62 protein-coding genes (1 of these 62 only partly in view) are annotated in these 56469 nt (G+C 47.1%); 44 read left to right on the top strand and 18 right to left on the bottom strand.

Features of this window, described 5'->3' with window-relative positions:
- The 3 genes from QUA24_RS01030 to QUA24_RS01040 form a co-directional block, all read left to right on the top strand.
- Nucleotides 1-2253 (top strand): TonB-dependent receptor (locus tag QUA24_RS01030; protein WP_333226535.1); only part of this gene is annotated, 2253 nt, incomplete at its 5' end.
- Between the two features lie 338 nt (nt 2254-2591).
- Nucleotides 2592-3773 carry a PepSY-associated TM helix domain-containing protein gene (locus QUA24_RS01035; RefSeq protein ID WP_333226537.1) on the top strand — a complete coding sequence of 394 codons (1182 nt, stop codon included), beginning with the start codon at nt 2592-2594 and terminating at the stop codon, nt 3771-3773.
- A 90-nt stretch (nt 3774-3863) separates the two neighbouring features.
- Nucleotides 3864-5126, top strand: coding sequence for an MFS transporter (locus QUA24_RS01040; protein WP_333226539.1), 1263 nt, complete (start codon nt 3864-3866; stop codon nt 5124-5126).
- Nucleotides 5127-5409: 283 nt separating this feature from the next.
- On the opposite strand, the gene QUA24_RS01045 is transcribed toward QUA24_RS01040, so the two are convergent.
- The 3 genes from QUA24_RS01045 to QUA24_RS01055 form a co-directional block, all read right to left on the bottom strand.
- Nucleotides 5410-7497 (bottom strand): acylase, encoded by a 2088-nt coding sequence (locus tag QUA24_RS01045; protein WP_333226541.1) that lies wholly within the window; start codon nt 7495-7497, stop codon nt 5410-5412.
- 373 nt (nt 7498-7870) lie between these two features.
- Complete coding sequence (locus tag QUA24_RS01050; RefSeq protein WP_333226542.1) at nt 7871-8944, bottom strand: hypothetical protein; 1074 nt, start codon at nt 8942-8944, stop codon at nt 7871-7873.
- Nucleotides 8945-9046: 102 nt separating this feature from the next.
- Nucleotides 9047-10528, bottom strand: coding sequence for a TonB family protein (locus QUA24_RS01055; RefSeq protein WP_333226544.1), 1482 nt, complete (start codon nt 10526-10528; stop codon nt 9047-9049).
- A 567-nt stretch (nt 10529-11095) separates the two neighbouring features.
- On the opposite strand from QUA24_RS01055, the gene QUA24_RS01060 reads away from it, so the two are divergent.
- Genes QUA24_RS01060 through QUA24_RS01070 form a run of 3 tightly spaced genes read left to right on the top strand, consistent with a single transcriptional unit; the run spans nt 11096 to nt 12353 of the window.
- Nucleotides 11096-11293, top strand: a complete 198-nt coding sequence (locus tag QUA24_RS01060) for a hypothetical protein (RefSeq protein ID WP_333226547.1) — start codon at nt 11096-11098, stop codon at nt 11291-11293.
- 15 nt (nt 11294-11308) lie between these two features.
- Complete coding sequence (locus QUA24_RS01065) at nt 11309-11968, top strand: MotA/TolQ/ExbB proton channel family protein (protein ID WP_333226549.1); 660 nt, start codon at nt 11309-11311, stop codon at nt 11966-11968.
- The gene (locus QUA24_RS01070; RefSeq protein WP_333160241.1) at nt 11952-12353 is read left to right on the top strand and encodes a biopolymer transporter ExbD; all 402 of its coding nucleotides are present in this window, start codon (nt 11952-11954) and stop codon (nt 12351-12353) included. Before QUA24_RS01065 ends, QUA24_RS01070 begins: the two co-directional genes overlap by 17 nt.
- Nucleotides 12354-12589: 236 nt before the next feature.
- On the opposite strand, the gene hemL is transcribed toward QUA24_RS01070, so the two are convergent.
- A complete protein-coding gene (gene hemL / locus QUA24_RS01075; RefSeq protein ID WP_333035451.1) occupies nt 12590-13888 on the bottom strand; it encodes a glutamate-1-semialdehyde 2,1-aminomutase in 1299 nt (432 codons plus the stop codon).
- Nucleotides 13889-14239: 351 nt separating this feature from the next.
- Here hemL and hisIE point away from each other — a divergent pair, with 351 nt between their 5' ends.
- The gene (hisIE, locus tag QUA24_RS01080) at nt 14240-14890 is read left to right on the top strand and encodes a bifunctional phosphoribosyl-AMP cyclohydrolase/phosphoribosyl-ATP diphosphatase HisIE (protein WP_333226552.1); all 651 of its coding nucleotides are present in this window, start codon (nt 14240-14242) and stop codon (nt 14888-14890) included.
- A gap of 171 nt (nt 14891-15061) precedes the next feature.
- On the opposite strand, the gene QUA24_RS01085 is transcribed toward hisIE, so the two are convergent.
- Nucleotides 15062-16321, bottom strand: coding sequence for an MFS transporter (locus tag QUA24_RS01085; RefSeq protein ID WP_333226554.1), 1260 nt, complete (start codon nt 16319-16321; stop codon nt 15062-15064).
- Between the two features lie 320 nt (nt 16322-16641).
- Between QUA24_RS01085 and QUA24_RS01090 the strand changes: the two genes are divergently transcribed.
- Nucleotides 16642-17148: a hypothetical protein gene (locus QUA24_RS01090; RefSeq protein WP_333226556.1), complete on the top strand. Its 507-nt coding sequence runs from the start codon at nt 16642-16644 to the stop codon at nt 17146-17148.
- A gap of 435 nt (nt 17149-17583) precedes the next feature.
- Here the strand turns inward: QUA24_RS01090 and QUA24_RS01095 are convergent, their stop codons facing one another.
- The 3 genes from QUA24_RS01095 to upp all read right to left on the bottom strand — a co-directional run bounded on the left by QUA24_RS01095 (nt 17584) and on the right by upp (nt 19282).
- Nucleotides 17584-17877, bottom strand: a complete 294-nt coding sequence (locus tag QUA24_RS01095) for a TMEM165/GDT1 family protein (RefSeq protein ID WP_333082112.1) — start codon at nt 17875-17877, stop codon at nt 17584-17586.
- A gap of 60 nt (nt 17878-17937) precedes the next feature.
- Nucleotides 17938-18405 (bottom strand): TMEM165/GDT1 family protein, encoded by a 468-nt coding sequence (locus QUA24_RS01100; protein ID WP_333226558.1) that lies wholly within the window; start codon nt 18403-18405, stop codon nt 17938-17940.
- A gap of 226 nt (nt 18406-18631) precedes the next feature.
- Nucleotides 18632-19282 (bottom strand): uracil phosphoribosyltransferase, encoded by a 651-nt coding sequence (gene upp, locus QUA24_RS01105; RefSeq protein ID WP_333160254.1) that lies wholly within the window; start codon nt 19280-19282, stop codon nt 18632-18634.
- Between the two features lie 37 nt (nt 19283-19319).
- Between upp and QUA24_RS01110 the strand changes: the two genes are divergently transcribed.
- Nucleotides 19320-19493 carry a hypothetical protein gene (locus tag QUA24_RS01110; RefSeq protein ID WP_333226560.1) on the top strand — a complete coding sequence of 58 codons (174 nt, stop codon included), beginning with the start codon at nt 19320-19322 and terminating at the stop codon, nt 19491-19493.
- 20 nt (nt 19494-19513) lie between these two features.
- On the opposite strand, the gene QUA24_RS01115 is transcribed toward QUA24_RS01110, so the two are convergent.
- Nucleotides 19514-19744: a hypothetical protein gene (locus tag QUA24_RS01115; RefSeq protein ID WP_333226562.1), complete on the bottom strand. Its 231-nt coding sequence runs from the start codon at nt 19742-19744 to the stop codon at nt 19514-19516.
- A 24-nt stretch (nt 19745-19768) separates the two neighbouring features.
- Between QUA24_RS01115 and crtH the strand changes: the two genes are divergently transcribed.
- The gene (gene crtH / locus QUA24_RS01120; protein WP_333226564.1) at nt 19769-21313 is read left to right on the top strand and encodes a carotenoid isomerase; all 1545 of its coding nucleotides are present in this window, start codon (nt 19769-19771) and stop codon (nt 21311-21313) included.
- Nucleotides 21314-21465: 152 nt separating this feature from the next.
- Here the strand turns inward: crtH and QUA24_RS01125 are convergent, their stop codons facing one another.
- Entirely contained in the window at nt 21466-21906 is a 441-nt protein-coding gene (locus QUA24_RS01125) for a pentapeptide repeat-containing protein (RefSeq protein WP_333226566.1), read from the bottom strand.
- 530 nt (nt 21907-22436) lie between these two features.
- On the opposite strand from QUA24_RS01125, the gene QUA24_RS01130 reads away from it, so the two are divergent.
- Nucleotides 22437-25799: an EAL domain-containing protein gene (locus tag QUA24_RS01130; RefSeq protein ID WP_333226568.1), complete on the top strand. Its 3363-nt coding sequence runs from the start codon at nt 22437-22439 to the stop codon at nt 25797-25799.
- A gap of 121 nt (nt 25800-25920) precedes the next feature.
- Here QUA24_RS01130 and sipA read toward each other — a convergent pair whose 3' ends face one another.
- On the bottom strand, nt 25921-26160 hold the full coding sequence (gene sipA / locus QUA24_RS01135; RefSeq protein WP_333226570.1) for a regulatory protein SipA: 240 nt from the start codon (nt 26158-26160) through the stop codon (nt 25921-25923).
- Between the two features lie 540 nt (nt 26161-26700).
- Here sipA and rbfA point away from each other — a divergent pair.
- The 3 genes from rbfA to QUA24_RS01150 all read left to right on the top strand — a co-directional run bounded on the left by rbfA (nt 26701) and on the right by QUA24_RS01150 (nt 29446).
- Nucleotides 26701-27135, top strand: coding sequence for a 30S ribosome-binding factor RbfA (gene rbfA / locus QUA24_RS01140; RefSeq protein WP_333160269.1), 435 nt, complete (start codon nt 26701-26703; stop codon nt 27133-27135).
- 71 nt (nt 27136-27206) lie between these two features.
- Nucleotides 27207-28850, top strand: coding sequence for a glycoside hydrolase family 3 N-terminal domain-containing protein (locus QUA24_RS01145; RefSeq protein ID WP_333226572.1), 1644 nt, complete (start codon nt 27207-27209; stop codon nt 28848-28850).
- A gap of 362 nt (nt 28851-29212) precedes the next feature.
- Complete coding sequence (locus QUA24_RS01150; protein ID WP_333057778.1) at nt 29213-29446, top strand: DUF4327 family protein; 234 nt, start codon at nt 29213-29215, stop codon at nt 29444-29446.
- Between the two features lie 63 nt (nt 29447-29509).
- Here the strand turns inward: QUA24_RS01150 and QUA24_RS01155 are convergent, their stop codons facing one another.
- From QUA24_RS01155 to QUA24_RS01165, 3 genes are all read right to left on the bottom strand, one after another.
- Complete coding sequence (locus QUA24_RS01155; RefSeq protein WP_333226574.1) at nt 29510-29914, bottom strand: hypothetical protein; 405 nt, start codon at nt 29912-29914, stop codon at nt 29510-29512.
- A 360-nt stretch (nt 29915-30274) separates the two neighbouring features.
- Nucleotides 30275-31408, bottom strand: a complete 1134-nt coding sequence (locus tag QUA24_RS01160) for an ABC transporter ATP-binding protein (RefSeq protein ID WP_333226576.1) — start codon at nt 31406-31408, stop codon at nt 30275-30277.
- A 50-nt stretch (nt 31409-31458) separates the two neighbouring features.
- Nucleotides 31459-32028: an HD domain-containing protein gene (locus QUA24_RS01165; protein ID WP_333226579.1), complete on the bottom strand. Its 570-nt coding sequence runs from the start codon at nt 32026-32028 to the stop codon at nt 31459-31461.
- A gap of 145 nt (nt 32029-32173) precedes the next feature.
- Between QUA24_RS01165 and QUA24_RS01170 the strand changes: the two genes are divergently transcribed.
- Nucleotides 32174-32797, top strand: coding sequence for a Uma2 family endonuclease (locus QUA24_RS01170; protein ID WP_333226581.1), 624 nt, complete (start codon nt 32174-32176; stop codon nt 32795-32797).
- Nucleotides 32798-33019: 222 nt separating this feature from the next.
- Here QUA24_RS01170 and QUA24_RS01175 read toward each other — a convergent pair whose 3' ends face one another.
- On the bottom strand, nt 33020-33181 hold the full coding sequence (locus tag QUA24_RS01175) for a hypothetical protein (RefSeq protein WP_333226583.1): 162 nt from the start codon (nt 33179-33181) through the stop codon (nt 33020-33022).
- Between the two features lie 238 nt (nt 33182-33419).
- On the opposite strand from QUA24_RS01175, the gene QUA24_RS01180 reads away from it, so the two are divergent.
- The 4 genes from QUA24_RS01180 (at nt 33420) to QUA24_RS01195 (ending at nt 39682) form a co-directional block, all read left to right on the top strand.
- Nucleotides 33420-36194, top strand: coding sequence for an ATP-binding protein (locus QUA24_RS01180; RefSeq protein ID WP_445242576.1), 2775 nt, complete (start codon nt 33420-33422; stop codon nt 36192-36194).
- Complete coding sequence (locus QUA24_RS01185; RefSeq protein WP_333226586.1) at nt 36187-37518, top strand: response regulator; 1332 nt, start codon at nt 36187-36189, stop codon at nt 37516-37518. The genes QUA24_RS01180 and QUA24_RS01185 overlap by 8 nt, the downstream gene beginning before the upstream one ends.
- A 98-nt stretch (nt 37519-37616) precedes the next feature.
- Entirely contained in the window at nt 37617-39146 is a 1530-nt protein-coding gene (locus QUA24_RS01190) for a thymidylate synthase (RefSeq protein ID WP_333226588.1), read from the top strand.
- Nucleotides 39143-39682: a dCMP deaminase family protein gene (locus tag QUA24_RS01195; protein ID WP_333226590.1), complete on the top strand. Its 540-nt coding sequence runs from the start codon at nt 39143-39145 to the stop codon at nt 39680-39682. Before QUA24_RS01190 ends, QUA24_RS01195 begins: the two co-directional genes overlap by 4 nt.
- 241 nt (nt 39683-39923) lie before the next feature.
- Here QUA24_RS01195 and QUA24_RS01200 read toward each other — a convergent pair whose 3' ends face one another.
- From QUA24_RS01200 to QUA24_RS01210, 3 genes are all read right to left on the bottom strand, one after another.
- Nucleotides 39924-40430: a salt stress protein, Slr1339 family gene (locus QUA24_RS01200; protein ID WP_333226592.1), complete on the bottom strand. Its 507-nt coding sequence runs from the start codon at nt 40428-40430 to the stop codon at nt 39924-39926.
- A gap of 73 nt (nt 40431-40503) precedes the next feature.
- Entirely contained in the window at nt 40504-41109 is a 606-nt protein-coding gene (locus tag QUA24_RS01205; RefSeq protein ID WP_333057785.1) for a VWA domain-containing protein, read from the bottom strand.
- Between the two features lie 118 nt (nt 41110-41227).
- The gene (locus tag QUA24_RS01210) at nt 41228-41704 is read right to left on the bottom strand and encodes an NAD(P)H-quinone oxidoreductase subunit N (protein ID WP_333160374.1); all 477 of its coding nucleotides are present in this window, start codon (nt 41702-41704) and stop codon (nt 41228-41230) included.
- 431 nt (nt 41705-42135) lie between these two features.
- On the opposite strand from QUA24_RS01210, the gene rplC reads away from it, so the two are divergent.
- The 25 genes from rplC to QUA24_RS01335 form a co-directional block, all read left to right on the top strand.
- Nucleotides 42136-42771, top strand: a complete 636-nt coding sequence (gene rplC / locus QUA24_RS01215; protein WP_190657996.1) for a 50S ribosomal protein L3 — start codon at nt 42136-42138, stop codon at nt 42769-42771.
- 191 nt (nt 42772-42962) lie between these two features.
- Nucleotides 42963-43595 (top strand): 50S ribosomal protein L4, encoded by a 633-nt coding sequence (rplD, locus tag QUA24_RS01220; protein WP_190657994.1) that lies wholly within the window; start codon nt 42963-42965, stop codon nt 43593-43595.
- Entirely contained in the window at nt 43588-43896 is a 309-nt protein-coding gene (locus QUA24_RS01225) for a 50S ribosomal protein L23 (RefSeq protein WP_006634999.1), read from the top strand. Before rplD ends, QUA24_RS01225 begins: the two co-directional genes overlap by 8 nt.
- A 158-nt stretch (nt 43897-44054) precedes the next feature.
- Complete coding sequence (gene rplB / locus QUA24_RS01230) at nt 44055-44918, top strand: 50S ribosomal protein L2 (RefSeq protein ID WP_015178705.1); 864 nt, start codon at nt 44055-44057, stop codon at nt 44916-44918.
- Between the two features lie 113 nt (nt 44919-45031).
- A complete protein-coding gene (rpsS, locus tag QUA24_RS01235) occupies nt 45032-45313 on the top strand; it encodes a 30S ribosomal protein S19 (protein WP_006634997.1) in 282 nt (93 codons plus the stop codon).
- Between the two features lie 97 nt (nt 45314-45410).
- On the top strand, nt 45411-45770 hold the full coding sequence (gene rplV, locus QUA24_RS01240) for a 50S ribosomal protein L22 (RefSeq protein ID WP_006634996.1): 360 nt from the start codon (nt 45411-45413) through the stop codon (nt 45768-45770).
- A 114-nt stretch (nt 45771-45884) separates the two neighbouring features.
- A complete protein-coding gene (gene rpsC, locus QUA24_RS01245) occupies nt 45885-46613 on the top strand; it encodes a 30S ribosomal protein S3 (protein WP_242719701.1) in 729 nt (242 codons plus the stop codon).
- A 115-nt stretch (nt 46614-46728) separates the two neighbouring features.
- The gene (gene rplP, locus QUA24_RS01250) at nt 46729-47148 is read left to right on the top strand and encodes a 50S ribosomal protein L16 (protein WP_333226594.1); all 420 of its coding nucleotides are present in this window, start codon (nt 46729-46731) and stop codon (nt 47146-47148) included.
- Between the two features lie 160 nt (nt 47149-47308).
- Complete coding sequence (rpmC, locus tag QUA24_RS01255; RefSeq protein ID WP_333101806.1) at nt 47309-47620, top strand: 50S ribosomal protein L29; 312 nt, start codon at nt 47309-47311, stop codon at nt 47618-47620.
- A 38-nt stretch (nt 47621-47658) separates the two neighbouring features.
- Entirely contained in the window at nt 47659-47907 is a 249-nt protein-coding gene (gene rpsQ, locus QUA24_RS01260) for a 30S ribosomal protein S17 (protein ID WP_015178711.1), read from the top strand.
- 127 nt (nt 47908-48034) lie between these two features.
- Nucleotides 48035-48403: a 50S ribosomal protein L14 gene (gene rplN / locus QUA24_RS01265; protein ID WP_006634991.1), complete on the top strand. Its 369-nt coding sequence runs from the start codon at nt 48035-48037 to the stop codon at nt 48401-48403.
- A 1-nt stretch (nt 48404) separates the two neighbouring features.
- On the top strand, nt 48405-48767 hold the full coding sequence (rplX, locus tag QUA24_RS01270) for a 50S ribosomal protein L24 (protein ID WP_242719707.1): 363 nt from the start codon (nt 48405-48407) through the stop codon (nt 48765-48767).
- A gap of 142 nt (nt 48768-48909) precedes the next feature.
- Nucleotides 48910-49455, top strand: coding sequence for a 50S ribosomal protein L5 (rplE, locus tag QUA24_RS01275; RefSeq protein WP_333082089.1), 546 nt, complete (start codon nt 48910-48912; stop codon nt 49453-49455).
- A 22-nt stretch (nt 49456-49477) separates the two neighbouring features.
- A complete protein-coding gene (gene rpsH, locus QUA24_RS01280) occupies nt 49478-49882 on the top strand; it encodes a 30S ribosomal protein S8 (RefSeq protein ID WP_332978141.1) in 405 nt (134 codons plus the stop codon).
- 123 nt (nt 49883-50005) lie between these two features.
- A complete protein-coding gene (rplF, locus tag QUA24_RS01285) occupies nt 50006-50554 on the top strand; it encodes a 50S ribosomal protein L6 (protein WP_333057791.1) in 549 nt (182 codons plus the stop codon).
- 2 nt (nt 50555-50556) lie between these two features.
- On the top strand, nt 50557-50919 hold the full coding sequence (gene rplR, locus QUA24_RS01290; RefSeq protein WP_333101803.1) for a 50S ribosomal protein L18: 363 nt from the start codon (nt 50557-50559) through the stop codon (nt 50917-50919).
- Between the two features lie 162 nt (nt 50920-51081).
- Complete coding sequence (gene rpsE / locus QUA24_RS01295; protein ID WP_190745441.1) at nt 51082-51630, top strand: 30S ribosomal protein S5; 549 nt, start codon at nt 51082-51084, stop codon at nt 51628-51630.
- A 145-nt stretch (nt 51631-51775) separates the two neighbouring features.
- Nucleotides 51776-52222, top strand: coding sequence for a 50S ribosomal protein L15 (rplO, locus tag QUA24_RS01300; RefSeq protein WP_006634984.1), 447 nt, complete (start codon nt 51776-51778; stop codon nt 52220-52222).
- A 102-nt stretch (nt 52223-52324) separates the two neighbouring features.
- On the top strand, nt 52325-53629 hold the full coding sequence (gene secY / locus QUA24_RS01305) for a preprotein translocase subunit SecY (RefSeq protein WP_333082087.1): 1305 nt from the start codon (nt 52325-52327) through the stop codon (nt 53627-53629).
- 5 nt (nt 53630-53634) lie between these two features.
- Nucleotides 53635-54210: an adenylate kinase gene (locus tag QUA24_RS01310; protein ID WP_333212628.1), complete on the top strand. Its 576-nt coding sequence runs from the start codon at nt 53635-53637 to the stop codon at nt 54208-54210.
- A 292-nt stretch (nt 54211-54502) separates the two neighbouring features.
- Nucleotides 54503-54727 carry a translation initiation factor IF-1 gene (gene infA, locus QUA24_RS01315; protein WP_006276978.1) on the top strand — a complete coding sequence of 75 codons (225 nt, stop codon included), beginning with the start codon at nt 54503-54505 and terminating at the stop codon, nt 54725-54727.
- Between the two features lie 367 nt (nt 54728-55094).
- A complete protein-coding gene (gene rpmJ, locus QUA24_RS01320; protein ID WP_015178722.1) occupies nt 55095-55208 on the top strand; it encodes a 50S ribosomal protein L36 in 114 nt (37 codons plus the stop codon).
- 83 nt (nt 55209-55291) lie between these two features.
- A complete protein-coding gene (gene rpsM, locus QUA24_RS01325) occupies nt 55292-55675 on the top strand; it encodes a 30S ribosomal protein S13 (protein ID WP_006634981.1) in 384 nt (127 codons plus the stop codon).
- A gap of 84 nt (nt 55676-55759) precedes the next feature.
- Complete coding sequence (gene rpsK, locus QUA24_RS01330; RefSeq protein ID WP_006634980.1) at nt 55760-56158, top strand: 30S ribosomal protein S11; 399 nt, start codon at nt 55760-55762, stop codon at nt 56156-56158.
- Between the two features lie 174 nt (nt 56159-56332).
- Nucleotides 56333-56469 carry the 5' end (the start) of a DNA-directed RNA polymerase subunit alpha gene (locus QUA24_RS01335; RefSeq protein WP_332958426.1) on the top strand. 808 nt of this gene lie beyond the right edge of the window, so only the first 137 of its 945 coding nucleotides appear in the window; its start codon is at nt 56333-56335; its stop codon lies beyond the right edge, outside the window.

Below are 56469 nucleotides of genomic sequence, written 5' to 3' on the forward strand. Positions count from 1 at the left end.
CGCTTGCCACCGAGAGCGCAGCCACCTGGGACACCCCCAGAACCCTTGCCGCCTACAGCGCAGCCACCTGGGACGCCCCCAGAACCCTTGCCACCGAGAGCGCAGCCACCTGGGACACCCCCAGAACCCTTGCCGCCTACAGCGCAGCCACCTGGGACGCCACAGGCGGGGAGAGACCCGATTGAAATCGTTGTCACTGCAACACGAACCGCAGAAAGAGTGACAAACGTGCCGCGCTCTATAACGGTGATAGACTCAGAAGAACTTCAGCAGCAGGTAGGGCAATCGAGAAATATCGGGGAAGCTCTGGCAAATCAGGTTCCCGGTTTCGCGCCCCCGACTCAAACTACTGCCACTTATGGACAAACTTTGCGGGGGCGCGACGTTTCCGTTCTGATTGACGGCGTGCCACAAACGACTAATCTTCAATCTTTTGGCAGAGAATTTAGAAACATCGATCCCAGCGCGATCGAACGCATTGAAGTAGTGCGGGGGTCTACCGCAATCTACGGCGCTCAGGCTACAGGTGGCGTGGTTAATATTATTACTCGTCGGCCAACTGAGGAAAGGCTAACTGCTGTTACTGAAGTGGGCGTCGGTAGCGGTTTAACAAACACGGATGATGCTCTAAGCTTTAACGCTCAGCAGACGGTTTCTGGCCGAAGTGGCAATTTCGATTTCACCGGCACTGTCTCGCTCTCTAGAAGTGGAGCTTTTTACGATGCCAAAGGCGATCGCATTCCCTATTTTGAACTCGGCGGAGATAGCAGCACCCTCTTCAACGTGATGGGCAAAGTCGGGGTAGATTTGGATACCGAACAGCGGCTGCAACTAACTGTCAATCACTATCGGGAAACCCAAGATCCCAATGTGATTCCAGACCCTAGTGTTGACGACCAGGAAGGACGGCAAAAAGCCCGCGCCATCCGAACCGGAGATTTGGATATTGACGGGGAAACACCGGGAAATAGAAGTACACAGCTCAACCTCAGTTACACCAACCAAAACCTTTTTGGCAGCAGCCTTCAAAGTCAAATTTACTATCGAACGAATTCCAATGTAAGTGTTCCCTCTGATTTTCGCACGTCCGATTTCTTTGGCCCGTTTGTCGGCGTTGCTCGTTCGCGAGCCGAAAACGAACAAATAGGAGGAAGGCTTGCGGTCACCACTCCTTTATCCAGTGCCGAAAATCTTCGATTAACTTGGGGTTCTGACTATATTACTGAAGATAGCAAACAGCGTTTCGACCTGTACGACCCAGAGAGAGTTGACGCAAGTGGTGGCAGGGTTTACCGGAAGATTTCCGAGCGTCCTTTCGTTCCTCCTTACACTTATGACAGCCTTGGCTTTTTCGGTCAATTGGAATGGAATATTGACGATATCGTCATTTTAAGTGGCGGGATACGTCACGAACGCGTCGGGTTAAACGTCAATGATTATACCACTTTTAACGATCGCCAGATCGAAGGAGGCGATCGCAAATTTAACGCCACCCTATTTAATACAGGGGCTGTCTATAAACTTAATGACAACTTCAACATATTTGGCAACTTTTCTCAAGGTTTCTCAGTTCCAGATTTCGGCCGCATTCTCCGCCAACCCCCCGACGATTTTGTGGGAATTGAATCTTCGTTAGAAGTAACTCAACCGCAAAAAGTCAACAACTACGAAATTGGCATTCGAGGAGGGTGGCAATCCGTGCAAATGTCGCTTGCCGCTTTTTACAATACCTCCGATCTAGGAATCAGTTTTCAACCAGTTGGCAACACAGGTCGCCTGGAACTAATCCGCGCCCCAGAACGCATTTACGGCTTAGAAGGAACTGTGGATTGGCAACCTGCACGAGCATGGTCGATCGGCGGGACTGCTACCTATCTTCATGGCGAATATGAGGAGGACAACCGTTACATCGCCCTCGATAGCAGCAGAATTCCACCGCTCAAGCTAACAGCTTATCTCCAAAACGAAACTTTGCAGGGATGGAACAATCGGTTACAGTTATTATATTCTGGAAATCGCGATCAAGCCTTCAAAGACGGCTCGGATGGCGGCCCGATTAGCAGCTATCTCACATTGGATTACATCAGCACAATTCAACTAGGAAAAGGGCTGCTACAAATCAAAGTCGAGAATTTATTGAATAATCAATATTTTCCCGTGATCTCCCAATACTTAGCTGGATTTGGATCGGACAGCGGTAATTATGCAGGCAGAGGTTTAACTCTCAGTGTTAATTACCGCCTTAACTGGTAATTACAGCAGATTGAAGGTTTATGAGGTATTCAATTCCCCCGTAGGGACACGGAACTACCCATAGGTGTCAATTTAACGTCAAACCGACAGTCCGGCAGGGGTTTAAACCCCTGCCTCAAAGCTAAAGTCCTCTAAAAGAGGACTGAAGGACTCATACCAAATCCGGGTTCAAAACCCCTTTATTGCTGGAGAGGGGGAGAGTGGGAAAAAATAGCTCGCCAGTTCAAAAAGGGGGTGAGTAACCCGGATTTAGTATCATTAGTCCTCTTGAGAGGACTTTAGCTATTAGACAGGGGTTTCAACCCCTGGCGGACTCGCGGGCCCACTAACGGACTTGAATGAGAACAGTTAACGGCTTTGAGAAAAATCTAGAGATGAATTTCCGCAAACTCGCATTCAAATTGCATTTGTATTTGGGGTTGGTAGTAGGAATATTTCTAGCAGTAATTGCTTTAACGGGCAGCTTGCTGATTTTTAGTCCAGAAATCGAGCGGTTATTCAATCCCCAACTCCTGCAAGTAATTCCTCAAGCCGAACGGATACCGCTGGAAAAGGTCCTGCAAGTTGTCGAAAAAGCTTATCCGCAAAATCAGGCTCTTAGTATCTTGCTGCCGCGCTCGGCGAAGGAAGTTTGCCAAGTTTCGATGCTTTCAAAGAGTGAGGAAGTAGTTAACGTTTATGTCAATCCTTACAGTGGAGAAATTAAGGGTGCGCGCCTTGGGAAAGAAACTTTTACAGGTTTGGTTTTTACGTTACACGCAGAATTAGCGGGAGGAGAATTAGGTCATATTTTTGTAGGTATTTGCGGTCTAGTAATGCTAGGACTAACTTTTACTGGTTTGGTATTGTGGACGGGTTGGCGCAATTTGACTCGCGGATTTTCTATTAATTGGAAAGCTCACTGGCAGCGGACTGTCTTTGATTTACATAACGTTTCTGGCATTGTATCAGTCGCTTTTCTCATCCTCATTTCTGCTACAGGAACAGCGATAATTTTTTACGCGCCGGTTGAATCGGCTTTGTATTGGCTAACCAATGAAAAGCCACAGCCCGCCTTGAATTCTCATCCCCACTCTAGCAGTTCAAGGCAAAATCTTGACGAAATTTTACACCAACTTACTACCGTTTGGCCGGAAGCTAAAACCACTTTTATTTCTCTGCCTTTGACACCTGAAGCAAGTTTTAAAGTAAGGAAAAAATTTCCCAATGACCCGCACCCAAACGGGATTAGCACCATTTATCTCGACCAATACAGTGGCGAAATATTGCAGGCTGACAGTGTAAATTCAGCTTCTGTAGCAAATCGAATTCTCAACTCGCTTTATCCGCTACATATTGGCAGCTATGGCGGAATTTACTTGCGGCTGGCACACGCGATCGCAGGATTAGCAGCGTTTGTACTGTTTGTTACGGGTGTACTGATGTGGCGGCAGCGGCATTTGGTGAAATTTTACCGCAAGGAGGCGAGACAGCAATATGAAGAATTATCTCCACTGAGCCAGCAATGGCCTTGGTTTTAATGAGAGCGGCGTGCGGTTTGATTCGGGTGTGATTCTCCTGCTTAAAAACCCCTATCCTCTGAATTTTAAATCCTATCAATCGCTTATTTAATGCAAAAATTTATTCAACTCTGGCTCGGACAAACTGCTTCGATGATTGGCAGCGCTATGTCCGCGTTTGCGCTGACTATTTGGATTTGGGAATCCACCAGTCAAGCGACAGCTTTGGCTTTGTTGATGTTTTTTACTCAATTGCCACGCATCTTGCTTGCTCCGGTTGCTGGCATTCTCGTCGATCGCTGGAATCGAAAATTTTTGATGGCGATCGGTGATGCGGTTTCAGCTTTGTTAACGCTCACTATCCTATTACTTTATATCAGCCACAACCTGCAAATATGGCATATATATATAGCGGCTGCGATTAACGGAATTTTTGACCAAATTCAGCAGTTAGCTTACTCAGCAGCGATCGCCACAATGATGCCAGAAAAGCATTACAGCCGCGCTAGCAGTTTAAGTTTTTTGGCAAATTACGGGGCCAGTATTATTGCTCCGACGCTGGCGGGGATTCTCTATTCTGCAATTGGGCCCGGCGGGATTTTTACGATCAACCTGGCAACTTTTACAATCGCGATCGGCACGCTAGTATGTGTCAAAATACCACAGCCCGCGATCGCCTCCAATCCCCAGCCGACTCGCTTTCACCTATTGCAAGAACTCAGCTTCGGATTCCGCTACATAGTCGAGCGTCCCAGCCTGCTTGCCTTGCTGGTGTCCGTTTCGCTATTCTGGTTTGCTCACGACATCGGCGCGGCCCTCTACTCACCGATGATACTGGCACGCACCGGCAATAATGCCAGAATCTTAGGTACTATCCTTTCAGCCGCCGGCGCCGGCGGCGTTTTAGGAGCATCGATCGTCAGTATTTGGGGCGGGCCCAAACGCCGAATCCGGGGCTTTCTGCTAGGCATGGCAGGCGCGGGCTTGAGTAAAATAGTCTTTGCTTTCGGGCAGGCGCTTTCCATCTGGATTCCCGCTCAATTTTGTTCGTCTTTCAATTTCCCCATCCTCGGCAGTTCCAACGAGGCGATTTGGCTGGCGAAAGTCGCACCAGAAGTACAAGGGCGCGTTTTTGCTACCAGAGCAGTCATCATGCAATTGGCGTCTGTGATCGGTTTATTGATCGCAGGCCCACTTGCCGATCGCGTCTTTGAACCCGCCATGCAACCCGGAGGTTTTTTAGCAGCTATTTTTGGCCCAATTCTGGGGACAGGTGCCGGTACTGGCATGGCTTTGTTATACGCTATCTCCGCGCTGGGCTTACTGCTCGTAGCAGTCGGTGGGTATGCTTGCCGACTGCTGCGCGATGGGTAAAGGGGAAACGGAGAGAGGTCTTTTAATATCAATTCCGGTAGCATCAGAAGAGTAAAATCCAGTCAACACTCAACAATCACCCATGTTGCAACCGGACTCGATCTCATCCATCTGCGTTAATCTGTGTTTATCTGCCATCATCTGCGGTAAAAAAAAGAGAATGTGTTAACCGCAGATGACAAGGGATTGACGCTGATTCACGCAGATGTCGAGAAGAGAGATATCAATAATTCCGATGCTAACAGATTTGATATAACTTCTTCCTTCTTCCTTCTTCCTTCTCCTATAGTTTCTGTCGCGAACTCAGGTGAGCTTCAATTTCCGATCGCGATCGCCATACAGGGCGCAATTCCTTGCGAGCAAAGAGCTGCGACTGATCGCCGGCGTGGGGCGAACCAGGTTGACTGGCGTTGCCGTAACTGTTTAGCGCCATCGCTTTCACCGGATTCGAGAACTCAATCGCAGCGACAAAAGAATCGCCGGCAACCGCTTGAAAGCGATTGTCTTTCCCAGGAGCGAACCATACTGAGCGAAATACACCCAAATCACCGTCACCTCCATTTGCAGGCAGATTCGCCTCCCCAGGCAATCGGAAGACTTCCCCCCATGCCACATCTAACGTGCCATAAGTTACCTCAACTTTTACTGCTGTCGCTTCCAGCACCCGCACCGCCTCCGCAGGATTTGCCAACCCGTCTGGCGTCGTTAGCGGCGCATCTTCGCTCCAAGGTTTAGCGAATAACTTATCGTCATCCATCGCTTTTTTCCAAAAGGCAAACAGCACCGCACCGCGACTGCCAGCATCGACTTTGCGATCCCAAGTGGCGAGAACTTCCGCAGCGCGGCGCGCTTGAGCACTGCCTTGTCGTGCGACGGGAATTAAATCATCGAGGAGGCGATCGGCGAGTTCTACATGAGTGGAATGTTTGTATTGCATCAATTCATCGAAAGAGATTTTTTCATCTTCTAAGAGCATTTTTGCCGATCGCTGCGATCGCAAATCCATCGGGCCGCGCGGTGCCATGTAGGCGGGATAATTATTCGGTGCGATCGCGCTGGGAAACGTCGTTGTCCAAGGAGGATCGTTGGTATTTTGCAACCAACCGCTGGGCGGATCGACAACGCGCGGCAAATCCGCATAAGGATGATTTTTGCTCCACAAAGTCTCTGACGTATCGCCTGGGATTGTGTCTGACCAGTATTTAAAATCTCCGTTTTTGCGAATGGGGACTTGACCGTTAAACAAGTGCATGATATGCCCCTCTCGATCGGCATACATGACGGTAAACATGGGAATTTCTAAGCGCTTTAAAACAGCCTCAAATTCATTGAAATTCCGGGCTCGTGCCATATCCCACCACTGCTGAAGGGCTGCTGGTTTATCGAGTCCGACAACGCGCAGGGCGATCGCTTTGCCTTGTTTTTCTGTGAGAATCGGCCCGTGAACAGAACGCCGCACTACTAGAGATTCCGATCGCAAATTCCCATTCTTTTCTTTGACTTTTAAAACCTTCTCTTCCCTGTCAAAACTTCGGACTTCGCCATCGAAGCGATAGCCATCGTTAGCGAGGGGCAATTCATAGGCATCCCAGCCATCGTGAGTGTTGACAGTATGAGTCCATCCCAAATTGTCATTAAAGGCGATCGTTAATACAGGAAATCCGACGAGAGTCGCTCCGTAAGCGTTAATTTCTGGGGCAATCAGTTGCGCTTCGTACCATAAATATAAATCCGACCAAGGAAGGTGAGGATTTGCCAATAGCATCGCATTGCCGCTTTGAGAATGGGAAGGAGCGATCGCCCAACCATTAGAGCCTTTGGGGGTATCATTTTCAACGATATCTTCAACGCTATCTGGCTCGACTATAAAAGTAAAATTGATGACGCGCTGCGCGTGTGCCAATACATCTACCGGTTTGAGGGGCAATGCTACCTTTAATTCTTCGGTGAGCGCCTCTGGGTGTTCTTTTGCATAGGCATTCATTCCGCCAACAAAAGCATCGATATAGTTGCGAAAAATGGGAGTTTGTGATTCATACCACGCCTTGGCGCGATTAGGAATTCCCATAGTTTGGACCCAGCGATCGGATTCCAGATAATCTTCGCCCCAAAATTCGGCAGCTTGCCCGCGAGCTTGCCCGTAAAGACGCAAAATCAGATTACCGTGACTTTGCATCTGCGCCCACCCGAAAGCGTAGAAAAGGCTTTTACTATTCTCTCCATAAATATGTGGAATTCCATAGGTATCCCAAAGAATTTGAGTCCGGGTTTGAGGCGAGGACTGAACCCCATTATTTAGGAGCAAAACTAAAATAAAACTAATTAATAACGATACAATCCGCCGACCTTGTTTTTTTAGTTGTAGAAACACTGGAAATTAATTGGCTAGGGTGGGTTAAACTGAGACATTGCAGCCTTTTCAACAAGCTGCACGAACAAAACGCCGAGGATTTAAACTCCTTTTATGGAGAACAAGGAAGAAATTTATACCAAATCCATTGCCCAAAAACGTAACCTATCTACGTCTATCTGCGTCGATATGCAGTTAAAAAAAATAAGTCTTCTTCGAGCCATCCAGAAAATCAGAAAAAATACCCTGTGTAAATTGGATGTGAAATTAAAAGCCCTCCGCTACGCTCACCAACTTGAAAAGCGCTATCAAACGCCGGTGTGTCGGCTGTAAAGCGCATTAATGTTATTGGTGAGGAGGGGGGTAAACAAGTAGGGCGAGATAGGTTATAAGGTTATTTTTTAAGCTGCCCCTGTTGCCAAGTTCCCTCTACTTTCGTTCCATCTGCATATAGATAAGAACCTTGCCCGTGTTTCTGGCCGTTGAGGAATTCACCTTGATAGCGATCGCCATTGGCGTAAATGCAGGTACCTTTGCCGTTGAACTGACCATCGCTAAATTCTCCTTCGCAGCGATCGCCATTCTTAAAAACGTAAACTCCTTTCCTGCTCATCTTACCCTTGACAAAAGTGCCTTTATAGCTATCTCCATTGGCGAACTCGCGGACACCTTCACCACTAAATTCTCCATTGTCAAACGGCCCTTGATAACGTCCCCCTTCTTTAAAAGTAAACAACCCCTGACCTTGAATGTTGCCCTTCACAAACTCTCCTTCATAGCGGTTGCCGTTCGGATATTCGCGAACCCCTTTACCGTGAAACTGCCCTTCACTAAATTGCCCCTCATAACGACCTCCGCCCGCAAAGGTATAAATTCCCTGCCCGTGAGGTAGATTATTCAGCAACTCTCCTTCGTAGCGGTTATTATTAGCATATTGACAGACGCCTTTGCCGTTAAGTTTTCCTTCTTTAATATCTCCTTCGCATCGAGTGCCATTACTGAACGTAAAGGCCCCACGACCGCTGGGAGAACTATTTGTAAAAGAGCCTTCGTAACGAATGCCGTTAGTCGAGGTAAAAGTGCCTGTACCGTCGAACTCACCGTTTTTAAAAGTACCTTCGTAGCGGTTGCCGTTAGCAAATTCGCGGACACCTTGACCGTTGAATTCACCCAAGGCAAATTCTCCTTGGTATTTACCTTCTTCTTTAAAGGTATAGATGCCTTGGCCGTGAGGTTGGCCGTTGAGAAAAGAGCCTTCGTAGCGATCGCCGTTGGCATATTGACAGGTGCCGGGGCCGCTGAGTTTTCCCTCACTCAATTCTCCCTCGCAACGTCCGCCATCGGGTAAAGTAATTACTCCTGCCATTGCGCTGTGAGGGTTGGCAAACAACACAGCCATTCCCAAGTTGGAACCAAGTAAGAGAGCGAGTCCAACTCGCTGAAGTTTACTTAATATTGCTGACGACATTCCCAAATTCATAATTCACAAAAAATTCAACTTTTAACTTTGCTATTCCTTGGACGGTGCTATAGTATTCCCAGCCAAATTGCTAGAGTCTCAAAAAAATCCCTAGTCAGTGAGCCGGAAGATAATGACTATTCTTTCTCCTGGAATGCCACTCTCTGATGGGGCATATTTCCTTTCTTGTACTTGTTTCATCGCTGCGCGATTCAAGTCGTTGTATTTGCTAGGAGTCAATATCTTGATGTTGGATGTCTTACCGTTGGGGTCAATGTCACAAATGAGTTCCACTTGGCCTTGGCGCCCTTCTTCTCTGGCTGCGATCGGATATTCAGGTTTACCGCAGCCACTAATGCAAGTGGCCAGAGACCCGCCGGGAGGGCGCGAAGGACTCCCCCCTCTTTCTGGATTTGTCGGTTTTGGCACTGGCCCCGAACCGCTGCCAAATGGCTGTGACGAACCCCCGCCCCCATTTCCACCTCCACCGGGTGATGAGTTCGATGCACTTCCTGCTGGGCTACCAGAGGAGGGGAGGTTTCCTACATCTCCGATCGCATTTCCAGAATTGCCACCGCCTCCTGGCCTGGTGGCCGTGACTGGCGAGCCAGCCGCAGGCGATCTGGGCGATCGCCCCGAACCAGTCGCAAATGGATCTGAGGAAGGTATGTTGCCATTTTCGCTGGCACCGGATGGTGAGTTCGACGCACTTCCTCCGGGGCTATCAGGGGAGGAGGGGTTTGTGAGATCCCCGATCGCATTTCCAGAATTGCTACTGCCTCCTGGCCTAGTAGCTGTCACTGGCGAGCCGGCCGCGGGCGATCGCGCCAATGGCCCGGAAGAAGGATTTAATGGCTGTGAGGAAGGCTCCCCGCTACCCGCCGAAGCAGATGACGAGAGCGGGTTATTTTTTTCAGGGCTGTCGGAGGAGTTGGGATTTCCAGCATTTTTTGTAAAGTCTGGGAGACTCGCAGCACCCTTGGGGCGGGAGTCGCTAACGGGTGGTTCGCTTTTTGGAGGATCGGGCGAAGGGGTTTCGGGTTCCTGGGCGATCGGGGTTTTAGGAGTTTCTGGGGAATTGAAATCCTGTTGAGGTGCGGGGGAAGGCTCGATAGGAGTTGGTGGTGGTGTTACCGCTACGGGTGGCTCCTCTGGAATTGGTGGTGGAGTTACCGCTACCGGTGGCTCCTCTGGAATCGGCGGTGGCGTTGTGGCTACCGGCTGCTCCTCTGGAATCGGCGGTGGCGTTGTGGCTACCGGCTGCTCCTCTGGAATCGGTGGTGGCGTTGCGGCTACGGGTGACTCCTCTGGGGGAGTTGGCTCTGGTGGCAGTTCTGGTTTGAACGTCTCAGGTGGGGGAGATACCTTTTCTGGAATAACCTGCTCTGGCTGGGTTTCCTCTACTGTGGGCTCATCAAGCACAACAATTTCAATCGCATCCTCTTCAAATTCAGCAGGTTTGACCAAGTTGAGGCTCAACGGCAGCGCGACACCGTGCAGTAAGGCTGAGCCTAACAGACTGATCGCCAGAACTTTTTTGAGAGCTTCTTCTTGTTGTTGTCTTTGCGTCGCCGAAATATTTGAAAAACTCATGCCTTCTCACTCTCCTTTATGGATGGCAACATCCTCGCTGGCTCCCCGACATCACCCGAAACAAGCTACCAACTGCGGGTTGAGCTTGCTATCACTGATGAACCTACCCATCCTATAAGAAGACTGTCACCCTGTTCAAGACTCTTGCAATTAATTTTCATTATTTAATTTTGATATAGCGGCTAGAGGCTACCAATCAGCATTTTCTTTGAGGGCGTCTACTTGGCTCTTATGGGCGGTGTCAATGTTCTGATTCTGGTAGGGCAAGGCTGAAAAATGCCTTAAATGCAATACTTTAGCCCCTGATATACCAACAATTTTCCACATTCTCAAGCTTTTTATAAAAAATAATCAATAATTAAAATAAATTAAATTGGTATTTTTAATAGGTAATCATTATCTAAATGTGTGGCTCATGACTTGACAAAGCCTCAAGTTTGTGGAAACCTAGTTGAGAATCTTTTAAATTATTGAAGATTATTGTCAAGTCCTAATGCAAATATTTAGCAAAGAAGCACTGGCAGAACAATCTGTCGCGATCTCGGTCAGGATCACAGTAAGAGCATTTTGGGTACAGACGAAGATAGTCACATACAGGTAGTGCGATCGCGCTTGCGATCGCGCTTGCGATCGCGCTTGCGATCGCGATTGAGTGAAAAAATTCGCTGCATCAATCACTTGTGCCGACTTGACGTAGAAACTCTACCAGCCTTCGATCGGGCTAATTGCAGCATTAGGCAGCTTGCGATCATTCAACAGAGCTAGCGAGAGTACAAATCAATGGATGCTTTCATTTACATTTTTCGCGCCGCAGGCATTGTTGCTTGGCCGCTATTGGCCTCCTCAATCGCAGCAGTCGCGCTGATCATAGAGCGTCTTGCCTTTTGGTTTAGGGTAAATCGGCGGCAGCGGCGAGTCGTGCGGGATGTGCTACAGCTTTACAGTCAAAACCCCGATTCCGCCATCAAAAAGTTACAAGTAAACGGCGATTTGCCCTTAGCCCGAATTTTTTTAGAAGCATTAGAATTAGACTCGCCCAACATCGAAGAATTTCGTTTGGCCTTAGAGAGTGCCGCTCAGGCAGAAATCCCCATCCTGAAGCGATTCAATACAATATTTGACACCATTATCAGCCTTTCCCCACTATTTGGGTTGCTCGGAACCGTTTTGGGGTTAATTACCACCTTTGCCTCCCTCAAACTGGGGAATGCCACGGGTACCAATGCCACAGGTGTTACTTCTGGGATTAGCGAAGCCCTCGTTTCTACGGCAATAGGGTTAGTTGTGGCAATCTTTACACTCTTATTTGCCAATATGTTTCGCGGGTTTTACTTACAGCAGATTGCTTTTATTCAGGAAGCTGGAGGTCAGCTAGAGTTAATGTACCGTCACCGCTACGAAAAACTACCAAGAGAATCTAACTATGCGCCTACCCGATGAACCTGATAGTATTCCCCAGATTAACATCGTGCCAATGATTGATGTGGTCTTCGCCATATTAACGTTTTTAATTGTTTCCTCTCTGTCTTTATCCAAATCCGAGGGTTTGCCCGTAAATTTACCGAAAGCATCAACGTCTCAGGTTCAGGACTCGCCTGCTAAAATTACCGTCACGATTGATGCTCAGGGAAAATTAATGGTTGATAAAAAGTTAGTCAACTTAGACCAGATTGAGAGTACGGTGCGACAGGTGATGGGTTCAAATCAGAACTCCTTAATTGTGTTGAATGCGGATAAAAGCGTCAATCACGGAAATGTTGTGGAAGTTATGGATCGATTACGCCGAATTAAAGGAGCTAAGTTAGGGATTGCTACCGCAAAGTAGAGAGATCCTATAATTACTAATTTTTAATTTCCCCACACCCTTAAACAGGAATTACCCCGTGAAAATTTACTAAAAAAGCCTGTAAATCTGGTTAAAAGGTAGTCTTGAATAGTCTGTATGATTCAGGAGTTTATTTGATAAAACAGTTAAAAATTAAAGTCCTTACTGCCAACAAACAGCAAGGACTTTAATTATTTATTCCTGAGTTTTAAGGACAAAGATCCTTACTACACACGTTAAATACTTGCCATCACTTCACGCGCTGCAGCCAAAGTTCGATCGATATCTTCCTCAGTATGAGCCAAAGAAGTAAATCCCGCCTCAAACTGCGAAGGAGCAAGATAAATTCCGTGCTCTAACATTCCCCGGTGAAAGCGGCTAAACTTCGTCAAATCCGACTTCTTAGCATCCTCGTAATTGTGAACCGGGCCAGCCGCAAAAAACAAGCCAAACATCCCGCTAATTTGCCCGCCCCAAACCGCGTGTCCGGCTTCCTTAGCAATTTTTAGCAATCCGTCAGACAGTTTTTTAGTAATCTTATCCAACTGTTCGTAAGTGCCGGGTTTTTGCAGCAATTCCAAAGTCTTAATCCCAGCAGTCATCGCCAAAGGATTTCCCGAAAGCGTACCCGCTTGATACATCGGGCCAGCAGGAGCCACCATCCCCATAATATCCCGCCTTCCCCCGTAAGCTCCCACCGGCAAACCGCCACCGATAACTTTACCCAAAGTAGTCAAATCCGGGGTGACACCGAATCTTTCCTGAGCTCCGCCGTAGGCGATGCGGAAACCAGTCATTACTTCATCAAAAACTAACAAAGCACCGTTATCTTTAGTAATTTCCCGCAAACCTTCGAGAAAACCTGCATCCGGGGTAATAAAACCGGCATTCCCCACCACTGGTTCGAGAATTACGCCTGCTATCTCGCCGGGATTTTCGGCAAATAAAGCTTTGACTGCTTCTAAGTCATTGTAGGGAGCGTTGAGGGTATTGGCAGTAGTGGATTTCGGCACGCCCGGAGAGTCGGGAAGGCCCAGAGTTGCGACGCCGGAACCGGCTTTTACCAAGAACATATCGGCGTGTCCGTGATAGCAGCCTTCAAATTTAATCAGTTTATCGCGTCCGGTGAAAGCTCGCATCAGCCGCAAAACGGCCATACAGGCTTCGGTGCCGGAGTTGACAAATCGCACCATTTCAATGCTGGGAACGGCATCGATGACCATTTCGGCGAGTACGTTTTCCAACAGCGATGGTGCGCCGAAACTCGTACCTTTTTCTAAAGATTCGTGCAAGGCTTTGATGACTTCCGGGTGGGCGTGGCCGCAGATGGCTGGACCCCAAGTGCCTACATAGTCAATGTATTGGTTTTCGTCCACATCCCAAATGTAGGCTCCTTTTACCCTGTCAAAGACGATGGGCTGTCCGCCTACGGATTTGAAGGCGCGGACGGGGGAACTGACGCCACCTGGCATCAACTTCTGGGCTGCAGCGAAAATTTCTTCTGATTTGGTCGTTTTCAAGGTTGTGGAAACCAATGTTTTCTCCTTAGTGAACGTCTGTTGTTGGTAGAATAATTTTATAGCCAGTTCAACATAAAGGTTAGGTCGATTCAAGGAAACTATTCTAGTAGATTTTAGGGTACAAACCAATTAGTAGCAATACTAGCTGGGGTTTTTTAGGCTTTGTCGCACTAGCACCGTGAAGCGAAGCTATCCCGTAGGGAATCGCCCTAAAATGTAATTTTTTGTAAAATAGTTCTTGACAATTTAGCCATCAGTTGCTCAATCTTATCTCTTGCTCTGCCTCATCTGCGTTCTCTGCGGTTAATAAAAAAACAATCTCCGACAGGAAAGCGTTAATCTATCTTACCAAGTTGAAATAAAATTATGTCTACTACTGATTTATCAAGTTTGAGCCGATCGATCCCAATTGAAAAGATTCGTTACGACGATCGCGGTTTAGTGCCTGCGATCGTCCAAGATTATTTGGACGGTACGGTGTTAATGATGGCCTGGATGAATCGGGAGTCCCTGCAAAAAACGCTCTCTACCGGGCAAACTTGGTTCTGGAGTCGATCACGCGCCGAATTTTGGAACAAAGGGGCGACTTCGGGACACGTTCAAAATGTCAAAGGGCTGCGTTACGACTGCGATAGCGATGCTTTACTAATCACTGTCGAACAAGTCGGAGATATTGCTTGTCACACGGGAGAAAGAAGTTGTTTTCACCAAGTTGATGGGGAAATTTCACCGCCGCCAGGGGATATGTTATCTCAATTATTTGCGGTAATTTGCGATCGGCGCGACAATCCTAACGAAAGTTCTTATACTTGCAAATTGTTCGAGGGCGGCGACAACAAGATTCTCAAGAAAATTGGCGAAGAGTCGGCGGAAGTTGTGATGGCTTGCAAAGATGACGACAAAGAGGGGATTGCTGGGGAAGTTGCGGATTTATTTTATCACGCTTTGGTTGCTTTGGCTCACCATCAAGTTGATTTAAGAGAAGTTTACCGCAAATTGGGCGATCGACGAAAATAAATTAGTTAGTTGACGGTTAACTGTTGACTGTTGACTGTTAATGCTAACAACAATCTTGGACGCACGTGGGATCACAAACCCGGTTTCTCCGAAAAATCGTGGTATCGAACCGAGAGATATTGACGCAGAAACCGGGTTTTTTTGTCTTAGTCCTAAACGAACAACTGAATATTAGATTCTACTTTTCAACATTCGATCGAGCTTTTGCAAAATAACCACAGCCGCAATCACACTAAAAGCCAAACCCAACCAAAAATTATCCGCCGCCCATTTACCCCTATCCAAAGCCAAACCGCCCAGCGGCGGCCCGATTAAATAGCCGATCGCCCAACACTGAGAACTAACGGCCAAATACACGCCCCGCAAAGACTCCGGCGCTAAATCCACCACTAAAGCCGAAGCAAAAGGCGTATAAGCAACAGTCGCCACAGACAAAAAGCTCAAGCCTAAAACAGCTAAAAATAGATTGCCAGTGGCAGCCATTCCCGTCAAGCCGATCGCGATAAATCCCATTCCCCACAGCAGCGCAGAAATCATCAAAGCTTTCGGGTTGGAAAACCGCCTCAAAGCTTTAACAATCGGCAGTTGCAAAGCCACAGTTAAAAACGTGCTAAAAGCAAACAAAACGGTAATTGTACCTGTTGAAAAGCCTTTCCCCGATGTCCCCACCGCGACAAACTTGCTAAAGTACAGCGGCATTGTGGTTTGGATTTGGGAAATATATAAGGTGAACAGAGTATTTACTAAAGCATAAACTAGAAGGCTGCGATCGCTCAGCGCCACTATCCAGCCATTTTTTAGACTTTTTTTGCCTATATCGGCTGAATTAGCTGGTTTGTAGGTTTCGCCGATCGCGATCGCCACCACCGCAAACAACACTAAAAACGAGATACCATCAATAATAAAGAGCGATCGATAATTACCCGTTACCTCAATCAACAAACCGCCCAAAATAATCCCAACTTGCAAACCCAAATTATCCGCCAGTCGTGTCAAAGCAAAAGCTTCCTGTCGCTGTTCGCCCTCGGTTAAATCCGCCACCATCGTCTCGGTTGGAGGCCAATACAAACCCACGCCAAAACCCATCAGTAAATTTCCCGCAATTAAGCCGGGGAAATCATTAGTCCCCGCCAGTATAAAAGAAGCGGCAGCCGAAATAATTGTCGCCAGCAATAAAGTTCGCCGCCTTCCCCAAAATTTGGAATCGCAAAAAGAACCGCCCAAAATTCTGCCGAATATTCCTGAAACTGAACCGCTACCCAAACCAATCCCAACAGCAGTAGCAGATAAACCCACGCGATCGACAAAAAATATCGGCGCGTAAAATAAAGTAAAACCGGTGCCGCTTTGGGAGAGGAATCTGCCGGCGGCAAGAATCCAGACTTGAGGGGGGAGGCGGGGCAACCAAGAGGATAATTGAAATTTAGGCATATACAGTTAAATTAGGAGTTATTTCTGGACGCAGAAACCTGGTTTTTTATAAAAAATACGTTACGGTGTTTAATCAGAGTCAAAAACAGGTGTCTTTGCTCGCAGTGCATAAGTCCTGTGAGTAATTATTAATTTATTCCGTACTTTTTCCGAATTAGTATTAGTTAACCGAGGTGAGGACAAACATAAGTGAGCTTAACAATTCTTCAGCGTCTGTTACAGAAAAGTTACCATTAATTTAAAAATACTTAACACGATTTGATAAAAAAGTTAGTTAAACTCTAGAAAAGGCAGAAGAAAATTTTAGAGGGTCTAATTATATGACAGCTATTACAACATCAAAAGTGGAATCAATCAAACCGCGCTGGCAAGCAATTGTCATGGTTGCCCTAATTTTCTGGCTCAGCGTTAGCCTGATTTTGGATCTAGTAATCATGCCCAGTCTCTACGTATCTGGCATGACGACATCTGCCGAGTTTGCAACTGCCGGGAATTTAATGTTCTGGGGATTCAACCGCGTTGAGTTAATCTGTGCGGGCCTGGTGGCAACGGGTTTGATGGTTTTGAGCAATTTAGTTGGTGACTTCGGCAAGCGCAGCCGCACAGCAATCTTATTATCATTGGTACTTCTGGCGATCGCCCTGATTGACACCTACGCCCTAACACCTCAAATGAGCGCCTTGGGAATGCAGCTAAATCTGTTCGATTCCGCAGCAGAAGTACCCGCTGGGATGAATCTACTGCACCAAGGCTATTTTGCATTGGAAGCCCTGAAGTTGGCTGTCGCCGGTACGCTGCTGGGCTGGTGCTACCAAAACCAAGTTTAATCGACACAAGACTCAGAGGTTGAGTTGAGAAAAACTCAACATTTAGCAGCAGGCATGAATTCACGCCCGCTGCTAATTTTTTTTAAATTTTAAGGCGATCGTAAACACCGGATTTGATATTCATCGGCGTTAATCTGTGTTGCATCTGCCCTCATCTGCGGTTAAAAAAAGAGAATTTCTTGGGCCGCAGATGACAAGGGATTGACGCTGATTCACGCAGATGAAAAGAATAGAGAGATGAATAATCTCCGATGCTAACAGATTTGATCTAACTATACTTTCAAGTTTCCTGAACCCGCGCAAAAACGGATACTTGCGAACAACTCCTCCCGTGGAGAAAGCAAAATTTTAGACTCTTGTTCAAACTCCCAGATTCATCTGTAGAATAAATCTAAAATCTAAAATCTAAAATCTAAAATCGACTGAGGACACGCCTTACTCGGATGCTTCCGGTAAATCTGCTTTTGGCCACAGCAAGCGCAAGCCCATTACCGCAAATCCGATCGCTGCGAGTCCCTTTACCAGTCGTTCCGGCAACACCTCTGCCGTGCTGAAGCCAATGCCCACACCGATTAAACTCGCCAGCAGCAGGGCCGACGCGGTGCCGAAAAATACAGCCCGCGGCGAGTTACAACTACTGCCCAGGGCGATCGCAGCTAATTGACTTTTGTCTCCCAATTCTGACAAAAACACTGTAATAAAACTGATGCCCAAAAGTTGCCAGTCCATGTTTTTTTAGTTCTTAGTTAGCTATTGTAGAAATCTAGGACTTACCGACAAGGCAGACAATTAACCCAGCACTTCCCACAGCAGAACCGCCGAAATCGTCAGTAAAATCACTCCGGCTGCTCTCTCCAAAGTTCTCGGAGCAATCCGACTAGCCAGCCACCTTCCCAGCAACACCCCCAGCAAACTGGTTGCTATCAAAGCCGAACCCGCACCCACAAACACGATCCAAGGATTTCGAGATTCAGCCGTCATCAGCAAAATCGCGAGCTGAGTTTTGTCTCCAATTTCAGCTAAAAAAATAGTTGCAAAAGTCGAAGCAAAAATTGCCCAGTGCTTGGGCTTCAGTTTGTTTTGTTCCTGACAAATATCGGGATTGATAGTCCCTGAGAGTTCAGCGGGCTCCGGGGTTAAAGCAGCACAAATCTCAGTAACCTCTTTTATTTGTAGTTGTACCTGTTGTGGCAAATCATAATTGAGGTTTACTGAGTCAGAAGCAGACAAGCTTGGCGGAACAGAATCAAGTTTCACGGGCAATGAGTGCTAAACGCTATTTATTTTTGACTTGTACTTTTGATTCTAACTTTCTCGGTGCCTGCTTTTACCAAACCAGGGTCATCTTTTTCCCAGGAGATTTCAGCAACTCATTCCTGGAACCACTCACCGCGCCCAAAAAGGGATACAAGCCCCCAGATTTATCTGTCGAGTCAATCTCAAATCTCAAATCTCAAATCTAAAATTGACTGACTGACTTGCTTCATGTGCCGTAAGTTCGATCGCCCGCATCTCCCAAACCAGGTACAATAAAGCCCTGTTCGTTGACTATTTCGTCGATCGTTGCGGTGTAAATCATCAAACTGGGGTACTCTGCACTCAGCCTCTTCAAAGCCGGAGGAGCAGCCACCACAGAGATAATCCGAATCAAGCTCGGATCAATTCCCCGCTTCGTCAATTCCTGCATTGTCGCTATAATCGTCCCGCCAGTCGCCAGCATCGGCTCGCTAATTATCACCCGCGTTTGCGGGATAAACTGCGCCGGCAATTTGTTCAAATAACAAGTCGGTTGCAGCGTCTCCTCATTTCTTGCCATGCCGAGGTGGTAAACCGACGCCAGCGGCACAACCGTCTGAATTCCGTCGAGCAGTGCCAAACCTGCCCGCAAAATCGGTACCACAACTAACGGAGCTTCCGGGTTGATAAAAGTTGCCGGACATTCGCCCAAAGGAGTCTGCACCGTTGTTTCCACTGTCGGCAGCCATTCTCGAATCGCCTCGTAAGCCAGCCACCTTCCCAATTCTGTCATTGCAGAACGAAAAAGTACCGATGGGGTAGCGGCGTCGCGGGCAACAGCCAGCCAGTGTTTAATTAACGGATGCGGGGGAACGTAAACGCGCAGTTGCAGGGACATTAGGAAATTGGGGAGATTGCTAGGTTTGAGGGATTTTATGCGGTGCGATCGATCTTCTTCGAGGGCTTCGACAACCGGCGATCGATCGCTCTGTGCAACTTATCACATCCTTGAGGGCGCATACAAGCCAGAGATTGAGTTAGAACCCATTCGCCGATCGACCTCCATCACCTTATTGAAATATTTTTCCAATAGTATTGACATTAATTAGCAACAAGGATATAGTGATTTTTAGTGTTCTCCTCTCAAAGGATCGGCAGACGGGGGCAGTCGGCAATGGTAGACTGTTCCCGCATTTTTTTTGGAAGCTGGGGCATTGAGCGTTGGGCATCGGCCAAACAGGGCATCGGCCAAACACGGCATCGGGCATTGCCGAACTTCGGTCTTCTTGACATCCGTTACATCCGCTACATAATCCGTTGCCGAACTTCTTGCTTCGGGAGCGATCGACTGTAAAATCATAGAAATATTAAGATTTTTAACCGAATGTCAGCTCCTACCCAATCCCAGTTATTTTCTCCGAACTCCCGCCCAACAGAGCAAGAGTTTGATGTAATTGTCATCGGTTCCGGCATTGGTGGACTGGTGACAGCCACCCAGCTAGCCGCTAAGAAAGCCAAAGTTTTAGTGCTCGAAAGCTATACAATTCCGGGGGGGAGCGCTGGATATTTCGATCGAGAAGGCTACAGATTCGATGTCGGCGCCTCCATGATTTTTGGTTTCGGACAGCGTGGCACCACCAACCTCCTCACCCGCGCCCTGAAAGCAGTCAACGTCACCTTAGAAACGATTCCCGACCCCGTACAGCTTCACTATCACTTACCCAGCGGCTTGGAACTTGAAGTTCCCCAAGCTTATGACAAATACTTGCAAGAATTAACAGACAGGTTCCCTCACGAACGCGAAGGAATCCACAAATTTTACGGCGAATGCTGGAACGTCTTCAACTGCCTCAACGGCATGGAATTGCTATCTCTAGAAGAACCTGGATATCTCGTTCGAGTCTTTTTTCAGAATCCTTTAGCCTGTTTGGGATTAGTAAAATATCTGCCTCAAAATACTGGCGACATTGCGCGGCGCTACATAAAAGACCCTACTTTGCTGAAGTTCATCGACATGGAATGCTACTACTGGTCTGTAGTACCTGCCGACTTGACCCCGATGATTAATGCCGGAATGGTATTTTCCGACAGACATTATGGTGGCATAAATTATCCTAAAGGCGGAGTCGGTCAAATCGCCCAAAAGTTAGTAGAAGGATTAGAAAAATGCGGCGGGAAAATTCAATACAAAGCTAAGGCTAAAAAAATTATCACAGAAAACGGCCGCGCTGTCGGAGTCGAGCTAGCAACCGGCGAAGTTTACCGGGCAAAGCGCATAGTTTCTAACGCCACGCGGTGGGATACTTTTGAGAAATTGCTCTCGGCAGAAGAGATGCCCGCTAGCGAAAAGAAATGGCAGCAGCGCTATCAAAAAGCCCCCAGTTTCTTGAGTTTGCATTTGGGAGTCGAAGCAAGCGTAATCCCTGCGGGTAGTGCCTGCCACCACATTTTGTTAGAAGATTGGGATAAAATGGAAGCGCCGGAGGGAACAGTTTTAGTGTCAATTCCGACCGTACTCGACCCGGATTTAGCTCCCGCAGGATATCACATCGTTCACGCTTTTACTTCGAGTTGGATGGAAGAGTGGGAAGGACTTTCGCAGCAGGAATATGAGGATAAAAAAGAAGAGGCTGCAGGGAGAATTATTGAAAGATTAGAAAAGATTTTTCCCGGTTTAGATGCCGGTTTGGATTATATGGAAGTTGGGACAGCGCGTTCTCACCGCCGCTTTTTGGGGCGCGAAGATGGAACTTACGGGCCGATTCCGCGACAGAAGCTAATGGGTTTGCTGGGAATGCCGTTTAATCGAACTTCTATGCCTGGTTTATATTGTGTGGGTGACAGTACGTTTCCCGGACAGGGTTTAAATGCGGTGGCGTTTTCTGGGTTTGCTTGCGCGCACCGAATAGCGGTTGATTTGGGTTTTTAGTGGTAATGGTAGGGTGCGTCAGATTGTTCGCTTGAAATACGACATAAAATGTGAGGCTCCGGGGCAGCCTACAAAAATACTAAAAACCCGGTTTCTGGGGAGAAACCGGGTTTTTAACCTCAAAATTGGTGTTTTCCATTCTTTTAACGAGTTTACTGGTCGTAGCTGCCGCCGACGCCGATTTGGGTATTGTAGATTTTTGCATCAGTGATGGTCATATCTTCCATTGATGCGCCGGATACGTCAGCGGTGTTAATGATGGCTGCGGTCAGATTTGCCCGATCGAGATCTGCGTCATTTAAACTGGCATTAGTCAGGAAAACTGCGGTTAAGTTAGCACCCGTCAAGTTAGCACCCGTCAAGTCAGCACCTTCGAGGTTTGCCTGAGATAGGTTTGCTCCTTGCAAATTTGCTTCTCTCAAATCAGCACCAATTAAATGAGCTCCCGTTAAATCTGCTCCCGACAAGTCGCACTTAAAACATTGCCTGGTTGACAATAACTGTTCGACGTGAACGGGATTTTCAGCGCGAGCCGGGCCTGCCAACACTAGGGGAGCAATTAAAAAAGTAGCGGCTAATAGATTGCGTTTCATAATCTCTTTTCCTCACAGACTCTGTATTCAAGTTCTTGTCTTGATATCTACAATTGTACCATGGTTGTTTTCGCAAGTTGCGATCTAATTCACACATTGGCTGTGATATCGATTGCCCTCAACAACGCATACATGGTCTCGACCAGCTTGCAAAACTTTATTTCGCAAAACTTAACACTGCCGAACTTAATACAGTGCCTTTTTGTAGTAACCTTTTCTAGGTTAGCTAATACAGCAAACAGATGCGTCTTTCTGAAGAGGGAGATGATTCGCAATGCTATGGATGATTTTAGCCGATAATCTTATCGCAAAAAGTTCACAACAAATACATTATTTTTAATAAATGTGTCACGGGATAGAAAATTTAACTTAAAATAAAGATAAGCTTCTAACTTTATAGGTAGAAGAAAAGCAGTCACTGGCCCGATCCCCAGCGCAAGCTCTGCTGCATTTTTAACAATAAATTTTAATTAGGTCTCACCAGCGCCGTAAAAATCCACCTAGTGCTTGGAAATCAGCACTTTTTTGGAATGTCGCAGAGTCCACGCGATCGCAAAACTCAATTAAATATGCTCAAAAACGATTCATCCAAGTATCTGCCAACCTTAGCTCAAGTAATTGACCGCTACCCCTTGACAGTTGCGCCCGATACCCCACTAGCAGAAGTAATTACCCTGATGGGCCAACGGCGCGGAACTTGCTCTCTAAATGCAGACATTCCACCAACCGATATCTATCAGCCACTAACAGAAATCGTAAATCCGCCCACCTCAAGTGCATTCAGAGACGCGACAGGTATCTGCGTCTTTGTCGTGGAAAAATCCCTCTTAAAATTATCCTCGCACTCTGATCCACATTCTCAATTGCAAGGAATCTTCACAGAAAGGGATCTTGTCGATTTGATTGCCTCGGGCAAAAACTTAAAAGGTGTCACCATCGCACAAGTGATGAGGCAGCCGACAGCAACTCTGACAAAATCCGAGACTCAAGACATTTTCAGCGCCCTAATTCTGCTGGGGCAACGAAGAATTAAGCATTTGCCAATATTGGATAGTGAAGGTCAACTATTAGGAGTAATTACGCCGGAAAGCATTCGCCAAGCCATGCTCAAACCGGCAAATATCTTAAAAATGCGGCGCGTGAAAGAAGTAATGACCGCACAAGTCATTCAAGCGCCTCGCTCCGCGTCAGTTAGGAGTTTAGCCGAGTTGATGGCGCAGCACCGCGTTAGCTGCGTAGTAATTACGGAATCAACAGAATTATCGAGGGATTTACCGTTCCCAATTCCAGTAGGTATAGTCACAGAACGGGATATTGTCGAATTTCAAGCTTTAGATATAGATTTGTCGCAAACGATCGCCCAAACTGTGATGAGTACCCCCTTATTTAGCCTCAAGCAAGAAGACTCGCTGTGGGTAGCTCATCAGGAAATGCACCAGCGTTTAGTCCGTAGGTTGGTAGTAACGGGGGAACAGGGAGAACTCCTGGGAATAGTTACTCAAACCAACATACTGCGCGTACTTGACCCGATGGAAATGTCCGGGGCGATCGATGTTCTGCACGATTCAGTGACAGAAAGAACTAGGGAATTGCAACAAGCGATCGCCTCCCTCAGCTTGACTAACGCCAGACTAGAAAGCGAAATTGCTATCCGCGTTAGGGCCGAGGCCAGACTCCACCTTTTAGAATCTGCTGTAGTGAACGCTAACGACGCAATCGTGATTATGGATGCCGGAGACAGCAATATCTCCGACCCCACCATCATCTATGCCAACGAAGCTTTTACCCAAATGACGGGCTACCTACCCGAAGAAATCATTGGACAAACCCCCAGTTGCTTGCGCGGCCCTGAAAGCGACCCCACCCAAGTCGCTAAAATTCGCCGTGCTTTTTCTCGCCGAGAACCCCTACGCCTGGAATTGATTAACTACCGCAAAGACGGTTCAACTTATTGGGTGGAACTCAACAGTGTACCCATTGCCGATACCTCCGGGAACGTTACCAACTGGGTGTCGGTGCAGCGAGATATTACCGATCGCAAGCGCATGGAACAAGCATTTTTTGAAGAAAAAGAACTCGCTCAGGTAACACTACAATCGATCGGCGATGCCGTCATTACTACTGACGCCGACGGCTGCATTTCCACCCTGAATCCAGTTGCCGAAACACTCACGGGTTGGTCTACATTGGAAGCTAAAGGTTTGCCCCTCGCCAGGGTGCTGAGAATAGTTGACGAAACTACCAGGCTGCCGATCGAAAATATCGCCGAAATCGCTTTGTCCGAAGGTCGGATTGTTGACCAAGGGCGCAACAATTTGCTGATTGCCCACAACAACAGCGAATTTGCGATCGACCACTGCGTCGCCCCCATCCACGCTAGCAGTGGCGAAATTGTCGGCGCCGTCGTTGTGTTCCGAGATGTCACACAAGTGCGAACTCAAGCGCGGCAACTCACCTGGCAGGCAACTCATGATCCCCTGACGCAATTAGTCAACCGCCGGGAATTTGAGTATCAGCTAGAGCACGCCCTACACGGCGCTCAAGGTTACGGGCAAGAACACGTGATGCTTTACCTGGATCTCGATCGCTTCAAAATAGTTAACGACACCTGCGGTCATGCTGCTGGGGACGAACTGCTGCGCCAAGTCAGCCAGCTATTTAAAAGCAATATCCGCAAAACCGATATTTTGGCGCGTTTGGGTGGCGATGAATTTGCCGTACTCCTGTACCACTGTCCCGTCGAACGAGGATTGAATGTTGCAGAATCACTGCTGCGAAGCATTCAGCGATTCCGCTTTGCGTGGCAGGATAAAACTTTTTCGATCGGCGTCAGTATCGGTTTGGTAGCAATCAATCCCAAAGCAGCCTCGACATCTGCGATTTTGAGTGCGGTCGATATGGCTTGCTACGCTGCTAAAAATAAAGGTCGCAACCGGGTACAGGTTTATCAAGCCGGCGATCAAGAATTAATCAAACAGCATGGCGAAACCGAGTGGGTGGTGCAAATTCATCAAGCTTTAGAAGAGAATCGCTTTTGCTTGTACTCTCAGCCGATCGTACCTTTGCTCAACTCTCCAACCACCGGAACCCACTGCGAAATCCTCCTGCGCCTCCAGTTGGAAACTGGTGAGTTGGTGTCGCCGATGGCGTTTATTCCGGCAGCCGAACGCTACAACTTGATGCACGCGATCGACCGCTGGGTAATTAGCACTTTATTTAGCCATTTATCTAAAATTTTCACGGCCAATTTATTAGTCCAAAACCCTGGGGTAGACAGCGATAAAATAGTTACCTTCCCTGCTTGCTCTCTTTCTGAGCTGCAATCGTCATTTGGCAAATATCCCAACCTTTATTCCATCAACCTTTCTGGGGACAGCCTCAACGAAGAAAAGTTTATCGAGTTTATTCAGGAGCAGTTTTCTATCCATCAAATACCGCCGCAAATAATTTGTTTTGAAATTACCGAAACCGTTGCCATTGGTAATCTCAGCAAGGCAGCCAGCTTGATTTGGCAACTCAAAGAACTAGGCTGCCAGTTTGCTTTGGACGACTTCGGCAGCGGGATGTCTTCCTTTGCTTACCTAAAAAGCTTGCCGGTTGATTATCTCAAAATAGACGGCAATTTTATTAAGCATATTGTAGACAATCCTATTGATGTCGCAATGGTGGAAGCTATTACCAAAATCGCTCACGTCATGGGAATTAAAACTATTGCCGAGTATGTTGAAAATCAAACGATTATGGATAAACTCAATGAACTTGGGGTAGATTACGCTCAAGGTTATCATTTGGGCAAGCCTCAACCTTGTAACTTCACATCTCCTATTTTAGAGGAATTTTTGGGGGAGTTTCCTGTTAATTCTTTGGCTTTTGAGGCTAAGCTGGCTTGTTGAATAAGGAAGTTCGGCAACGAGCAAGCAATGGGATTTAACGGATTTAAGGGAGGGATGTTGAGGGAACAAGGAAAAGGGAGATGTTAAGTTGTGATCTCAATTCCCCATTCCCTCTTTTCCATTACCCATTACCTTCTACAATTGTTTCCGCTGCTTCAATGTACTGACTGTCTAACAGAAAAGCACCTTTGTCAAAGCGAATTCCCCAATAATTGCCGGGACGCCGATCGATCACAACGCCTTCAGCGCCGATCGCAATTAAATTCGCTGGCCGCAGCATCGGCATCGGTTCGGCAGTTTTAACATAAGGCGGCATCGCCACAACTCGGACTTTTTGACCGACTGTAAATTCTTTTTCCATGAATTTTATTTCCTAAAAAAACACAGCGATAAAGGAATTTTGACAAGAAATGTTTCTGTTTAATTGATTGATTGATTGATTAGGGATGGATAATAAAATGGGTGATTCTGAAGCATGAGCAAGGGAATTACGGCAAAATTAGTGATATTTTAGGCTGCCATTTTCGTTATATTCAAGTTCATGATATTTTCCCCCTAACCCTAAGTCATGAAGACATCGTTGGTAGTTTTTGGCTCCCATATCGAAAGGCTTAGTCCTGTTCAATCTGGCCCATTCCGCTATCCTTAGCTGGTTAGTTACCCCTGAAGCATCGGCTACGGTTTTGACAATCCAATCAAACATTTTTTTTCCTCTAAGCTGTATCTCACTCTACCTCTCTATATTAGCTATATATTCACCTATGGCAATTAAACATTTTTTTCCTCTAAGCTGTCTCTCACCCCTAACTCGGACGATCGCCCGTAACACCCATGACCGATCGCGCTACAATTGTCAATCGGGATGAAAATGGCTGATTAGGAAAGTAGAGGAGTAGGTGTTATGGCTACAAGTCGTCGCATTGAGCGTGTAGCTTCAATGATTAAACGGGAAGTCAGCCTGATGTTGCTGAATGGAATCAAGGACGACCGGGTAGGTGCCGGTATGGTTAGCGTTACCGACGTAATTGTTTCTGGAGACCTTCAGCATACAAAAATTTTTGTCAGCATCTACGGTACTGATGAGGCGAAGGCTGAAACTATGGAAGGTTTGAAATCTGCTACTAGCTACGTCCGCAACCAGTTGGGCCAACGATTGCAACTGCGCCGGACGCCGGAGGTGATTTTTCTGGAAGACCGTTCTTTGGAACGGGGCGATAAAATGTTGATACTGCTGAATCAGCTTTCTGCCGATCGCAAACCGGGTATGTTTGATGACGAAGAATTGGCCGATGGCAATGAAAATGATGATGATGATTTAGAAGCAGACGAGGATTAGGTCTGAAGGTAGTCAACAGCCCAAAGTCAACAGTCAACAGTCAACAGTCAACAAACAATTCCTAATTTCCCATGATTGACAATCTTTCCTTACCCGAACTGGTGGCCCAGATGTTCGTGGTGCGCGCTTCTGGCTGCTTGTTCGACCACCAAATTCGCTATCCCGAATGGGAACCAACTGCTAGCAAACTCCGCTATTATCTGGAAAAGTTGGGCGTCGGCGGTGTGATTTTGGTCGGGGGAAGTGCTGCGGAGTTGGCAGTTCGATCGCACCAATTGCAGTCTTGGGCTAAGTTTCCGCTACTGCTGGCTGCTGATATTGAAGAAGGTGTCGGCCAGCGGTTCGCGGGGGCGACTTGGTTCGGGCCGCCGATGGCAATTGCCGAAGTGGCGCGGCACGATGCAGGTAAAGCCGATCGATATGCTGAACAAATGGGCGCTGTCACTGCGATCGAAGCTAGGGCGATCGGTCTAAATTGGATTCTCGCACCCGTGGTTGATGTTAACAACAATCCCGACAATCCTGTGATTAACGTCCGCGCTTTTGGCGAAACACCGGAAATTGTCGGGAAATTAGCCGCTGCTTTTATTCGAGGTGCAGGTGAGCACCCGGTTTTGACTACAGCTAAGCATTTTCCCGGTCACGGCGACACGGCGGTTGATTCTCACTTGGAATTGCCGGTTTTGCCACATTCCCCAGCGAGATTAGCCCAGGTTGAATTGCCTCCTTTTGTCGAGGCGATGGCTGCTGGGGTCGATGCTGTGATGAGTGCTCACTTGCTGATTCCGGCTTGGGATGCGGAGTTTCCTGCTACTCTTTCTCGCAAGATTTTGATCGGGAAGCTGCGAGAAGAGTTGGGATTTGAAGGTTTAATTGTGACGGATGCTTTGGTGATGGGTGCGATCGCCAATAAGTACGGCGCTAATGAAGCTGCTGTTTTGGCTGCTGAGGCTGGTGCTGATGTTTTGCTGATGCCGCTTGACCCGGAAGCGGCGATTCTCGCGGTCTGCGAAGCTGTCACTCAAGGGCGGATTTCACTATCACAAATTAAGGAATCTGTCAAGCGCATTTGGAAAGCGAAAATAAAGGTGGGTATGTTGATTTCTGACCCCCCCCAACCCCCCCTTGCTAAGGGGGGGAGCAAGAATTTACAATCCCTGGAGTTGATCGACTTAAGTTTGCTGGCAAATCCAGAGGCAAGGGCAACTGCTGCCGATATTTTGCGAGATTCTTTGAAATTTGGCGGCAATCTACCTTTGCAGGTTGCAAAACCCCCAGAAAACCAGCTTTTGCGGAATTTGATTGTTGTAGATGATGTTTTGGGGTGCGAGTTTTTGGGCAACCACACTCCTGCCATCGCCCTTCCCGAACAGTTTGGTTACGAATTGCAACTGATTGACGATCGCACAGGGGCGATCGCTGATAATACAGGTGCAGAGCATTTTTCTCCGACACTGCTGCAAATTTTCATTCGCGGCAATTGCTTCCGAGGCAGTGCTGGTTTGACCGAAGCAGCTCAAGATTGGTTTAAGAAATTATTAAAAACGGGAGAACTGCAAGCTGTGTTAATTTACGGCAGTCCCTACGTTTTAGAGCAATTTTTGCCACACTTGCCTCCGAGTATTCCTTATGTATTTTGTTATGGGCAAATGCCGGCAGCGCAATCTCTCGTTCTAGAGGTGCTATTCGGCATTGACGGGACTGGTAATGCTTGAGTTGCCGGACTCCTAAATCTTTCCTTTGGTGTTTCCGTCAGGACTTAAATTCATCAACCCGGTTTCTCGCAAGAAATGTTGCCTTTGGTGGCAAAGCATCCAGAAACCGGGAATCCGATGCGGGTTCCTAAGTTCTGAATTGAACTTTCCAGCAGATCCGCTTCCTAGTCAGGAAAATGTGCTGTTTATCAATATCCTAAGACAGATCCCATCACTTACTAATGATTCGTATAATTTATTTTTATTTACGGCAGTGAATTGTATAGCTGGATACGGACAAAATTTAACTTCCATATTCGTAAGTTTGGACTATATTATTACCAGGGCCATAAAATTTTTTAGTAAAACATTGAGGGCGCATTATGATTCACTCCACTATTCCCCAAATCCAATACTCTTTAGATGTGATCCAAGATGAAGCGCGTCACCTTGTCCACGAGGGCGTACTGAGCCGCCAACAGCCTATATACACGCTTTGCCAATTCATTCCGCCCCGGGAATGGGCTTGTGTAGAGTGCGAATTAGAAAAATGCGACTTCTTGCTGCGCGATCGCATTGCCGACCTGATAGGTTCTGAAAAATGGGACAATGACTAAATTTTGGTTCTCTTAAATTAAGTTGGCAAGTAAACTCCGGCTGTGTTAAAGACTCTTGATTCTTTAATACTGGGAATTTTCAGCGCGCAAATTTTCCAACTCGGCCCTCAGCGCTGCCATCTGTGCAGTTAATTCTTGAATCTCTAGCTTTACGTTAGGCTGTACAACCGAATCGGGAGGAGCATCAGTCGCTGCATCTGATTGCTTGGGCGAGACAGATTCACTGTCTGCATTCTCCCGATCGCCCGGTTGAGAGAAAATAGTATCTACAAAATTCCGGGCTTCTCGCTCTGTCATTTCTCCTTTTTCCAGCAGCTCATCGGCTAGCTGGCCAAAATCTGACTTCAGTTTGTCAAGATTTTCTTCTCGCTTCAGAGGATCTTGCAATGTCTCAATTAAAAAGGAAGTTGCACCTAAAGTTAGGTGAAATCCTGTTTGCAGCATTTGAGGCAGGTTGTCGGGATTCATCTAAAAATGCCGCTAGAACGTTTTTCTGAGTTTTTGGTTCGCTAGTTGCTCCCAAGTCGGGGCGTAAAGCCGCTTCTTAGCCCGAAGATGCTGGCGTTGTGGGTCGCGATCGCCCCGATTCAGGAAATATCAGCTTTTGGGGGGACGTTTTACCGTTGTGCCAATACTAATCGTACCATTACTGCGTAAATTAATAAATGTCAAGTGTAAACTTTTGTAACTACGAATCGAGACTTTCCAACAGGAAGGCTCAGTCTATTTTAGATTTTAGATTTTAGATTTTAGATTGAACAGGACTTAGGCACTGCGACTAAAAAACCCGGTGGCTGATTACCCGTGCGTAAATCCTGTTCAAGCCCATTAAGGATACAGCGCCTCACCGGTGGAGGGGTCAAATATAAATATTCGATCGAAGTCAAGCTGTACCGTCAGCCGATCACCCGATCGCAAGCGAACACTCGCAGGTACTTGCAACTGTACAGTAGTTTCAGCGCTCACCGAAGGCAAACTCGCCCTAATTAAAGTTTCTCGCCCCAGAGGTTCCACTACTTTTACCTCTACATCGAGGGGGACTTTTTCTAAAGCCCAAACATCGGTTTTCAAATCATCATCTTCTACTGTTTGTGGCGTAAAGATTTCTATATTTTCTGGACGGATGCCCAAATCAAACCCTTGTCCTTCTCTCGCCTGCAATTTTTTCTGAATCGAGGGCGGACAGGCTAAAGCTTGATCTCCTATTTGAAAGGATTCGTTAGTATAAATGGCCGGCAAAATGTTCATGGCGGGATTGCCTAAAAATGTGGCAACCATGCGGTTAGCTGGTTTCGCATAAATGCTTTGCGGGTCTCCAATTTGTTGAATTTTTCCCCCATTTAAGACTACAATCTTATCAGCTAAAGTCATCGCTTCTACTTGGTCGTGGGTGACGTAAACGGTGGTAATTCCCAGCCGTTGATGCAGTTGTTTGAGTTCTGCTCTAGTGTCGTCTCGCAGTTGAGCATCGAGGTTAGAAAGCGGTTCATCTAAAAGAAATACTTTCGGTTCGCGGGCGATCGCCCTGCCGAGTGCTACCCGCTGCTGCTGACCCCCTGATAGCTGTTTGGGCTTACGCTTGAGAAGGTGGTCGATCGAGAGCGATCGGGCTACTGTTTCGACTCGTTCTTGAATTTTAGTCGGGTCAACATTCCGCATCCGCAATCCAAATGCCAAGTTTTCTGCGACAGTCATGTGCGGATAAAGCGCGTAATTTTGAAACACCATTGCTACATCCCGCTGTCTCGCCGGAATGTTGTTAACTAAATTATCTCCGATGTAAAGATTGCCGGAAGTGGCGGTTTCTAAACCTGCAATTGTCCGCATGATTGTCGATTTCCCGCAGCCGGAGGGCCCGACTAATACCCAAAATTCCCCGTCCGGGATTTTGAAGCTGATGTTTTCGATCGCGGTGACGTTTTGGTAGCGTCGGGTAATATTTTCTAAGCGAACATTTGCCATTTTTTAAGTGTAATTGGTAATTGATAATTAGTGCTTTTTACCTTCAGCCTTCAGGGTTCAGAAAACTGTTCTAATTCTAAAACTGTGCGGTCTAATTCTTCAACTATAGGCGTTAACTCAGCTTGGCGGAATGCTTCTACTAAAGAACGATAATACCAGAGAGAACCGTCTTTGCCACCTTTGAAGCGTTCCCAAACAGTATCTCCTAATTGACGGGAATCTTTCAGGATAGATCGAGCATTATAAAGTTTATCAGCAGCCGAGACTAATCTCACCGAGGCAGAAGCTGTAGAAATGCGATCGATATAAGCTTGTTTTCGCTGTCGCCAAGGGGGTTTCGGCGTCTCGTCACTGTCGGTACAGCCGTCTACAATAGCTGTGACAGTATCCCCAAAGCGGCGGCGGATGGCTTCGCGGGTGGTGGCGCCGCCTTGATCTTCGATCGCATCGTGAAGCAAAGCTGCGATCGCCTCATCTTCATTTGCCCCATATTCTAAAGCTATACTAGCAGTGCCCAACAAATGGGCAATGTAGGGAACGCCGGAACCTTTGCGAACTTGGGTAGCGTGCAATTCGGCAGCATAGGTGAGGGCTTCAGAAAAACGGTTTGAGAGAATCATGAAAGTCACCTTTCTGAATTGCTATGATATATAAATTGTAGGGCTAAGTTGAAAAGACAAAATCTACCAAGTTCACTAAAATCGTCACGATGCGATCGAGAGCGAGCGCTTGTAAAGTTATAATCGTTAAACAGAGGTTTCGAGCATGACAGCTACTATAATTATACCAAAAAATGCCGACCAAAACTCAGAGCCAGAATTACCGAAAAATTTAGAAAACACAGCAGAAATTCCGCCAGAATTTGAGCAAGAAAAAGTCATATCTCTCGCAGAGTTTTTAGTCCACCCTCCCGATAGAATGGAATGGGTTGACGGCAACTTAGTGGATAAAACAGGAATGACATTTAAGCACAGTCTAGCTCAATCTAAATTAGCCCGTTACTGGGGAAATTACAAAGAGTCCAGCGGACAGGGAGGAGAAGTTCTCACCGAAATACTTTGCCGCACTAGCAAGCAGGGTCGCCGTCCCGATGTTGCTTACATTACTCCTGAACTTCTGCCACAATCAGGCAATTTTACAGCATTTTCCCAAAGTTTTCCTTTGATAGCGGAAGTTGCTTCCCCGGAAGATAGCGGCGAAGAGTTATTTGCCAAAGCTCAGGAATATTTGGAATCGGGATGTTTAGAAGTTTGGTTGCTGTTTCCTGAAGCGAGATTAATATTTGTGAATGCAGGGCAACGTTGGCGGTTGTTTAATGCGGATGAAGTTGTTAACACTCAAAGTGTGCTTGCAGGTTTTAGCGTAGCTGTGAGTGAATTGTTGGCTTGAGGAATTTGTTAAAATAATTTATTAAAATCATAAAAAGAGAAAGTCACGGTGAGAAACTTTAACTTAAGACAGGGTTTAATGAGAATGTGGGAACGCTCAAATCGAGTTTAAGCTCGACCTACAGGTAACTTTGAAGTATTGATACAATTAACATCTGATTAGGGGACTGCGGCATAGACTGAAAAGGGCTGAACCTAAAGGGTAAGCAGATTGATCCCACGACTAAAAGCCCAGGGCTTTCTTTGGGATTTTCTGTAAACGGTAGTCTTCTATGGGAATTGGGTTGAGAGATTGTTGGTGGAGTCCGATCGCCTTTAAATTTGAGCCAGAACGATCGCCCGATTTACTAAAAAACCCTTGGCTAACAGATCGCCCGCTGATCACAACCTCCGGTCAACTCCACCACTCAACGGAACATCAACCAACTCAGCGATTGTTTCACTTCCGTGAACAATAGAAAACCACTTGCAACTTGCTAATGGGACTGCTGGTTGGAGGTACGACATTAATTGTTAGCATCGGTGTCTAGCCAGGAATTTAAGCGCCTTGAAAGCTTTACCAAGGTGGATTGAATATCAAGCTAGCAATTCCTCAAAGTCTATTTTATAGAGAAGCTACTACCATGTCTCTGCCAAACTCATCCCTGAATCTATTTAAACTTAAGCGCAAACTTTCCCTGCGATCGCTCTTGATTGTCCCGTTTGTACTACAAATCTTTGCAGCAGTTGGATTAACGGGATATATTTCTCTGAGAAATGGACAGAAGGCAGTCAATGATGTTGCCAGTCAGTTACGACAAGAGATGAGCTATCGCCTCAACCTGCAAGTTCTAAACTATTTAGAAAAACCTTATATTGCCGGACAAGTGATCGTAGTTGCGGCCCAAGAGGGTCAGCTTGATTTAACAGATTTCACCAAACTGGAACGAACTTTATGGCAGTTAGTCAGCCAAAATACCCTCGAAGACGTGCAAATTGGTTTAGAGGATGGCACGAATATTGCTCTAGATACAACAATCAATGACGGCATCGTTTCTCGCCTCAGTGACAAAGCGCGTCTACCTCAACGCCGATTCTACAAACTTGATAATCAAGGTCAACGAATCGCACTGCTCAAAACTCAGGCAGAGTTTGACCCTCGGACTCGACCCTGGTATCAAGTTGTACAGAAAGCTGGAAAATCAGCCTGGACATCTGTGCCCTACGTCAGCAGTTCATATAAATCGGCTACGCTGGCTCTATCCCAGCCGATTTACAATCGCGATGGAACGTTACTAGGGGTGCAAAAAAGCACCTTTCGGCTGGACAAGATCCATCGTTTTCTGAGCGAGTTGAAGGTGGGTCAAACGGGACAAACGTTTATCGTAGATCGATCGGGCAATCTGATTGCCAGTTCAACGATCAGTCAGCCTTACATTATGGATCTTAAAAAAGAGGAGTTGCAACAAATTCCTGCCGTCAAGTCTGAAAGTTCTGTAATTCGTGCCACAGCGCAAGCTATCCTCGCTCAATTTGGCAAGTTCAACGCTATGGCACAGAATCAACAGCTTGATTTTATGCTGGCAAACCAACGGCAGTTCGTGCAGGTTTCCGCCATTCGAGACGAACGAGGTATCGATTGGTTCAGCGTCGTTGTAGTGCCTGAATCAGATTTCATGGCACAAATCAATGCCAATACTCGCACCACAATTTTGCTGTGTCTAGGGGCTTTGGTGGTGACGACTATACTGGGTCTTTTTACTTCGCGTTGGATTACCAAACCGATTTTGCAGCTACAAAAAGCCAGTCAGGCAATTAGTTCGGGACAGTTGGATCAAACACTTCAGGTGCAAGGTATTAGTGAATTAGAATCGCTGGCAGATTCCTTTAATCAGATGGCGGGTCAACTCAAAACCTCCTTTATCGAACTGGAAAGCCGGGTTGAGGAACGCACCGCAGAACTGCAAGAAGCAAAACTGGTAGCTGATGGCGCGAACCAAGCAAAAAGCGAATTCCTCGCCAACATGAGCCACGAACTCCGCACTCCCCTCAACGGTATTTTGGGCTATGCTCAAATCCTCAACCGCAGCAGCGCATTGCCAGTGAAAGAACGTCATGGGGTAGAAATCATTCACCAGTGTGGTTCTCATTTGCTGACGCTGATTAACGATGTGTTGGACTTGTCCAAAATTGAAGCCGGTAAATTAGAACTCGCACCTCAAGCGATTCACTTTCCCTCATTCATCCAAGGTGTCGCTGAAATTTGCCGCATTCGTGCCGACCAAAAAAACATTGACTTCGTTTACGATCCCGATCCACATTTGCCTGAAGGGATTTTTGCCGATGAAAAACGGCTACGTCAGGTGTTACTCAACTTGGTGGGAAATGCAATTAAATTCACCGACAAAGGTTCTGTCACGCTTAAGGTTGCCGTAGTTGAGAATCCTCTCAATCCATCCACTCGCTCTTTCAAATTTCAAGTTGAGGATACGGGTGTAGGAATTGCGCCCGATGATTTGGATAAAATTTTTCAGGCTTTTGAACAAGTGGGCGATCGCCAGCGCCAAGCCGAGGGCACGGGTTTAGGACTGGCGATCAGCCAAAGAATTGTCCAACTTATGAACGGACAAATCCAAGTTAAAAGCCAACCCGGAGTCGGTAGTGAGTTCTTTTTTGAGGTGGAACTGGCGATCGCCACCGATTGGGTACAGCAAAACTCCTTCACAACAGGAAAACAAATTATTGGTTACGAAGGACAACGACACAGCATACTTGTAGTAGACGATCGTTGGGAAAACCGAGCCGTTCTCGTCAACTTGTTAGAGCCACTAGGATTCCAAGTTAGTGAGGCCGAAAATGGGCAAGCAGGATTGGAAAAAATACGACAGTCTCAACCGGACTTAGTGATTACAGACTTAGCAATGCCAGTCATGGATGGCTTTGAGCTGGTCAAACAAATTCGCAGTGCAAAGGATTTGCCCCACCCGAAGATCATTGTCTCTTCTGCATCAGTTGCACAAGCCTATCAACAGATGAGTTTAGATGCAGGGGGAAATGATTTCCTGGCAAAGCCAGTGGAAGTCAGTGAATTATTTAACCTCTTAGCCACTCATTTGGAATTAAAATGGAAATATGAAATGACAGGCTCCAACGAGTCTGAACCATCCACTCCAACCACTGCATTAGAGAACCCAGAAGGGATGATTATTCCTTCTGCGGTAGACTTAAAAAAGTTACTAGAATTGGCACAACAAGGCAACTTAAAACGGCTACGATCGCACACAGAGCATATTGCTCAATCTAACCCTCGCTACGCTAATTTTGCCTCAGAAATTCTTCAGTTGGCCAAGCAATTTAAAGCCGAAGAGATTGAAGAGTTGCTACAACAACATCTCACAGAGAAGAAAGCCGATGTCTAGTCCTGAATTAATTCTGGTGGTGGATGATACCCCTGCAAACTTAGAAGTAGTTTGTGAAACTTTAAGTGATGCGGGGTACGAAGTAGCAACCGCAATCAATGGCGATCGCGCTCTTAAGCGAGTCCAAGCTTATCCTCCGGATTTGATCTTACTCGATGTTCAAATGCCAGGAATTGACGGCTTTGAAACCTGCCAACGTCTGAAGGCAGATCCTAAAACCGCAAGTATTCCCATCATTTTTATGACCGCCCTCTCCGATGCCGATAGTAAGGTGAAAGGATTTGTCCTGGGTGCTGTGGACTACATCACCAAACCCTTTCAAGAACAGGAGGTGCTAGCACGGGTAAAAACTCATTTGCAGCTACGGCAGTTAACTAAAAATCTCGAACAGCGTGTAGCTGAGAAAACCGCTGATTTAGAAGCAGCACTCACACAACTGCAACAGTCTCAAATTCAGTTAGTCCACACCGAAAAAATGTCTGCTTTGGGCAATTTAGTGGCGGGTGTCGCGCACGAAATTAATAACCCGCTTGGCTTTATTGCTGGCAATCTGAAACCCGCTCAGGACTGTATAAAAGACCTATTTAAAGTTATCGATCTCTACCAAAAAGAACTCCCTTATCCAAGTGCAACGCTACAGGAATTCCTGGAGGAAATAGACTTGGAATATTTACAAGAGGATTTACCAAAGTTAATTGATTCGATGCAAGAAGGAGTCGATCGCATTCATACAATCAGCACCAGTTTAAGAACCTTCTCGCGTTCGGATTGCGATCGCCCCATTCATTACAATATCCACGACGGCATTGACAGCACAATCTTGATTCTCAAGCATCGCCTCAAAGCCAACGAATGTCGCCCGGAAATTGCAGTCATCGCAGACTATGGCGATCTGCCACCGGTAGAATGCTTTGCCGGACAGTTAAATCAGGTATTTATGAATGTGCTGGCAAATGCTATCGATGCCCTGGAGGAATCAAATAAAGGACGCAGTTTTGCTCAGATAAAAGCCAACCCCAACCAGATTACTGTCAAAACCCAATTGTCGGAATCTCAGGCAGTGATCCGAATTCAGGATAATGGGATTGGCATTACGGATGCGGTGAAGCCAAAAATCTTTGAGCATCTGTTTACCACCAAAGGCGTGGGGCAAGGAACAGGGCTGGGATTGGCGATCGCTCGTCAAATCGTAGTTGAGAAACACTCTGGAACTCTAGAAGTTAACTCAACTTTAGGTCAAGGTACAGAGTTTGTGATTTCAATTCCGGTGAGGGCGATCGCTGTAAAAGACATTCAGGCAAAGATTTGCGTTGACGCAGCATAACAAATCGTTGCAGCGGTGCCATAAAGATGATTGATAGCGCCCCTTCAAACCATCCAAACTATTGATATAGTAGTACGCGGTGCAAAAAACGGTAAACCATGACAGCCACAAATCTCGTCAATAAATTTGAGTACAAACCCCTATACAAACCCAATCAGTTAATTTGCGGAACGGGGCAAACAGCCATTGTCAGTGGCTGGACAGTAAAAAGTGCGATCGGCAAAAAATTACAACCCAATGAATTTGCTGTCATCGGACAACTATACTCTCCTACTCGCGGCATCAACTTCTTAATTAGAAACTTGCTGTGCAATCCCCACGTCCGCTTTTTAGTAATTCTCAACGCTACCAAAGAAGACCGCAACTCCGGTGCCGCAGCGTGCTTGATAGACTTTTTTCGCAACGGATTTGAAGCCGGCAAAAGCGATACTGGTAGAGATTGCTGGCTAATTAGATCTTCAATATTTGGCTACATTGATATTGAAATAGCAGCAGAAGCCTTAGAACTATTGCGTCATTCAATAGAATGGCAAGAAGCCAAAAATATAGCCGATACAGTGACCTGTGTCAAGTCTTTTGCCCAAAAAGAATCTGTTGAACATTGGGGAGAACCCGTAACTTTTCCGCTAGTCGAAATCGTCCCGACTGTACTCCCCGGTCAGAAATACGGACACAGAATAGAAGGCAAAACTATCGCCGAAACTTGGGTAAAAATCATCCACCGAATTAAGACCACTGGCACCTTACGGCCGACTGGTTACGACGGACAGTGGCAAGAATTAATCGACTTAATGGCAGTGATTACAGATGAACCTGCGGAGTTCTATTTCCCCGAACCGAATTACTTACCAATAGACCGTGATTTCCTGGAACAGTACAAACCGCAAATGCTGGAAGATGCCCCATATAACGAAGGAATTAAATATACCTACGCACAGCGGATGAGGTCGTGGTTTGGACGCGATCAAATCGAAGAAGTTATTGCCAAACTAATTAAGGAAATTGACGCGGCAAGTGCTGTAATTAGTTTGTGGGATGCAGGCGGAAATATTAACAGAAGGCCTGACGGTTCCTCAGACCACCAGCACAGCGGTAGTCCTTGTTTAAATCACATTTGGGTGCGAGTTGTGGATGAGGAAATATCGCTAACAGCAACTCTCCGCAGTAACGATATGTTTGCGGCTTGGCCGGCCAATGCAATGGGTTTGCGGGCTTTGCAGCAGCATATTCGAGATGAAATTGCGAGGCGTTCCGATTATAATTTGGCAATGGGCCCGTTGGTAACGTTGAGTCAATCTGCTCACTTGTATGACGATACCTTTGAAAATGCCGATCGGCTAATTCAAACCCAATATGCTAAAATCTGCGAAGATCGAGACTTTTTCGATGCAGCAGGTAATTTTTTAGTTGAAGTAGCGGACAATCAGATAGTAGTCACGCAAACCACCCCGGGCAGCGGCGAAGTTGTCACCTGTTATTCTGGAAAAAACCCTCTCAAGTTAGTGCGAGAAATTTGTGCTGCTTCCCCTGCCATCCAACCCGATCATATTGGTTATTTGGGAATAGAATTGCAAAAGGCGGCCGAGTGTCTGAAAACCAGCAACCAATACATTCAGGATAGAAAATGAATCTAGAAGAAGAAAGACCGACTTGGGACGAATACTTCTTAATGTTAGCAAAATTGGCTGCTACTCGATCGACTTGTCTGGCTTTTCCTGTAGGCGCGGTGATAACTAAAAACAGGCAAGTTTTAGCAACGGGTTACAACGGTTCGCCGTCAGGTTCGGCACACTGTACTACTCAAGGCTTCTGCTATCCTGGTTTGAGTAGTTGCGACGCCAGTAAAACTTTACCATCAAGGGCGGTTCACGCGGAAGCAAATGCGATCGCTAAAGCTGCTAAACACGGTATATCTACTGCTGGGGCTAGTATTTACGTCACTTTAGAACCCTGCATCTATTGTTTGAAATTAGTCATTGCCGCTGGAATTAGAGAAGTGTTTTACGAAACGAGTTTTAACAGCGGAGAAAAAGCTGCTTTGAGAGATACTTTTATCAGTGAAGGTATTGTTGAGTTAAAACAAATTCAACTATCTGAAGATACAGCAAGAAAGGCGGCTTTGTTTTTATTGCATCCTACATCTGTGGCCAAAAATTTAGTATAGGATCAATCCCCCCCGTGGTTGTCGCAGCCACAGGAAATAACTGTGCTGTGTCCCTATAAATGATATTTATTGGCTGGCAATTTGTAGGGATACGGCAGTGCCGTATCCTAAATCCCGCGTAATACAAAGGATATTTACTTTACGTCTTGCAAAGACACAGCACTGCCATGCCCTTACAACAAATAGAACTGGCAATTAACCCAAAGGTGGCCTGACAAATTGTGAATACCGTGTAGTTCAATCAATCAAACTCATTCACCACTTGCAAATACTCGATCGCCGCATCTATCCTCGAAGAATACTTAAAAGCAAACTGATCGAACCAATATCCCTCATCGGAATTTTTATCCAACTTTTTCAGCCAAACCTGAGCTTGCCTAACTTTCTGTCTGTGCGTTTGTACGTCCAACTGCAGCCCCGCGACTTTTTCTGCTGGCAGCAGTTCCAGTGCAGCCACTTCCTGAGCTTTATTTGGTGCTTCGTGCTCAGCCTTAAGCGGTTGCTGTGAAACTGCTTTCTGAGCTTTATTTTGCGCTTCGTACTCAGCCTTAATTTGAGCTAAATCCTTATCCAAAGAACCAGCATACAAATTTATATCTGATGTTTTAAATGTTTGATTTGACGGCACTGCTGCTTGTGGCACAGGCGCTTGTGCTTGCACCGGTGTCTGACTTTTCAACTCAGCATTTTTTTGAGATGCTTGATACTCTGCCTTAAGTTCACCTAACAGGCGTTCGATAGATTCCATAACTTAAACCCCCCTAAAAAATGCTGCTGGGTCAACTGACCCAAATATAATCGCGTGAACTTGGCCCGCCTCCTCAATCAGTTATTGCATTCAGCAATACCTCCGTCAGGGTCATTCCTTCAATATCATCCATCGTGACAGTATCAACGATATCGAATTTAGCGCCGGCGCTTTGCAGTTCGTCATCCAATATTTTGAGAAACTTAGTAGCTTCCGGCGCATTCCCTACTTGAATGAAAGAAATCGCTAACTCTTCATCTCGATCGAGCTTCCGCGAAGCCTCTATAATCGTTTTCATCACTTCTTTGCGATCGTCCGGTTCCCCGTCCGTCACCACTAATATTGTTTCCCCATTTTGCTTGGTCTTACCGGATGCTTTGCGCTGAAAATAACTGTTCAGGGCGTCTTGCAGAACAGCAGCTAAATTCGTAGTCCCCGAAGGTTCGTTTTCTTGGAAAATTTGCACGACTTTAGCCGATGTTACGTTGTCATATCGCTTGAAGCGACCAGAAAATACATAAACTGTTATGCCATCCGGATCAAGTTCTTCGCATTTATTCGCTAATGCGATCGTCGATTCTTGCATGAGCGCCCACCGACTTTTACCGCCCATCTGGTCTTTTGTGTACATACTGCCGCTTTTGTCAATGATGATGGTATAATCGCGGTTCTGAAGCATAATATTTTTCCTGTTAATTAAGTTTTTCCCAAAAATATCAAAACCAGCGAGCAGAAGCTGTTGAGCTTTAGTTGCTCGCTGCGTTTTTTAGTTGATTTGCGATCGCAAATACCGGAATTTAAGCTGCAACTAAAGCATCTTTGAGTGGCTTCCAGCTAAAAGCTCGATCGCCCCCCATCTCAACTGCTATTTTAACTCGTGGTTCTAACGTCGGCAAAACAGTCAAATACTCAATCTCCTGACTCGACAAAATCTGCCCTTCAATAATCCACAGCACCAGTCCTTTTGCTTTCGGTGGCAAATTGTCTAATTGAGTTTTCAACATCGGCGGCACGTAGTACGTATAACCCACTGCCGATTCATTGCCAGTAGTTTTTTTGCCCAAATGCGGTGGCCGCACCCCGTGAACCCCGGTCAAATACATCGCCAAATCACCCAAACCCCGCGCCGAAATCGTGTACGCACCGTAGCCCGCAGCCCTCAGCCGCCGCAGGTAGCGCCCCTCAAATCCTCCCTCTAAAGGAACGTACAGGGCCAGCGACCCCGACTTTTCCAAATCCCGAATTAGATCAGATCCCGTCGTAATCAGTCCCATAAATTTGTGTTTCCTGCTGTATCAAAATTTGGTCGATCGCTGCTTGCGAGCTGGAAATATTATAAATCCTAAAGTTGAGCCGAAAAATTCTCATCGTGGCCTTGACAAACGCCAAACACTTCATGTACTATTGTGAATTGTCGCCGTAAAGGATACTGAGTAGTTTGCTGCTCAAGTCCTGGTGCAAACAAGCAAGACCGAGACAAAACTCGGAGATAGAGTCGGTAAAAAGCCGCGAATCTAAAACCTTGCAAGACTTCCACAAGCTCGCTCCCAAATTTAAAACTCAAATTTTAAACACCGAGGAAGGCTGTTGGTTGATAACAGTTAATTGCAGGAACACTGAAATAAATGTTTCTGCACAAGAGCAAGCGGATTGACGTAAACTTCGCAATCCGAAACCTCTTGCGTAAATAAAAGGAAGAAAATCCGTGTCTGTAGGCATTCTTGGCACTAAACTAGGCATGACTCAAGTGTTTGACGACCAAGGGAGAGCCATCCCCGTCACCGTCATACAAGCAGGGCCTTGTACAGTAACTCAAATCAAAACAAAACAAACTGACGGCTACGGTGCCGTTCAAGTTGGATACAACGAAGTTAAACCAAAGGCTCTCAACAAGCCAGAACTAGGACACCTTGCCAAGTCGGGGGCGAATCCATTGCGCCACTTGCAGGAATACCGATTGGAAGACACCAGTTCCTTTGAATTAGGTCAACAACTAAAAGCAGATACCTTTACACCGGGACAAATAGTAGATGTCATCGGTACCAGCATCGGTAAAGGTTTTGCAGGTTTTCAAAAGCGCCACAACTTTAAACGAGGCCCCATGTCTCACGGTTCCAAGAACCACCGCGAGCCTGGATCGATCGGACCTGGAACTACTCCCGGTCGCGTTTATCCTGGGAAAAGAATGGCAGGACGTATGGGCAACGTTCAAGTCACCGTCCGCAAACTAACAATTGTCCGGGTGGATACAGAGCAGAATTTGCTGCTAATTAAGGGAGCAGTTCCCGGCAAAGCTGGCGCCTTAGTCAATGTTGTGCCTGAGAAAAAAGTAGGACGTTAGTCAGTAGTCATTAGTCAGTAGTCAGCAGTCAGTAGATAGTGGTTGGCCGTTAGTAGCAAGCAATAACTAAGAACTAAAAGCTGAAAACTTAAGAGCTGAAAACTAAGACCTGAGAACAGACAACAGACGACAGACAACAGACAGCAGACAACTAACAACAGACAACTAACAACAGACAAAGGACAAAAGATATGGTTAATTGTGTAGTCCGAAATTGGCAAGGCGAAGAAGTTGGAGAAACAACTTTAGAACTGCGCGTAGCCAAAGAAGAAAATGCGTCTCACATTGTTCACAGAGCATTGACGCGGCAACTAAATAACGCCCGTCAAGGCAATGCTTGCACCAAAACTCGATCGGAAGTCAGAGGCGGTGGCCGCAAACCCTGGCGTCAAAAAGGCACCGGTCGAGCCAGAGCAGGTTCTATCCGTTCTCCGCTGTGGCGGGGCGGCGGTGTCATCTTCGGGCCAAAACCGAGAGACTTTGAAGTCAAAATGAACAAAAAGGAACGCCGTCTCGCTTTGCGGACAGCATTCCAAAGTCGCACCGAAGACATCATTGTGGTTGAAGAATTTGCAGAGCAATTTCCGAGACCGAAAAGCAAAGAATTGCTGAGTGCGATCGCCCGCTGGGGCATCGAACCGGATACAAAAGTTCTGTTAATCTTGCCAGAACCGCAACCAAACGTCTACTTATCAGGACGCAACATCGAATTAGTAAACGTCATCTTGGCAACATCCCTGAATGTTTACGACGTTCTCGCGGCTGACAAAATTATCGTCACATCTACAGCCATAGCTAAAATTCAGGAGATTTACGGTGAGTAAAATCGACCCCCGCGACTACGCAGATTTGATCCAGCGTCCGATTCTCACCGAGAAAGCTACCCGAATGATGGAATTAAATCAATTCACATTCGACGTAGCCCCCAAAGCGACCAAGCCTCAAATCAAAGCAGCCATCGAAGAACTATTTAAGGTCAAAGTCATCGGCGTCAACACCCAAAACCCGCCGCGCAAAAAGCGTCGAGTTGGCAAATTCGTCGGCTTTAAACCTTGTTACAAGCGAGCAACCGTAACTCTGACAGACGGAGACTCGATCCGCAAACTCCTATTCCCAGAAGTTTAGCCAATTTTGGATTTTAGATTTTAGATTTTAGATTGCGGTTAACTGGTGAAAATACCAAACCCAGAAAGTTACCAAGTTAACTGATAATCCCAAATCTAAAATCCAAAACTGCCAAGTCCTTGCATCCCAAATCTAAAATCTAAAATCTAAAATCGATTATGGGCATCCGTTCTTACCGACCTTATACCTCCAGCACCCGAGAACAAACCGTCTCGGATTTTGCTGAAATTACCAAATCAGAGCCAGAAAAGTCTCTAACCAGCAACAAGCACACCAAACAAGGCCGCAACAACCGAGGCGTCATCACCTGTCGCCACCGGGGAGGCGGTCACAAACGGTTGTATAGAGACATCGACTTCCGCCGCGACAAACACAGCATTCCCGCTACCGTCAAGGCGATCGAATACGACCCCAATCGCAACGCACGCATCGCCCTCCTGTTCTACAAAGACGGCGAAAAACGGTACATCCTGCACCCGCTCAACTTAAACGTCGGTACAGTAATTGTCTCAGGCCCAGACGCGCCGATCGAAATCGGTAACGCCTTACCCCTGAAAAACATTCCCCTTGGTACCAGCATCCACAACGTCGAGCTAGTACCCGGAAAAGGCGGACAAATCGTTCGCTCCGCCGGCTCCAGCGCTCAGCTAATGGCAAAAGAAGGTAGCTACGTCACCCTCAAACTGCCATCCGGTGAACAGCGCAAAGTCCGCGCCGACTGCTACGCCACCATCGGTCAAGTCGGCAACACCGACGCCAGAAACATTAGCCTGGGTAAAGCAGGTCGCACCCGCTGGAAAGGTCGCAGACCCACCGTTCGCGGTAGTGTCATGAACCCGGTAGACCACCCGCACGGCGGTGGCGAAGGCAGAGCTCCCATCGGACGTCCGGGGCCTGTCACTCCTTGGGGTAAACCAGCATTGGGTGCAAAAACTCGACGCAAAAACAAGCGCAGCGACGCTTTAATCGTCCGCCGCCGCCGCAAAGCTTCCAAGCGCGGCAAGGGCGGCAGACAAAGCTAGTCATCAGTCAGCAGTCTTCAGTGCTTAGTTATTAACTGCTAACTAATGACTGAGGACTGATGACCAATGACTGCTGAAAGCTGACTAATGACTCCTGAATTACTAAAAAAATCATGTCTCGATCGCTAAAAAAAGGGCCTTTTGTCGCAGATGCTCTGATGACAAAAATCGAAAAACTGAACGCCGCCGGCCAAAAACAAGTAATTAAAACTTGGTCGCGATCTTCCACAATCCTGCCCCAAATGGTAGGCCACACGATCGCCGTTCACAACGGCAGACAGCACGTACCCGTCTACCTCACAGACCAAATGGTAGGTCACAAACTCGGAGAATTTTCCCCCACTCGCACCTTTAGAGGTCACGCGAAAAGTGGTGATAAAAAGGCAAAAAGATAGCCGAATTAGGTGACAGGTAATAGGTGATCGGACAAACTTTTTCCCAATTACCAATTACCTTTTTCCCAATTACCAATTACCAATTACCCAAATCGAAATGGTTATAGATACCACATCCGAAATTAAGGCGATCGCCCGTTACATCCGGACATCCCCCTTCAAAGTGCGCCGAGTCCTCGACCAAATTCGCGGCAAAAGCTACCAAGAAGCGCTGATTTTACTCGAATTCATGCCCTACCGCGCCTGCGAACCAATCGTCAAAGTTTTGCGATCGGCAGTAGCCAACGCCGAACACAACGCAGGATTGGATAAATCCAAGCTGGTAGTTTCTCAAGCTTACGCAGACCAAGGCCCAGTCCTCAAACGCTTTAGACCCCGCGCTCAAGGTCGCGCCTACCAAATCCGCAAGCCAACCTGTCACATTACCGTAGTAGTAGCTCCGCTCGTAGAAAACTAAACCAGGGAAAAACGTAAGAGGTAATAAACAGCTTAAAGTTGAAAAAAATGGGTAATCACCAATTACCAATTACCAATTACCAATTACCAATTACCAATTAACTCATCAACTATTATGGGCCAAAAAATACATCCAATTGGTTTTCGCCTCGGCATTACCCAAGAGCACCGCTCTCGCTGGTTTGCCGATCCCAAAAACTATCCAGAACTCTTGCAAGAAGACTATAAAATTCGCAAGTACGTTCGTAAAACCCTCAGCAATGCTGGGATTTCCTCGGTCAGAATTGAGCGGAAAGCCGATCAAATCGACCTAGAAGTGTTCACCGCCAGACCAGGCGTTGTCGTAGGCCGCGGCGGAGCAGGCATCGAAACCTTGCGCGTCGGTTTGCAGCAGCAACTCGGTAGCAACCGCCAAATCCGCATCAACGTCGTCGAAGTCCAGCGAGTAGATGCCGATGCCACACTGATCGCGGAATATATCGCTCAGCAACTAGAACGGCGCGTATCCTTCCGCCGAGTAGTCCGCCAAGCAATCACCCGCGCCCAAAAAGTCGGCATCCAAGGCATCAAAATTCAAGTCAGCGGACGCCTCAACGGTGCAGAAATAGCCCGTACCGAATGGACACGGGAAGGAAGAGTCCCCTTGCACACGCTGCGGGCAGACATCGACTACTCCTACTGCACTGCTCAAACCATCTACGGTATTCTGGGCATTAAAGTTTGGGTTTTCAAAGGCGAAATTATTCCCGGACAGGAACAAGAGGCTGCGCCAAATGCCGCAGTGCCCCGCACCAAACAAAAGCGCCGCCGCCAGAACTTTGAAGATCGATCGAACGAAGGCTAGCTAATTGTTAACTGTTAGTTGTCACTTGTTAAGTGTGAGTTGTTCCAAACCAATTAGCAATTAGCAATCACCAATTACCAATTACCAATTACCAATTACCCAACTCCCTTTCGCCATGTTAAGCCCTAAAAGAACGAAATTCCGCAAACAACAGCGCGGGCGAATGAGCGGTATTGCCACCCGCGGCAATACAGTTAGCTTTGGCGACTTCGCGCTCCAAGCCATCGAACCAGCCTGGATCACCTCCCGCCAAATAGAAGCCGGACGGCGCGCCATGACCCGCTATATCCGCCGGGGCGGCAAAATCTGGATTCGCATTTTTCCCGACAAACCAGTCACCGAGCGCGCAGCAGAAACCCGGATGGGTTCTGGTAAAGGCTCACCAGAGTTTTGGGTTGCCGTGGTCAAACCGGGCCGGGTAATGTTTGAAATTGGCGGCGTAAGTGAAGAAACTGCCCGCGAAGCAATGCGTTTGGCATCTTTCAAATTACCAATTAAAACCAAGTTCATCACTCGCGAAGAAGGCCAGTCATAGCGAAGAGCGAAGGTAGAATTAGGTCTGTATTAATCAGCATTTTAAACGGCTACAGCATTTTAAAATCTGGCTTTCATAACTTTTCTTTCCTTCGACCTTCAGCCAAGCGAGACACTTCTGTCTTCTGTCATACCGCTCGCTAACGAGAAAGCACACAATTATGTCTTTGACCAAGATTAAAGAAGCTAGAGAATTAAGCGATGCTGCAGTAGCAGAGCAAATTTTAGCCGTCAAGCGCCAACTAATGGAATTGCGGCTCCAGCAAGCTACCGGCCGCATGGAAAAGCCTCACCTGTTCAAGCACGCCAAACACCGCCTAGCTCAATTGATGACAGTTGAACGCGAGCGCCAAATCGTTGCTGAGAAAGAAGCAGCAGCAAAATCAGCCGCAGCTAAACAGGTAGCACAGCCTGCTGCAACCGCAGCAGTCAGCCAAGAGTCAGAAGCAGCCGAGCCGACGATCGCACAGTAGCTAAAAACAAGTCAATTGCACAACAAAAATAGGTAGCTATGGCAATTAAAGAACGAGTTGGCGTAGTAGTCAGCGACAAGATGGATAAAACCGTCGTGGTAGCAATCGAAAACCGCTCCTCCCACACCAAATACGGCAAAATCGTAGTCCGCACCAAGCGGTACAAAGCTCATGACGAAGAAAATCAGTGCAAATCGGGCGATCGTGTCCGCATCACTGAAACTCGCCCACTGAGCAAAACCAAACGTTGGACGGTTGCTGAGATTTTCGGTGCAAAAAATGGCTAACAGTTAATTATTAATTGCTTTGAAGTGTGCGATCGTCTTATCAATCGATCGACTCTGTGATGACCCATCAATTAGCAATTAGCATTTAGCAGTTAGCAAGCATCAAATTACCTTTTCCCCAATCACCATGATTCAACCCCAGACATACCTCAATGTCGCCGACAATAGCGGAGCCCGCAAACTGATGTGCATCCGCGTATTGGGAGGCGGCAACCGTCGCTACGGCGGAGTCGGCGATGTCATCATTGCCGTCGTCAAAGACGCCATCCCCAATATGGCCGTCAAAAAATCCGATGTCGTTCGGGCTGTCATTGTCAGAACCCGCAAAGGTTTGCGCCGCGACAGTGGCATGAGCATTCGTTTTGACGATAACGCCGCCGTTATTATCAACGTAGACGGCAACCCCAAAGGCACTCGCGTCTTCGGCCCCGTCGCCCGCGAATTGCGCGACAAAAACTTTACTAAAATCGTTTCCTTAGCCCCGGAGGTACTTTAAAATGTACGGAAAAAAGGGTAAACCAACTAGCGAGCCGCAGCGCTACAGAATGCACGTCAAAGCAGGCGATACCGTGCAAATAATTACTGGCAAAGAGAAAGGAAAAGTCGGAGAAATCTTAAAGACATATCCTAAAGTCAGCAAAGTAATTGTTAAAGGTGTAAACATCAGAACAAAGCACGTCAAGCCCCAGCAAGAGGGAGAGTCCGGGAAAATACTGACGTTTGAGGCTCCCATTCACAGCTCAAATGTCATGCACTATTCCGAAAAAGAAAAAATAGCTAGCCGCGTTTGCTATACATTTAGCGAAGACGGTCGGAAACTGCGACAGCTCAAAAAAACCGGAGAAATCATCGATCAATAGTGATTTGTTATCAGTCATCGGTCATTAGTCTGCCTTCTGACAAGTGACTTTTCAACTCATAACTAACAGCTAACATCGGTGGGACGGACAATCGACAAATTCCCTGACCAAGCCCAGGGACAGTTAACGAAACACAAAAACTATGCCGGACAAACTCAAAGTTCTTTATCAAGGAAAAATCGTTCCCACACTGATGGATCAGTTTAAATATACTAATATCCATCAGGTGCCCAAACTCGTCAAAGTCACAGTGAACCGAGGTTTGGGAGAAGCATCTCAAAACGCTAAGGCGCTGGATTCGTCGATCAACGAAATTAGCATCATCACCGGGCAAAAACCAGTGGTAACGCGGGCGAAAAAAGCGATCGCAGGCTTCAAAATCCGCAAAGGAGTACCCGTCGGCGTTATGGTGACGCTGCGCGGCGATCGGATGTACGATTTTCTCGATCGGCTGATCAACCTCGCACTCCCCCGAATTCGTGACTTCCGTGGCATCAGCCCCAAAAGCTTCGACGGGCGCGGCAACTACAGCTTGGGTCTGAGAGAACAGCTAATTTTTCCAGAAATAGAATATGACCGCATCGATCAAATTCGAGGCATGGACATTTCAATTATCACCACAGCAAACACCGACGAAGAAGGACGCGCCTTGCTTAAAGAAATGGGAATGCCGTTCCGGGACAACTAAGCACTAGAGTAAGAAGCAAAAGATGGCAGCTAACGATACCATAGCAGATATGTTGACGCGCATTCGCAATTCTTGCATGGCGCGCCACCAAACAACGCAAATTCCAGCTACAAAAATGACCCGCAGCATCGCCCAAGTCCTCAAAAGTGAAGGCTTTATCAGCGAATTTGAAGAAGCAGAACCAGAAGGGATAAAGCGACATTTAGTGCTTTCTCTAAAGTACAAAGGTAAAACTCGCAAGCCCATTATCACGGCACTTAAGCGAGTCAGCAAACCAGGACTGCGCGTTTACTCGAACCGTAAAGAATTGCCCAGAGTATTAGGCGGAATTGGCATAGCCATTATTTCCACCTCCAGTGGCATTATGACGGATAGAGAAGCTCGACGCCAAGGTTTGGGCGGTGAAGTGCTTTGTTATGTTTGGTAGTCATTAGTCATTAGTCATTAGTCACTGGTCGTTGGCAAGAGACTCAAAAATCAATAACTAAGGACTAATAACTAAGCACTAATAATCAAGGACTAATAACTAAAAACAAAGGACAAAAAAACTATGTCGCGAATTGGCAAGCGTCCGATTAGCATCCCCACGAAAGTCACCGTCACCCTAGACGGCCAAAAAGTAGCCGTCAAAGGGCCCAAAGGTGAACTTTCCCGAGTGATTCCAGCCGAAATCCTCATGGGAATTGAAGGCGAGACTTTACTCGTTACCCGCCGAGACGAATCTCGCGTCGCCAGACAACTGCACGGATTGTGCCGCACCCTAGTCGCCAACATGGTCGAAGGTGTATCAGAAGGTTTTCAGCGGCGTCTCGAAATTATCGGCACAGGTTATCGGGCACAGGTTCAAGGACGGAACCTGATTTTAAACGTCGGTTACAGCAAACCCGTTGAAATGCCCCCTCCCGAAGGCATCACAATGGCAGTTGAAGGCAACACCAACGTCATTGTCTCCGGCATTGACAAAGAACTCGTAGGCAATACAGCAGCCCGCATCCGCGCGGTGCGTCCGCCCGAAGTCTACAAGGGCAAAGGCATTCGCTACAGCGGCGAAGTCGTCCGGCGCAAAGCTGGTAAAACAGGCAAAACAGGTAAGAAGTAACAATGAAGCTTACTCGCAAAGAATCAGTCCAGCGCAGACACCGCCGTGTTCGGCGCAAGGTGTTCGGCACCTCCGAACGTCCCAGACTAGCGGTATTTCGCTCAGATCAGCACATCTACGCTCAAGTAATCGACGACACCGCCCAGCACACTTTGGCCGCCGCGTCAACCCTCGATCCCGAATTGAAGTCAACTCTCAGTTCTGGCGGCAACTGTTCCGCGAGCGTGCAAGTCGGTCAGTTGATTGCCAAACGCTGTTCCAGCGCTGGCATAGTCAAAGTCGTATTCGATCGGGGGGGCAACCTCTATCACGGTCGTGTCAAAGCCCTCGCAGAAGCAGCTCGCGAAGCGGGGTTAGACTTCTAGAGGGGGTAATGGGTAGCGGGTAATGAGTAATTAAAAAGTAAAAAGTCAAAAGTTGAAAGTTAAAAGGCAAAATCCAGATTTCTTCTATTTTTACTTTTTACTCAAACAATTACCACTTGCCGATCGCCTTTCACCAATTACTAATTCCCACAGGACAAAACTATGGCAGAACAAAAAGAACAGCGCAACAAGAAAAAAAGCAGCAGCAACAACAAAGGGCGCGAAAAAGAATCCGAATGGCAAGAACGGGTTGTTCAGATTCGGCGCGTTACCAAAGTAGTCAAAGGTGGTAAAAAACTCAGCTTCCGCGCCATAGTCATTATTGGCAACGAACGCGGTCAAGTTGGAGTAGGAGTCGGCAAAGCTAGCGACGTAATCGGTGCCGTTAAAAAAGGCGTCGCTGACGGCAAAAAGCACCTAATTGAAGTCCCCCTCACCAAATCTAACTCCATCCCTCACCCCATCAACGGTGACGGTGGCGGAGCTAAAGTGATGATGCGGCCGGCCGCTCCAGGAACCGGGGTAATTGCAGGGGGAGCAGTACGAACTGTTCTCGAACTAGCCGGAGTCCGCAACATCTTAGCCAAACAGCTAGGTTCTGGAAATCCCTTAAACAACGCCCGAGCTGCAGTCAATGCCCTCTCCACCCTCCGCACCTTGTCCGAAGTTGCTCAAGAGCGCGGAATTCCAGTAGAAAATCTCTACGGTTAGGGCACGCGAGAATGGGAAACTGTAAGTTTTGAGTGTTAAGTGCTTGCGGTGAAAATAAAAAAATCCGCAACTTAAAACTCACGCACTCAAAACTACTGCATACCCCTCTCTAAATACCAATTACCAATTACCAATTACTAAAACTATGAGATTGCAAGACGCCCGACCCAAAGCAGGCTCCCAAAAGCGCCCCCGACGCTTGGGCAGAGGTATTTCTGCCGGTCAAGGCGCGAGCTCCGGCAAAGGGATGCGCGGTCAAAAATCTAGAGCCGGTAGCGGCACTAGACCCGGTTTTGAAGGAGGTCAAAATCCTCTCTACCGCCGTCTCCCCAAGTTGAAAAGCTTCCCTCTAGTGAACCGGAAAGAGTACACTACCATTAATGTGAGTAAATTAGCATCGCTGCCAGCAAACACCGAAGTTACTCTCACCTCTCTGATCCAAGCAAAAATTGTCACCACAGACGACGGGCCGCTGAAAATCTTAGGAGATGGCGAACTGAATGTACCTTTGCAAGTGCGCGCCTCGGCTTTTACCGCAGGTGCTCGCACCAAAATTGAAGCTGCAGGCGGAAGTTGCGAATTAGTTGCGTGAAGATTTGAGGTTTGAGAGTCTGTCCAAATCTCAAATCCTCAAGCTTGCTATCAGAAAATGATTTAGTCGAAAATCCCAAATCTAAAATCCAAAATCGTAACTATGGACGTTAGTAGAGAGAAAGCGCCAACTGCACAAGAGACGTTCATGCAGATGGCTCAAGCTGCTGGTTTGCGAGGCCGCATCCTCGTAACCGTTGGCTTACTGATTTTAGTACGCCTGGGTGTCCACTTGCCAGTCCCCGGCATTGATCGAGTCGCCTTTGCCCAAAACGTCCAAAATAGCCCTTTAATTGGCTTTCTGGACTTGTTTTCCGGAGGCGGCTTGTCAGCGTTGGGGATTTTCGCGTTGGGGATTTTGCCCTACATTAATGCTTCAATTATTGTGCAACTTCTAACTGCGGCTCTGCCAAGCTTAGAAGACTTGCAGAAAAATGAAGGAGAAGCAGGGCGACGCAAAATTTCTCAAATTACTCGCTACGTTTCATTAGGCTGGGCAATTCTGCAAAGTATTGGCATTGCGATTTGGGTCAGCCCTTTTGCTCAATCTCCAGCGCCTTTATTCATAGCACAAACTGCTTTGGCTCTGACAGCCGGCTCAATGTTTGTGATGTGGATATCGGAAGTGGTGACGGAACGAGGTATCGGGAACGGAGCGTCGCTCCTGATTTTTATCAATATTGTGTCGGTATTGCCGCGCTCTTTGGGACAAACTTTTGAATTGGCTCAAAGCGGGGACACGCAAGTTGTCGGCCGCGTAGTCGTTCTGCTGCTGGTCTTTTTGGTAACTATTGTTGGGATTGTTTTTGTTCAGGAAGGTACTCGCCGCATTCCGATTATTTCGGCACGTCGCCAAGTCGGCCGCAAAGTTTATCGGGAGAGCCGGAGTTATCTGCCCCTGCGCTTGAATCAAGGCGGAGTGATGCCGATTATTTTTGCATCTTCGGTGTTGATTGTGCCTTCTTTCCTCGCTCAGTCTCTCAATAACCCGTTTTTGGTTCAAGTTGCTAATGTTTTGAGTCCGAACGGCCCTGCCCCTTGGGCTTACGCGCTGTTTTATCTAACTTTGATTCTGTTCTTCAGCTATTTCTACGCTTCGTTGATTGTAAACCCCGTAGATATGTCTCAGAACTTGAAGAAAATGGGCGCTAGCATTCCTGGAATTCGTCCGGGTCAGAAAACGAGTGATTATGTGGAGAAGGTTTTGAACCGTTTGACTTTCTTGGGAGCGATTTTTCTCGGTCTGGTTGCTATTGTACCAACTGCTGTAGAAAGCGCGATCGGTGTGCAAACTTTTAGAGGTTTTGGCGCAACTTCCCTACTGATTTTAGTAGGTGTGGCGATCGAAACTGCTAAGCAAATTCAAACTTACGTCATCTCCCAGCGATATGAAGGAATGGTGAAGTAATCGTAATGCAATTGATTTTTATGGGGCCTCCAGGGGCAGGAAAGGGAACTCAGGCTCAGCTCTTAGCAGCTCTCTGGAAAATACCCCACATTTCTACAGGTGACATCCTACGCGCCTGCGTAGTTGCCAAAACTGACTTGGGTCAAAAAGCACAATCCTACATGGATCGGGGAGAGTTGGTTCCTGACGAGTTATTGATGGACATCGTGCAAGAACGTATGAATCAGCCAGATGCTCGTGCTGGCTGGATTCTCGACGGCTTTCCCCGCACAGTCGCGCAGGCAGCTTTTTTTGACAAACTGCTCTGCGATGTTGAAGGAAGTACGTCTGGAAAGGACTGCGCTCTCAGAGCTGTCAATTTGGACGTTCCTGACAATGTTTTGGTGGCTCGCCTGCTGTCGCGGGGGCGTCAGGATGACAATGAGGAGACGATCCGCCGCCGATTGCAAGTTTATCGCGAGCAAACTGAACCTTTGATTGATTTTTACAGCGGCCGCCAACAGTTAGTTGCGGTTGATGGCGATCGAGCCATGGAATTAGTCACAGCAGAACTGCAACAAGCTCTCTCGCGCGACTCTTGAACCCTCTCAATACAGCTTGTTACTCACAAGCTTTTGCTAAGATATGTTAACTAGGAGCTTTTTGTGCTATCAGGTTTTGTGAGGGTTGCTAGAGACCGAATTGAACTCGATACTAATTGCCACAACTTTACTCAAGTAAAGCTAAAGCGAGCGGTTGGTTGATTCAAGAAGTCGATCGAGTCGCCCGAATTCTTGCCCCGCTTCCCGTTTCACTCCTACCAGTAAATAGGTGTTGAGGTAAACAGCGGGACACTCCTAGTTAATCAAATGTAGAGTTGAGGTAAATACCAAATTGTCTAAGCAAGATTTAATTGAAATGGAAGGGACAGTGACGGAATCCCTGCCTAATGCGATGTTTCGCGTTGACCTAGATAATGGGTTTAACGTGCTAGCTCACATTTCCGGCAAGATCCGCCGCAACTACATCAAAATTCTGCCTGGCGATCGCGTCAAAGTCGAATTGACTCCCTACGACTTGACCAAAGGCAGGATTACTTATCGCCTTCGGAAAAAATAGGCTTAGATAAAACTTTCTAAAAACTAATTCTAAGTTTAATTAGAGAGAATTTGGTAAAAAGCGTCAAATTTATGCTATAATGCTACGTTTGTAGTGTTGCCGAGAAGGGCGTCAACAACCCACCGGTGTACCGGGTTAAGTCATTGTTACACCGTAAAAGTATCGCTCGCCTACACTCTGGCGCAGGCGAACTTTACCCACCAATGGGAGTGGGTGCAAGCGGGCTCCTTCATGAAACAACCCGCACTTTATACAATTTAATCGAGGAGAGGCCTACACCTTGCCCAGCCTCTCCTCCCACCGCTCTACGGGCAGTCCCAGCGTGCCTGTTCTCCGCTAGAGCGGGGTTCTCCAGGCAGGAAGAAAGATGAAAGTTCGAGCATCTGTCAAAAAAATTTGTGAAAAATGTCGCGTCATCCGCCGTCGCGGTCGAGTGATGGTGATATGCACTAACCCGAAACACAAACAACGCCAAGGTTAGAAAAAAAGAAGATTGGGCACTGCACGCAGGTGCATCCTAATTGAACATTGTAGCCAAACAGGAAAACTAGGGAGACAAAAAGTGTGGCACGGATTGCCGGGGTAGACCTTCCACGCGATAAGCGCGTCGAAATAGGTCTGACATACATTTACGGAATAGGCTTGTCGCGGGCCCAAAAAATTATCGCTGCAACAGGCGTAAATCCTGACACTCGCGTCAAGGATTTAACAGAGGCAGACGTGACAGCTCTGCGGGCTCATGTAGAGACCACATACCAAATCGAAGGAGACCTCCGGCGCTGGGAGTCAATGAACATCAAGCGCCTGATGGACATCGGAACTTATCGCGGTAGGCGTCACCGTTTGGGTCTGCCGGTGCGGGGACAACGAACCCGTACCAACGCCAGAACCCGTCGTGGCGTCCGCCGAACAGTTGCGGGCAAGAAAAAGGCACCTTCCAAGAAGTAACATCTTTTTGGGAAAAATACGCTGGGGGCTGCTGGCTCCTAGCGCTTCGGGACATTAGTTGAGAGAAACGTTAAAGAGACTAATATGGCGCGACAACAAACAGGCAAGAAATCTGGTGCAAAAAAGCAGAAACGGAATGTACCCAATGGGGTAGGCTACATCCAGTCTACCTTTAACAACACGATAGTAACTATTACCGACCTCAACGGCGAAGTCATATCCTGGGCATCGGCAGGTTCCAGCGGTTTTAAAGGAGCTAAAAAGGGAACTCCCTTTGCAGCTCAAACAGCAGCAGAAAGTGCGGCCCGCAGAGCAAACGACCAAGGAATGCGCCAAATAGAAGTAATGGTGAGCGGGCCGGGAGCAGGTAGAGAAACTGCAATCCGGGCGCTGCAAGGGGCGGGACTGGAAATCACCCTGATTAGAGATGTTACCCCAATTCCTCACAACGGCTGTCGCCCTCCCAAGCGGCGTAGAGTCTAAAACGATTTGAGATTTTAGATTTTAGATTTTGGATAATGGCTAACTGCTTAAAGTCAAAAACTAATGGTTCTAACTGTTGCCCCGTCCATCCAAAATCCGAAATCCGTTCAGGGGTATGCTCTGCAATCTAAAATCCAAAATCAAAAATCCAAAGTGGAAAAGGGAGGTCACTCCGTGGCGCAGTTTCAAATTGAATGTATAGAGTCTAACACTGACAAAGACCGCAGTCAGTACGGAAAATTTGTCCTGGAACCGCTCGATCGCGGTCAGGGAACAACTGTTGGGAATGCGCTGAGGCGAGTTCTGCTGTC

It is taken from the genome of Microcoleus sp. Pol12B5 (assembly GCF_036701335.1).
Classification (GTDB): Bacteria; Cyanobacteriota; Cyanobacteriia; order Cyanobacteriales; family Microcoleaceae; genus Microcoleus.

Bases quoted from the DNA above. Each gene is read 5' to 3' on its own strand.
- QUA24_RS01035 (WP_333226537.1), top strand. From the start codon at position 2,592: ATGAGAACAGTTAACGGCTTTGAGAAAAATCTAGAGATGAATTTCCGC.
- QUA24_RS01040 (WP_333226539.1), top strand. From the start codon at position 3,864: ATGCAAAAATTTATTCAACTCTGGCTCGGACAAACTGCTTCGATGATT.
- QUA24_RS01050 (WP_333226542.1), bottom strand. From the start codon at position 8,944: ATGTCGTCAGCAATATTAAGTAAACTTCAGCGAGTTGGACTCGCTCTC.
- QUA24_RS01055 (WP_333226544.1), bottom strand. From the start codon at position 10,528: ATGAGTTTTTCAAATATTTCGGCGACGCAAAGACAACAACAAGAAGAA.
- QUA24_RS01065 (WP_333226549.1), top strand. From the start codon at position 11,309: ATGGATGCTTTCATTTACATTTTTCGCGCCGCAGGCATTGTTGCTTGG.
- QUA24_RS01070 (WP_333160241.1), top strand. From the start codon at position 11,952: ATGCGCCTACCCGATGAACCTGATAGTATTCCCCAGATTAACATCGTG.
- hisIE (WP_333226552.1), top strand. From the start codon at position 14,240: ATGTCTACTACTGATTTATCAAGTTTGAGCCGATCGATCCCAATTGAA.
- QUA24_RS01085 (WP_333226554.1), bottom strand. From the start codon at position 16,321: ATGCCTAAATTTCAATTATCCTCTTGGTTGCCCCGCCTCCCCCCTCAA.
- QUA24_RS01090 (WP_333226556.1), top strand. From the start codon at position 16,642: ATGACAGCTATTACAACATCAAAAGTGGAATCAATCAAACCGCGCTGG.
- QUA24_RS01095 (WP_333082112.1), bottom strand. From the start codon at position 17,877: ATGGACTGGCAACTTTTGGGCATCAGTTTTATTACAGTGTTTTTGTCA.
- upp (WP_333160254.1), bottom strand. From the start codon at position 19,282: ATGTCCCTGCAACTGCGCGTTTACGTTCCCCCGCATCCGTTAATTAAA.
- QUA24_RS01110 (WP_333226560.1), top strand. From the start codon at position 19,320: ATGCGGTGCGATCGATCTTCTTCGAGGGCTTCGACAACCGGCGATCGA.
- QUA24_RS01115 (WP_333226562.1), bottom strand. From the start codon at position 19,744: ATGATTTTACAGTCGATCGCTCCCGAAGCAAGAAGTTCGGCAACGGAT.
- crtH (WP_333226564.1), top strand. From the start codon at position 19,769: ATGTCAGCTCCTACCCAATCCCAGTTATTTTCTCCGAACTCCCGCCCA.
- QUA24_RS01125 (WP_333226566.1), bottom strand. From the start codon at position 21,906: ATGAAACGCAATCTATTAGCCGCTACTTTTTTAATTGCTCCCCTAGTG.
- QUA24_RS01130 (WP_333226568.1), top strand. From the start codon at position 22,437: ATGTCGCAGAGTCCACGCGATCGCAAAACTCAATTAAATATGCTCAAA.
- sipA (WP_333226570.1), bottom strand. From the start codon at position 26,160: ATGGAAAAAGAATTTACAGTCGGTCAAAAAGTCCGAGTTGTGGCGATG.
- rbfA (WP_333160269.1), top strand. From the start codon at position 26,701: ATGGCTACAAGTCGTCGCATTGAGCGTGTAGCTTCAATGATTAAACGG.
- QUA24_RS01145 (WP_333226572.1), top strand. From the start codon at position 27,207: ATGATTGACAATCTTTCCTTACCCGAACTGGTGGCCCAGATGTTCGTG.
- QUA24_RS01150 (WP_333057778.1), top strand. From the start codon at position 29,213: ATGATTCACTCCACTATTCCCCAAATCCAATACTCTTTAGATGTGATC.
- QUA24_RS01155 (WP_333226574.1), bottom strand. From the start codon at position 29,914: ATGAATCCCGACAACCTGCCTCAAATGCTGCAAACAGGATTTCACCTA.
- QUA24_RS01160 (WP_333226576.1), bottom strand. From the start codon at position 31,408: ATGGCAAATGTTCGCTTAGAAAATATTACCCGACGCTACCAAAACGTC.
- QUA24_RS01165 (WP_333226579.1), bottom strand. From the start codon at position 32,028: ATGATTCTCTCAAACCGTTTTTCTGAAGCCCTCACCTATGCTGCCGAA.
- QUA24_RS01170 (WP_333226581.1), top strand. From the start codon at position 32,174: ATGACAGCTACTATAATTATACCAAAAAATGCCGACCAAAACTCAGAG.
- QUA24_RS01180 (WP_445242576.1), top strand. From the start codon at position 33,420: ATGTCTCTGCCAAACTCATCCCTGAATCTATTTAAACTTAAGCGCAAA.
- QUA24_RS01185 (WP_333226586.1), top strand. From the start codon at position 36,187: ATGTCTAGTCCTGAATTAATTCTGGTGGTGGATGATACCCCTGCAAAC.
- QUA24_RS01190 (WP_333226588.1), top strand. From the start codon at position 37,617: ATGACAGCCACAAATCTCGTCAATAAATTTGAGTACAAACCCCTATAC.
- QUA24_RS01195 (WP_333226590.1), top strand. From the start codon at position 39,143: ATGAATCTAGAAGAAGAAAGACCGACTTGGGACGAATACTTCTTAATG.
- QUA24_RS01200 (WP_333226592.1), bottom strand. From the start codon at position 40,430: ATGGAATCTATCGAACGCCTGTTAGGTGAACTTAAGGCAGAGTATCAA.
- QUA24_RS01205 (WP_333057785.1), bottom strand. From the start codon at position 41,109: ATGCTTCAGAACCGCGATTATACCATCATCATTGACAAAAGCGGCAGT.
- QUA24_RS01210 (WP_333160374.1), bottom strand. From the start codon at position 41,704: ATGGGACTGATTACGACGGGATCTGATCTAATTCGGGATTTGGAAAAG.
- rplD (WP_190657994.1), top strand. From the start codon at position 42,963: ATGGTTAATTGTGTAGTCCGAAATTGGCAAGGCGAAGAAGTTGGAGAA.
- rplB (WP_015178705.1), top strand. From the start codon at position 44,055: ATGGGCATCCGTTCTTACCGACCTTATACCTCCAGCACCCGAGAACAA.
- rpsS (WP_006634997.1), top strand. From the start codon at position 45,032: ATGTCTCGATCGCTAAAAAAAGGGCCTTTTGTCGCAGATGCTCTGATG.
- rplV (WP_006634996.1), top strand. From the start codon at position 45,411: ATGGTTATAGATACCACATCCGAAATTAAGGCGATCGCCCGTTACATC.
- rpsC (WP_242719701.1), top strand. From the start codon at position 45,885: ATGGGCCAAAAAATACATCCAATTGGTTTTCGCCTCGGCATTACCCAA.
- rplP (WP_333226594.1), top strand. From the start codon at position 46,729: ATGTTAAGCCCTAAAAGAACGAAATTCCGCAAACAACAGCGCGGGCGA.
- rpmC (WP_333101806.1), top strand. From the start codon at position 47,309: ATGTCTTTGACCAAGATTAAAGAAGCTAGAGAATTAAGCGATGCTGCA.
- rpsQ (WP_015178711.1), top strand. From the start codon at position 47,659: ATGGCAATTAAAGAACGAGTTGGCGTAGTAGTCAGCGACAAGATGGAT.
- rplN (WP_006634991.1), top strand. From the start codon at position 48,035: ATGATTCAACCCCAGACATACCTCAATGTCGCCGACAATAGCGGAGCC.
- rplX (WP_242719707.1), top strand. From the start codon at position 48,405: ATGTACGGAAAAAAGGGTAAACCAACTAGCGAGCCGCAGCGCTACAGA.
- rplE (WP_333082089.1), top strand. From the start codon at position 48,910: ATGCCGGACAAACTCAAAGTTCTTTATCAAGGAAAAATCGTTCCCACA.
- rpsH (WP_332978141.1), top strand. From the start codon at position 49,478: ATGGCAGCTAACGATACCATAGCAGATATGTTGACGCGCATTCGCAAT.
- rplF (WP_333057791.1), top strand. From the start codon at position 50,006: ATGTCGCGAATTGGCAAGCGTCCGATTAGCATCCCCACGAAAGTCACC.
- rplR (WP_333101803.1), top strand. From the start codon at position 50,557: ATGAAGCTTACTCGCAAAGAATCAGTCCAGCGCAGACACCGCCGTGTT.
- rpsE (WP_190745441.1), top strand. From the start codon at position 51,082: ATGGCAGAACAAAAAGAACAGCGCAACAAGAAAAAAAGCAGCAGCAAC.
- rplO (WP_006634984.1), top strand. From the start codon at position 51,776: ATGAGATTGCAAGACGCCCGACCCAAAGCAGGCTCCCAAAAGCGCCCC.
- secY (WP_333082087.1), top strand. From the start codon at position 52,325: ATGGACGTTAGTAGAGAGAAAGCGCCAACTGCACAAGAGACGTTCATG.
- QUA24_RS01310 (WP_333212628.1), top strand. From the start codon at position 53,635: ATGCAATTGATTTTTATGGGGCCTCCAGGGGCAGGAAAGGGAACTCAG.
- rpmJ (WP_015178722.1), top strand. From the start codon at position 55,095: ATGAAAGTTCGAGCATCTGTCAAAAAAATTTGTGAAAAATGTCGCGTC.
- rpsK (WP_006634980.1), top strand. From the start codon at position 55,760: ATGGCGCGACAACAAACAGGCAAGAAATCTGGTGCAAAAAAGCAGAAA.